Origin of the sequence: Vibrio sp. 10N.247.311.14 (genome assembly GCF_041467715.1) — a bacterium.
In the GTDB taxonomy this organism is placed as follows: Bacteria; Pseudomonadota; Gammaproteobacteria; order Enterobacterales; family Vibrionaceae; genus Vibrio; species Vibrio crassostreae_C.
This window is the reverse complement of record NZ_JBFSVE010000029.1, coordinates 1-57,671: the sequence shown is the minus strand read 5'-3', so window position 1 is coordinate 57,671 and position 57,671 is coordinate 1. Positions and strand designations below refer to the sequence as shown.

The following is a 57,671-nucleotide window of genomic DNA, read 5'->3' as shown; positions in this document are numbered from 1 at the left end:
ACGAACGATGCCACCGAAAATGTTTACGAGTACTGCTTTAACATTGTCATCAGAAAGGATGATCTTGAATGCTTCAGCTACACGCTCTTTAGTCGCGCCGCCGCCTACATCAAGGAAGTTTGCTGGCTTGCCGCCGTGTAGGTTTACGATATCCATCGTACCCATCGCAAGGCCTGCACCGTTAACCATACAGCCAACGTTGCCATCTAGTGCTACGTAGTTCAGTTCCCACTGTGCTGCGTGTGCTTCGCGCTCATCTTCTTGAGATGGATCGTGCATTTCACGAAGTTTTGTCTGACGGTACATCGCGTTTGAGTCGATGTTGATCTTACCGTCTAGACAAAGCAGGTTGCCTTCGCCAGTAATTACAAGCGGGTTGATTTCTAGTAGAGCTAGGTCGTACTGAGAGAACATTTTGCCAAGACCCATGAAGATCTTAACGAACTGTTTGATTTGATCGCCAACTAGACCAAGTTTGAACGCAAGTTCACGGCCTTGGTAAGCTTGAGGGCCTACTAGAGGATCGATCGCTGATTGGTGAATCAACTCTGGAGTTTCTTCAGCGATTTTCTCAATGTCCACACCGCCTTCAGTTGACGCCATGAATACAATTTTACGCGTTGCGCGGTCAACAACAGCACCTAGGTAAAGTTCGTTAGCAATGTTTGATGCTTCTTCAACTAGGATCTTTGTTACAGGCTGACCATTAGCGTCTGTTTGGTAAGTCACTAGGTTTTTACCTAGCCACTTTTGTGCAAACTCTTTAACGCCTTCTTTGGTGTCATGTAGCTCTACGCCGCCCGCTTTACCGCGGCCACCAGCATGTACTTGACACTTAACGACTTTCTTGGCTGTACTGATACGACCTGCAGCTTCGAAAGCTTCTTGTGCAGTATCACATGCGAAACCTTCTGGTACAGGCAAACCGAATTCTGCAAACAGCTGTTTGGCTTGGTATTCATGCAAATTCATTTTGATATTCCGTTTATTTTCCCTTAAGGGATTATTATTTCCATAACGACACAGTTTCCTGTGTTACGTCTGTAGGGTCTTCTCAAAACAACTGCTGTCCATTTTCTAATGGCTTTACAGTTCAATTGAAGGCCAGACGTTGAGCAGCCTAGCCTTTGAAACTTTTTACGTCTAGCTAACGGGGTTAACTAGACGTTTTAGCGATACTAAACGTCTAATAGCAGACGTGCAGGATCTTCTAGAAGCTCTTTGATGGTCACTAGGAAGCCAACTGATTCACGGCCATCGATTAGACGGTGATCGTAAGAAAGCGCTAGGTACATCATTGGTAGAATCTCTACCTTGCCATCAACAGCCATTGGACGGTCTTGGATTTTGTGCATACCCAAAATTGCCGCTTGAGGTGGGTTGATGATTGGCGTAGACATTAGAGAACCAAATACACCACCGTTTGTGATAGTGAAGTTACCACCCATCAGTTCATCAACCGTTAGCTTGCCGTCACGGCCTTTGATTGCTAGCTCTTTGATGCCTTTTTCGATATCAGCGAAACCTAGTGTGTCACAGTCTTTAAGTACTGGAGTCACTAGACCACGTGGCGTAGATACCGCCATGCTGATGTCGAAGTAGTTGTGGTAAACGATATCTGTACCATCAATAGAAGCGTTCACTTCTGGGAAACGTTTTAGCGCTTCTGTTACTGCTTTCACGTAGAAAGACATGAAGCCAAGACGCGTGTCGTGACGCTTCTCGAATTGGTCTTTGTACTGCTTACGAAGGTCCATGATTGGCTTCATGTTCACTTCGTTGAAAGTAGTCAGCATTGCTGTGCTGTTTTTCGCTTCTAGAAGACGGTTTGCAACTGTCTTACGCAGGCGAGTCATAGGCACGCGTTTTTGGCTGCGAGCCGCTGCTGGCGCTTCAACTGCTGGTGCAGATGCTGCTGCCGGAGCCGCTTTCGCTGCTGCTAGGTGTGCGTCGATGTCTTCACGAGTAATACGACCACCAACACCAGTGCCTTTAACGTCAGCTGGTTGTAGGTTGTGCTCAGCAAGCAGGCGACGAACAGCTGGGCTTAGTGCGTCGTTGTTCTCTTCTGTTAGCGCAGCTTTATGGCGCTTATCAGGAGATGCTTCTGTATCTTCAGTGGTGTCTTTCGTTGGTTCACCAGCGACAGCACCCGGCTTGATTTTAGCCAAAAGCTGCTTAGAAAGTACCGTAGCACCCTCTTCTTCGATGATAGCTTCCAGAACACCCGCTTCAGGAGCCGGTACTTCTAGAACTACTTTATCTGTTTCGATATCTACAATGACTTCATCACGTGCAACCGCTTCGCCCGGTTTTTTGTGCCAAGTAGCAACTGTTGCATCAGCCACAGATTCAGGTAAATCTGGAACCAGAATTTCAATTGTCATGTGCGTATTTTCCTTTTACTTCTAGTTCTTAAGTAGGGTCAAAGCGTCGTCAACTAACGCTTTTTGTTGTTTCAAGTGTACTGACATATAGCCAACAGCTGGTGATGCTGATGCAGGACGACCTGCGTATTGAATATCAGCACCTACTGGGATAGCAGCTCGGAAATTATGTTGGCTACTGTACCAAGCACCTTGGTTTTGTGGCTCTTCTTGACACCAAACGTAATCGACTACATTTGTGTACTGTGCGATGGCAGCTCTCACGTCCTCATAAGGGAACGGGTAAAGTTGCTCAATACGTACAATAGCGACATCGTCTTGCTCGTTCTTACGTCTTTGGTCAAGCAGGTCAAAGTAAACCTTACCTGAACAGAACACGACGCGTTTTACGTTCTCAGGAGCCAGATCATCAATTTCTGCGATAGCTGGTTGGAACGTGCCTTCTGCCAAATCTTCAAGAGAAGAAGTACACAGAGGGTGACGAAGCAATGACTTAGGTGACATTACAATCAGTGGACGACGCATTGGTCGAACAACCTGACGGCGAATCATGTGGTAAACCTGAGCTGGTGTTGAAGGAACAACAACCTGCATGTTTTGTTCAGCACATAACTGAAGGTAACGCTCAAGACGTGCAGAAGAGTGCTCCGGGCCTTGGCCTTCATAACCGTGAGGAAGCAGCATAGTTAGACCACATAGACGTGCCCACTTTTGCTCACCTGATGAAATGAATTGGTCGATAACAACTTGTGCACCGTTTGCGAAGTCACCAAATTGAGCTTCCCAAAGGGTTAGACCGCTTGGCTCTGCTGTCGCGTAACCATACTCAAATGCGAGTACCGCTTCTTCAGATAACACAGAGTCAAACACTTGGAATGGCCCTTGTTTATCATGAATGTTCGCAAGAGGAACATACGTGCTTGCATCTGATTGATTGTGCAGTACTGAGTGACGGTGGAAGAACGTACCACGACCTGAATCTTGGCCTGAGATACGAATACGCTTACCGTCGTCAACAAGTGTTGCGTATGCCAGAGTTTCAGCCATACCCCAATCGACTTGTTTCTCACCATTCACCATGGCAGTACGATCGTTGTACAGTTTATTTACTCGGCTTTGCAACTTGTGGCTGTCCGGGTATTGACAAAGTTTGGTACCAAGCTCTTTCAGGCGCTCGATATCAATCTTGTTATCCCACTCGATGTTCCAGTCGTGACCTAGGTAAGGAGACCAGTCTACTGAGTGAAGTGCCATTGGACGCCACTCTTTAACCACAACTTCACCGTGATCAAGTGCATCACGATATTCGTTAACTAGCTGAGTTGCTGTATCAATACCAAACTCACCGCGCTCCATTAGCACGTCAGCGTAAAGCTTACGTGGTGTTGGGTGCTTCTTGATTTTTTGGTACATCAAAGGCTGTGTTGCATTCGGCTCATCGGCTTCATTGTGACCGTGGCGACGGTAACAAACCAAATCAATAACAACATCACGCTTAAACGTATTACGGTAATCCAATGCAAGACGCGCAACAAACGCAACCGCTTCTGGATCATCAGAGTTAACGTGGAAAATCGGAGCCTGAACCATCTTCGCGATATCGGTACAGTACATCGTAGAGCGTGTATCGCGAGGGTTAGACGTTGTAAAACCAACTTGGTTGTTTACAACGATACGAACCGTACCACCTACACAGAAACCACGAGCTTGAGACATGTTAAACGTCTCTTGTACTACACCCTGACCAGCGATAGCTGAGTCACCGTGGATAGTAATTGGAAGTACACGGCTACCATCATTATCACCAAGGCGATCTTGACGTGCACGTACTGAACCGATAACTACCGGGTTTACGATTTCTAAGTGAGATGGGTTAAATGCTAGTGCTAAGTGAACGTTGCCGCCTGGCGTTGCGAAGTCCGCAGAGAAGCCTTGGTGGTATTTCACATCACCAGTACCCCACGTGTCATCGTGCTTGCCCGCAAACTCGTCAAACAGGTCTTGTGGCTTTTTACCAAGCACGTTGACCAACATGTTTAGACGACCACGGTGAGCCATACCAACAACAACTTCACGCATGCCTTGTCCGCCAGCATGACGAATAATTTCTTTCGTCATTGGGATAAGAGCATCACCACCTTCCAACGAGAAGCGTTTTGCGCCTGGGAATTTCGCACCAAGATAGCGCTCAAGACCTTCAGCAGCAGTTAGCTCTTCTAGGAAAGCTTGCTTTTCTTCTTTGTTGAAAGAGGGTTGACCAGATACAGACTCTAAACGTTGTTGGATCCAACGCTTTTGCTCTGTATTTGTCATGTGCATGTATTCAGCACCAATAGAGCCACAATACGTTTGCTTTAGAGATTTGTAGAGATCTTTAAGCACCATCGTCTCTTGGCCAATGGCGTAAGAGCCGACGTTGAACGTCTCATTGAGGTCATCTTCGGTAAGAGTGTGGAAAGAAGGGTCCAGTTCATCAACTGTCGCTCTTTTCCATAAACCTAGGGGGTCTAGATTTGCTGCTTGATGCCCTCGGAATCGATAGGCATTAATAAGTTGCAGAACCTTTACTTGTTTCGCATCGACATCTGGATCACTAACTTGGACACTGTAATGCTTTGTTTCTTGAGCGAGTCGACGGAAGTATTCACGAACACGAGAGTGTGGTTGTTCCACTGTCTCTGAAGCTTGCACAGGCAGTTCTTCAAAAACACTTCTCCATTCGTCACTTACCGAATCTGGGTCACTTAGATACAGTTCATAGAGTTCTTCTACGTACGTTGCATTGGCGCCAGCCAAGTGTGAAGACTCGAGCCATGCCTTCATCACGCCGTTGTGCATATTTTCCCTTAACCAGTAGTTTTCACGTTTGCTGCGGTCTATGCCGAGCTATTAAAAGGCCGCCCCAAAACTTCTAGGGCGGCAATTTTTATATAACTTAAACCGAACGATTCACTAGCATGGTCTTGATGTGACCAATAGCTTTCGTCGGATTTAATCCCTTAGGACAAACACTTACACAATTCATGATGCCATGGCAACGAAAAACGCTAAATGCATCATCAAGATCGGACAAACGTTCGTCTGTCGCTGTATCTCGGCTATCAATTAGCCAACGGTACGCTGCAAGCAGGCCTGCTGGTCCGATGAATTTGTCAGGGTTCCACCAGAATGATGGGCATGACGTTGTACAACATGCACACATGATACATTCGTACAATCCATCTAAATGAGCACGCTCATCAGGGCTTTGTAAGTTTTCACGAGCCGGTGGCACATTGCCATCAGACACTAAGAATGGCTTCACTTTTTCGTAGTTATCGTAGAACTGAGTCATGTCTACAATCAGGTCACGAACAACGGGTAAGCCAGGCAGTGGGCGAATCACAATCTTGTCTTGGCCCGAAAGCGCAGACAATGGCGTGATACACGCTAGGCCATTTTTACCGTTCATGTTCAAACCATCCGAGCCACATACACCTTCACGGCATGAGCGACGGAATGAGATTGTTGGATCTTGCTCTTTCAACAGAATAAGCGCATCCAAAAGCATCATGTCTGAACCTTCATCCACTTCTAGAGTGTATTCCTTCATATAAGGTTTCTGGTCGACATCTGGATTGTAACGATATAAAGAGAAATTCAGTTTCATGGTCATATCTCCTTAGTACGTACGTGCTTTTGGTGGGAACGCTTCACGATGGATAGGTTCCATGTTTACACCACGCTTAGTCATGCTCTCTGACTCTGGGTTGTAAAGTGAGTGGCATAGCCATTGCTCATCATCACGGTCAGGGAAATCGAATCGAGCGTGTGCGCCACGGCTCTCTGTACGGAAATTTGCAGCAACAGCCGTTGCGAATGCCGTTTCCATCAAGTTTTCAAGCTCTAGACACTCGATACGTTGAGTGTTGAACTCTGTAGACTTATCAGATAGGTGTGCATTTTTCAGACGCTCGCGAATCGCTTTTAGCTCTTCTAGGCCTTCAGCCATTGCTTTGCCTTCACGGAATACTGAGAAGTTGTTCTGCATACATTGCTGAAGATCTTTACGGATTTGCGCTGGATCTTCGCCGTCTGTGCTGTTTTCCCAACGGTTGTAACGCTCTAGTGAACGCTCAATGTCAGCTTCAGTTGCAGGTTTCGCTTCGCCTTGCTTCTTCAGTGTCTCACCTAGGTGTAGACCTGTCGCACGACCAAATACCACCAAATCAAGCAGTGAGTTACCACCTAGACGGTTGGCACCATGTACTGATACTGATGCGATTTCACCACAAGCAAAGAGACCTTGGATTTCAACATCGCTGCCGTCTTCGGTTTGCTTAATAGCTTGACCAGAAACTTGTGTTGGAACACCACCCATCATGTAGTGACATGTCGGGATTACTGGGATTGGCTCTTTCACTGGATCAACGTGAGCAAAGGTACGAGAAAGTTCACATACACCAGGAAGACGAGATTCAAGCGTCTCTTTACCTAAGTGATCAAGCTTAAGCTTAATATGTGGACCCCAAGGGCCATCGCAACCGCGACCTTCACGAATTTCAACCATCATTGAACGAGCAACAACATCACGACCCGCTAAGTCTTTAGCGTTTGGTGCGTAACGTTCCATGAAGCGTTCGCCGTCTTTATTGAGAAGGTAACCACCTTCACCACGACAACCTTCCGTTACCAATACACCTGCACCAGCGATACCCGTCGGGTGGAACTGCCACATTTCGATGTCTTGCATAGGAACGCCAGCACGAATCGCCATACCAACACCGTCACCAGTGTTAATGTGTGCATTGGTTGTTGATGCGTAGATACGACCAGCACCACCAGTCGCAAGGATTGTTGCCTTCGCTTTGAAGTAGCAAACCTCGCCCGTTTCCATACAAAGCGCGGTAGTACCTAAAATTGCACCATCTTCGTTTTTAACAAGATCCAGTGCATACCACTCAGAGAAAACCGTCGTTTTGTGTTTAATGTTTTGTTGGTAAAGCGTATGAAGCAGTGCGTGACCAGTACGGTCGGCTGCAGCTGCGGTACGAGCCGCTTGCTCACCACCAAAGTTTTTAGATTGACCACCGAAAGGACGCTGGTAAATAGTACCGTTCTCAAAACGAGAGAAAGGCAGGCCCATTTTTTCGAGTTCGATTACCGACTCAGGACCGTTTTTACACATGTATTCGATAGCGTCTTGGTCACCGATGTAATCAGAACCTTTTACTGTGTCATACATATGTTGTTCCCAATGGTCTTCATGCGCGTTACCAAGAGCAACAGTGATGCCGCCTTGCGCTGAAACCGTATGAGAACGAGTAGGGAAAACTTTAGAAAGCAATGCACAAGAAAGGCCTTGCTCAGAAATTTGCAGTGCGGCACGCATACCTGCACCACCAGCGCCGATCACTACGGCATCAAACTCACGAACAGGAATAGTCACTTACGCACCCCACAAAATAAACAGACCAGAGAAGAAATATCCAAGAAGAACTGCAACAACACCGACTTGAAGACCAACACGCAGTTTTGCGCATTTGATGTAGTCAGTTAGTACTTGCCATAGGCCGATCCACGCGTGAACCAAAACAGAAGTAAGCGCTAACATGGTGAAGACTTTAGTGAAGGTTCCACCAAAGAATTGCGTCCAAGATGCGTAAGAGATATCACCAGAGAAAGCACAAAAGCTAACTAGGTAGATAGTGTAAAGCGTCATAATGATGGCAGTAGCACGAATCAATAGATAATCGTGGACACCATTACGACCAAAAGTAGAAACGTTGTTTACCATACTAAGATCCCCGCTAGTAGAGACAATACCGCTGTTGCTGCGAATGCAACCTTAGCGCTCTTCGCGCCAGATTCCAGCTCTTCAAAGTGACCAAGGTCCATAAGAAGGTGACGAATACCACCAGCAATGTGGTAAGCCAAAGCGGTTAAAATGCCCCACAGAATAAACTTCACGAAGAAACCATCGACAATGTCGCTAGCTTCGGCAAAGCCTACTGGGGATGAGAGGGAAATGGATAGTAACCAAAGCAAAATTCCAATCGCGACAAAAGTTATCACCCCAGACACACGGTGTAGGATGGAAGCTATTGCTGTGATTGGAAAGTGGATGGTCTGTAAATCTAAATTAACAGGTCTTGTCTTTCTTTCTTTCACGGGCTTGCTCACTCAGCTCCATTGAGCATTATGGTCATTAAATAACCTTATGATATTGTTATGGACAAAATTTGATTGTAAACCTTCAAAATTTAACATTAACTTAACAAATAACTGAAGTTGAGCCTTAGATAATTGTAAAATAATTGTTAACTGCTCGATTAAGAAAGACACCTCACATTTCTTCTTAGCCTTGCATTTATAAGGTTTTAACCAAACTTTTCAGCGTCACTATACGACTGGCAACATTCTAATACAATTGATGTAACAAATAATGCTACACAGACCAGATTTTTAACGAATTTAATGTAAAAAACACTAACAAGTGCACACAAAGCTTCAGAAAAATTGACTTTCCCACGTAAGACCAGTAAAAAAATGGCACATAAACATCCTGGACGGATTAAATAATAAACAAAGGAGATTGTTATGGCGGATAAGAAAGCTACCCTTCACATTGAAGGTCAAGCGCCAATCGAGCTGCCGATTACAGAAGGTGTACTTGGTACTCCAGTGATCGATGTTCGTACACTAGGTTCTAATGGTTTTTTCACTTTTGACCCTGGTTTTCTTGCCACTGCATCCTGTGAGTCTCAAATCACTTTTATTGACGGTGGAAAAGGCATTCTTTTACATCGTGGTTATCCAATCGACCAACTTGCCAATAACGCTGATTACTTAGAAGTATGTTACATACTTCTTTACGGTGAAGCCCCATCTCGAGCTGAGTACGAAAAGTTCAAGACTACCGTGACACGTCACACTATGGTGCACGAGCAAATCGCTAGTTTCTTCCACGGCTTCCGTCGTGACGCTCACCCTATGGCTGTAATGTGTGGTGTTGTAGGCGCTCTAGCGGCGTTCTACCACGACTCACTTGATGTCAACAACGATACACACCGTGAAATTGCGGCATACCGCCTGATTTCAAAAATGCCAACACTGGCTGCAATGTGTTACAAATATTCAATCGGTCAGCCGTTTATCTACCCACGTAACGACCTAGGCTACGCAGAAAACTTCTTACACATGATGTTTGCAAACCCATGTGAAGAGTATGAAGTGAACCCTATCGTTGCTCGTGCAATGGATAAGATTTTCACTCTACATGCTGACCACGAACAGAACGCTTCTACGTCTACAGTGCGTCTTGCTGGTTCATCTGGTGCTAACCCGTTTGCGTGTATCGCAGCAGGTATCGCATCACTTTGGGGCCCAGCTCACGGCGGTGCAAACGAAGCTTGTCTGCGCATGCTTGAAGAGATCGGTAGCGTAGATAACATTGAAGAATACGTTGCGAAAGCAAAAGACAAAGATGACCCATTCCGTTTGATGGGCTTCGGTCACCGTGTTTACAAGAACTACGACCCACGTGCAACAGTAATGCGCGAAGCGTGTCACGAAGTGCTTAAAGAGCTAAACATCCAAGATCCATTACTAGACGTGGCGATGGAACTTGAGCGTATCGCTCTTTCTGATGAGTACTTTGTTTCTAAGAAGCTATACCCGAACGTAGATTTCTACTCAGGTATCATTCTGAAAGCAATCGGTATTCCAGTATCTATGTTTACAGTAATCTTCGCGATGTCTCGTACCATCGGTTGGATTGCTCACTGGAACGAAATGCACAGCGATCCGACGAACCGTATCGGTCGTCCTCGTCAGCTATATACTGGTGAAGAACAACGTGACTTTAAAGCACTTCACGAACGTGAATAGTTGCTATAAATCATAATGTTAAAAGGGGTTGATGTGAGAACATCAACCCCTTTTCTTTTGTACGCTCTCAACCCCGTCATCCTCAAGAATGCGAAGTGAACGAATAAAATAATATCGTCATCCCCAAGAACGAGGGACGAATGAGTTGGGGATCTCCTTAAGCGAGCAGATAAACTATACAGGTTACCTGCTCAATTCTAGAGAACGACGCATACACTCGACTCGTACCCCTTATCTCGTATCTGCTCTTAAACTGGGTTATCGATATCAATAAACTCAACATCCAAGCCATGTTCTTCCGCTAACCATTCACCTAACGCTTTTACACCGTATCGCTCAGTCGCGTGGTGGCCAGCAGCAAAATAATGAATGTCTTGCTCGCGTGCTGAGTAAGTAGTGCGCTCAGAAATTTCACCAGAAATAAAAGCATCAATGCCTTGAGAAGCCGCTAGCTCAATGTAGTCTTGACCACCACCAGTACACCAACCGACGGTCGTTATCATTTTGTCTTGATTTTCTGGAGCGATATGCAGTGGTTTGCGATTTAGCACTTGATCGATTTTTGCTGCAAATTCAGCACCGGTCATCGGTGTCTTTAATCTACCAAACATAGCAACCGATTGTGGGTGCCCTTCCAAGCCACCTTCTACTTCAATATCAAGCAGTTCAGCGAGTTTGGCGTTGTTACCAAGTTCAGGATGGATATCGAGAGGTAAGTGATAACCCAAAAGGTTAATGTCATTCTTTATCAGAGTGCGAATGCGTTTGCCCTTCATGCCACGAATTGCCTCTGACTCACCTTTCCAAAAAAAACCGTGATGAACCAACAAAGCGTCTGCGTTCAGTTCTACCGCTTTATCAATCAAGGCTTGAGAAGCTGTTACACCAGTAACGATTCGCTTCACTTCTGTCGCGCCTTCAACTTGAAGACCATTAGGACAGTAATCTTTAATCTGCTGTGGCTGCAGTTTTTCGTTAAGTAGCTTTTCTAATTGTAAGTTAATCATTTTTCTTTCCAGCTTACCTTTATAATAACGTCGTTATATCAATTTACGGGTAGAATGTCGAAAGCCCCACGATGAGTTTATGAGGAAGAGATGACAGCACTGCAACGTTTTTACCAATGGGTCATCGACTCACCGCCATTACTAGAAATCAAGCCACCGGTTTCGGATCTCAGTGCATTCTCTAGCAACCATGCCATCGACTCATCACATACTTATGAGGGTAATCCTAGATTAGGTTTCCTCTACCAATATCTATGCGAGCAAGTGATCGCTGCCTCACCGAATTACTCGATAAAGCACGACGAGATTCAGATCAATGTGGAAGGCAGAACTCTCGGTGCAATCGACTTTATTCTTAAAGAGGAGAGCAGCCAAAAGCTGGAACATTGGGAAGTGGCGATTAAGTTTTATCTGCTCCACGAACAAACATGGTTTGGACCCAACTCTCACGACCAATTGGATAAGAAACTCGACAGGATGCTCAGCCACCAACTCGAAATGTCCTCTTCTGCCGCCTTTGTTGAGCAATATCCAGAAATCGATGTCGACTCAAAACACTTACTGATGCAAGGTCGTCTATATACCAACCCTTTCTTAGAGCAAAACATACCGACAAAATGCTTGGGCTATGACATTAATTCAAGCCAAGTAAACGGCTTTTGGTGCTATCAAGATCAGGCTCATTTAATCAGTGAACCACTGTATCCACTCACCAAAGAGCAATGGGCAGCAGGGACGGATGATTTCAGCAGTCAGCCGATCACCGAGTTCGGTGATCGCTTCGTCCATGGGCAAACAAAGTCGGGGCAATTCTGGTTTGTGATGCCACAAAGTTGGCCACACGGTTAGTCGTCTGAGCTAACTCAGTTACCTTTTCCCGCTTATACGTAACTAACACAAACAAAAAGGGTTGATGCTTTCACATCAACCCTTCTTCTATTTACTTAGCAACTCTAGTAATCGAGATTCGATTATAGGCCAGCGGCTGCAAATACTTGGTTAACAATCTCTTGAGCTTCTGCTTCGATTGCTTTCAGGTGCTCTTCACCCTTAAAGCTTTCACAGTAGATCTTGTAGATGTCTTCAGTGCCTGATGGACGCGCAGCAAACCAGCCGTTCTCAGTTGTCACTTTCAAGCCACCAATCGCAGCACCGTTACCTGGAGCGTGTGTTAAGCGTGCAGTAATTGCATCACCAGCCAACGTCTCAGCAGAAACCATCTCTGGAGATAGTTTCTTCAGCACGTCTTTCTGTGCACCATTTGCTACCGCTTGAATACGGTTGTACTTAGATTCACCGTGTTTAGCGGCAAGTTCTTCGTAGTATTCTTGTGGGTTCTTACCTGTCACTGCTGTGATCTCAGCCGCAAGCAAGCAAAGAATCAGGCCGTCTTTATCTGTTGACCAAGGCGTACCGTCTTTACGTAGGAAAGAAGCACCTGCGCTCTCTTCGCCACCAAAACCAAACTGGCCGTTGTATAAGCCATCAACGAACCATTTGAAACCAACTGGCACTTCACAAAGTTCGCGACCTAAGTCAGAAACTACGCGATCGATTAATGCACTTGATACTAGTGTCTTACCAACAGCAACGTCTTTACCCCAACCTTCACGGTTACGGTATAGGTAATCAATACAAACCGCTAAGAAGTGGTTTGGATTCATCAAACCTTTAGGTGTCACGATACCGTGGCGATCGTAATCTGGGTCGTTACCAAATGCTAGAGCGTACTCGTCTTTAAGCGCCAGTAAGCCTGCCATTGCGTATGGAGAAGAACAGTCCATACGAACTACGCCATCTTTATCTAGAGACATGAATTGGAATGAAGGGTCAACCGCTTCACTTACCAGAGTAAGATCTAGATTGTACGCTTTACCAATTTGACGCCAGTAATCAATACCGCTGCCACCCAGTGGATCAACACCAATCTTGATGTTTGCTTTCTGGATCGCTTCCATATCCACGACGTTAACCAAATCAGCGACGTATGGCGCGACTAGGTCAACTTCTTTTACTAGCTCAGACTGTTTAGCCTGTGCGATAGGCGTACGCTTAACACCTTGCATTTGCTCAGCAATGATCACGTTCGCACGGTCTTCAATCGCTTGAGTCAGTTCAGCTTCAGCTGGGCCACCGTGTGTCGGGTTGTATTTAATACCGCCGTCTTGAGGTGGGTTATGTGAAGGCGTGATAACAATGCCGTCGGCTTTTTTGTCATTCACTAGGTTGTGCGTAAGAATCGCGTGCGAGATACCAGGTGTTGGAGTAAAGCCGTTGTTTTCTTGAATAATAACTTCAACACCGTTCGCTACAAGCACTTCGATAACCGTAGAGAACGCAGGCTCAGATAGAGCGTGAGTATCTTTACCTAAGAAAAGAGGGCCAGTTGTACCTTGCTCGGCACGAACTTCAGCAACCGCTTGTGCAATTGCTAGAATGTGGTTTTCGTTAAATGTTGATCTGTCTGCTGTACCGCGGTGACCTGAAGTACCGAAAAGTACTTTATGATCTGGGTTCGTAGCATCCGGTTGCTGTAAGAAATAGTTAGCAACTAAAGCCGGGATATTATGAAGATCTTCCTGCTGAGCTTTCTGCCCAGCACGAGGGTGCATAGCCATTTTTCGACATCCTTATATATAAAATTTTAAAACAAAAAAACCTCATAATATCTTCTTATCCATGGATATTATGAGGTTTAAATCAGATTTCGTTAAATTGAACCTGTTACTTTTTCTATCAATTCTGCTTGGAAATTCATGCGGCTCATAAGCTGCTCAACCATCTGTCTTTTTCGGCTTGTATTGTTATTAGTAATAACCCAAAAAGGACTTTGTGGAATAGCTTTAGGCTTAGTCGTGTTGCCGTTTGCTAGCAACGTCGCTTCGTTATCTGCAAAGTAAACGCGCTTACGGCCTTTTACTTGAGTTGCTTCTGAAAAGCTTAAAGGGTCGATTTTATGCAGTGTTGATAACACAAGCATGAAACGATCAATGGCTTTCTTTAGTGATGCAAACTCATCTGATATTAGTAGTGAGCGCATTTCTTTAACGCCATCGAACTTCTCTGGAGTAAAGCCTACCTCTTTGCTAACAACGATACCTTTTGGCTCAACGATCTCTTCGATCGGAGCCATGCCTTGGCTATCAACCTGTAACAAGCGGCGCAGAATATCTGAAGCGCTTTCGCCAATACGTTCTGTCTGACCCGCAATAAAACGGTATAGGTCCTCATCAACCTCAATTGTTTTCATTCGCTTTTCACAATCTCAATGTTTAAACTCTGGGGGATTATAGCGAGATCCGCGCGGATACTCTACGTCAAACCCACCATGAATAAGATAAAAATGTCAGTACAGCTCAACTATAAAATTGAAGGTGAGGGTCACACCATTGTTTTGATCCATGGATTATTCGGTAATCTGGACAACCTTGGCTTGCTCGCTAGGGATCTAAAAGCCGATCATCAGGTACTTAGTATCGATCTCCGCAACCACGGTCAATCCTTCCATAGTGACACTCATAACTATCAAGCGATGGCACAAGACGTGGCTCAACTGCTGCATGATCTTAAGTCAGAAGACGTCACTGTGATTGGTCACTCGATGGGTGGCAAAGTAGCGATGGCACTGACACAACATCTTGCGCTGCATAAATTGATTGTCTTGGATATGGCTCCGGTCGCGTACACTCAGAGTCGCCACGACAACGTATTCGCAGGCCTGCAAGCCGTGATAGAAGAAGAGCCGACTTCACGCTCAGATGCACTCAAGGTTCTCGCAAAACATATCGAGATCGATGGCGTTCGCCAGTTTTTAACCAAATCTTTGTTCAAAACAGAGCAAGGCATCATGGAATGGCGCTTCAATGTTGCTTCGTTATTGAGCAACTACCCACATATTATTGGTTGGGAACCGATCGAGAAAACCTCGGTCAAAACCTTGCTCATTAAAGGTGGGGATTCAGATTACCTCACCGCAGAACATCAAGCAGCCGTTCAGCAGCAATTTTCTAACGCAAAAGCGCATGTCATTGCCAACACAGGTCACTGGCTGCATGCTGAAAAACCAGCAGAAGTACTTAGAGCAATTAGAAAATTCATCGCTTAACTGCGCTTTTTCGTGCAGATAAATGAGAGCTGTGTAATTACTGCAGATTAACTTTATCTCACAACAGTGATATAGTGCGCCCAAGCAAAATTGGTATATAAGGTTCCCATGCTTTACGACTACATGAACATCATCGAATCTGTTGGTTTAGATCTCCTGTTTGCCGCGATTTTCTTTTTAATCGGTATGGCAATTAAGGACGTTCTCAAGCAGGGAAATGTTCCTCCATTTGGTCGTCGCATCGTATGGTTAGTACTTTTCCTTGGCTGTGCGGGTTTTATCGCCAAAGGGATAATCCAACTAAGCTGGGAAGGAACTGGGATCTAACGATTCTCTTCCGAACTTTATTACACCGACAACAGACAAAATGAAAGGTAATGATTCTATGGCAAGTGTAGGTCTCTTCTTTGGTAGCGATACAGGTAACACTGAAGCTGTTGCTAAGATGATTCAAAAGCAATTGAGCAAACAGCTCGTTCACGTTCAAGACATTGCAAAAAGCAGCAAAGAAGATATCGATAACTTCGATCTACTGCTGCTTGGTATCCCTACGTGGTACTACGGCGAAGCACAATGTGATTGGGATGACTTTTTCCCAGAGCTAGAAGCTATTGATTTCTCAACTAAGCTTGTTGCTATCTTTGGTTGTGGCGACCAAGAAGATTACGCAGAATACTTCTGTGATGCTATGGGTACTATCCGTGACATCGTTGAAGCGAAAGGCGGTACTATCCTCGGTCACACATCAACTGAAGGCTACGAATTCGAAGCATCGAAAGGTTTAGTTGAAGGCGATGACAGCCAATTCGTTGGTCTATGTATCGATGAAGACCGTCAACCTGAGCTAACTGATGAGCGCGTATCTAACTGGGTTAAACAAATCCACGAAGAGATGTGCCTAGCAGAGCTAGAAGACTAATTCTCTAGTGGTTGTTAATTGTTACAGTTAATAACCATTATGTAGATATGAAAAAACCTCCTTATAGGAGGTTTTTTGCTATTTAAAATCTATTAATTAGCACTCAGCCTCTAATGCTTCATCATCATCTCTAAATTGCGGCTTCTTTCTTACATAGAGGGTGCGTTGAATTTCTGAAACCACATTACCCTGCTTATCTTTCACGTGAATAATAAATTCGGGGAAACACTTTTCACCGAGTTGCGTCTGACGATAGATATCGTCAAGCTGCCCTTGCCTTATCTCAAAATCTGCATACAAGTCCGATTGCCCCGGCTTGATGAAGTTAATGCTCGCTTCTTTATCCCAAACATAATATCGTTCACCTAAAATTCCCATTAACATCAATGAGTAAACGGGATCGGTAAGAGAAAAGATACTGCCGCCATATTGAGTACGATTGGCGTTCTTATTCCACCAGCGTAGCTTAAGTACTGTCTTAACAACCCTAAAGTCAGTGCTAATGTGGGCTATTCGAATACCCGCTCCCCAAAAGGGAGGCCAAATATTAAGAGCAAATTTTACAGTGTTGGGTTTATATATTTTTGCGAGTTGCTTATTCATAACAACATTCCATGTTCATATCAGAAACACCGTCACCTTGACTGGTCGTACCTCCACTATAAGTGAGATACTTCCAATTTACAAAACAGATTGTGATGTCAGTAAGTAACCCTTTGAAGTTCGTGGTTTATTGTTATGCCTGACTAAACTATAATGGTATTAATATTGAATTCTGTTAATTGCTGCAGATCATCAACAGGAAAGTATATGTCAGACAATAATCAAGCGCTAAAAGATGCAGGTCTTAAAGTGACCCTTCCACGGCTCAAAATTTTAGAAGTATTACAACAGCCAGACTGCCAACATATTAGTGCTGAAGATTTATATAAGAAGCTGATCGACCTAGGTGAAGAAATCGGTCTTGCAACCGTTTATCGAGTACTTAACCAATTCGATGACGCTGGCATTGTAACTCGTCACCACTTCGAAGGCGGCAAGTCTGTATTTGAACTTTCTACACAGCACCACCACGACCACCTTGTATGTTTAGATTGTGGCGAAGTGATCGAATTCTCTGATGACATCATCGAAGAAAGACAGAAAGAGATTGCTCAGCGTTACAACGTGCAACTAACAAACCACAGTTTGTACTTGTACGGCAAAAGCATTAACGGAGATTGCAAAGGCAATCCAGACGCGCATAAAGCGAAGTAGTAATACAGAACGCTGGCTTAGGCCGGCGTTTTTTATATAGGGCATCATAAAGTATCCATGAAAAGAATCCCGCTAGTTAAGGCTTTTACTTTAATTGAGATGTTGGTTGTTGTGGTGATTATTGCAGTGCTTGCTATTGTTGCCCTTCCCCGTTTTCTTAACATTCAAACCGATGGCCATATCGCTCTGTTTGACGCTGCTCAATCTCAATTTCAAACTGCGATCACGTTTGCTCACAGTAAATGGCTGGTCAGCGGCGGCGGCAACGCTGAAATGAATGACATGCCAGGTTTTGGGGAAGACGGAGACGGCAATGCTCAATTGGACATAAATGACGTCGGCTACCCACTCGGCGTCGATAAAGGCAACCCTATGGGGCAGCCTTACAACATAGGTCAAGGTGACCAAGGGTGTGTGTCAATATGGAATGCCATTATGACAACCGACCTGACCGCTACTACAGACCCGAACCAGTCCAACAATTTTGATTTTATTACCCGCCGTCAAAACCATAGTTTTGTTGCCAAAGACGGTACTCCTCAAAACAAACTCGCGCTTTGCTACTTCATCTACACTGGAGTCGATTTCGACAGCGATCCTGGTAATGCAGGTTATGTTTTCTGGTACAACTCACGCACGGGTGAAGTAACCCAACAAGACCCTAATAATCCCTAAAACTCTGGCTCTAGTGCTTAAAACGCTAGTTGGTCACTAGAAACACCTTGGTAATCAAATTTAAGACACAAAAAAACCGGCTCTAAGCCGGTTTTTTATTGGGTCGTTTTTAACAAACTAAATACTCAAGCATTAAGCTTCAGTTTTACCCCATGTGTCACGTAGACCAACCGTGCGGTTGAAGACTAGTGCATCTGCTTTAGAGTCTTTCGAATCCACACAGAAGTAACCTGTACGTTCAAACTGGTACGCTTGCTCTGCCACACCTTCTGCTAAGCTAGGTTCAACAAAACCATTTAGCGTAACAAGAGATTCAGGGTTTAGCGTTGCAGCGAAGTCATCAGCAGCGGCTGGGTTTGGCACTGTGAATAGACGATCGTACAAACGAATCTCAGCAGGCAGTGCTTTATCAGCAGATACCCAGTGGATAACGCCTTTCACTTTGCGGCCATCTGCAGGATTCTTACCCAATGTTTCATTGTCGTAAGAACAGAAGATAGTCGTAATGTTGCCTTCTGCATCTTTTTCGATACGTTCAGCTTTGATCACGTAAGCACCACGCAGGCGAACTTCTTTACCTAGAACCAAACGCTTGTACTTTTTGTTTGCTTCTTCACGGAAGTCGTCACGTTCGATCCAAACTTCGCGTGTAAATGGAACTTCACGAGTACCCATTTCTGGCTTGTTCGGGTGGTTTGCAACCGTTAGCGTTTCTACTGTATCTGCTTCGTAGTTTTCGATAACGATCTTAACTGGATCCAGAACAGCCATTGCACGAGGTGCATTTTCGTTCAGATCATCACGGATGCAAGATTCAAGTGAACCGAACTCAATCATGTTCTCTTGCTTAGTTACACCAATACGCTTACAGAATTCACGAATCGAGCTTGAAGTAAAACCACGACGACGTAGGCCAGAAATAGTAGGCATGCGTGGGTCATCCCAACCTTGAACTAGGTTTTCAACCACAAGTTGGTTCAGCTTACGCTTAGACATCACTGTATATTCAAGATTCAGGCGGCTAAACTCGTACTGACGAGGTTGGCAGTCAATCGTGATGTTATCTAGAACCCAATCGTACAAACGACGGTTATCTTGGAATTCAAGCGTACAGATAGAGTGCGTAATACCTTCCAGCGCATCAGAGATACAGTGAGTAAAGTCGTACATTGGGTAAATGCACCACTTGTCAGCCGTTTGATGGTGGTGAGCAAAACGAACACGGTAGATAACAGGATCGCGCATAACCATGAACGAAGAGCTCATGTCGATCTTAGCACGTAGACACGCTTTACCTTCTTCAAAGCCACCGTCACGCATTTTTTCAAACAACGCTAGGTTCTCTTCAGGGCTGCGGTCACGGTATGGGCTCGCTTTACCAGGCTCTTTTAGCGTGCCACGGTACTCACGGATTTGATCAGGACTTAGCTCGTCAACATACGCTAAGCCTTTATTAATTAATTCCACAGCATAAGCGTAAAGCGTATCGAAGTAGTTTGATGAGTAACAAATATCACCAGACCATTCGAAGCCTAACCAGCTTACATCATTCTTAATTGACTCAACGTATTCAACGTCTTCTTTTTCAGGGTTTGTATCATCGAAACGAAGATTACATTGTCCCTGGTAGTCCTGAGCAATACCAAAGTTCAAGCAAATAGATTTAGCGTGACCAATGTGCAGGTAGCCATTTGGCTCCGGCGGGAAACGAGTATGCACGCTACTGTGTGTACCATCCGCTAAATCTTTATCAATAATTTGGCGAATGAAATTCGATGGACGAGCCTCAGCTTCACTCATCTATAGCACCTCTATGTATTTAGTATTGTCAGAGAAAGTTATCTTTCGTCCCCAAGAAAACGGTCGCTTATAGCGCCAGTCAAAGATAGAAAGATCATTGTTGCTAATCATCCACAATTCTTAGCCTTTGCACAATAAGAACCGTCCGTTAATTGCGATTATTTCTGCTATTCGATGAAGAATAGAACGAACCGTGTTCGCTGGTCTTAAACTGCAGGCACAAAAAAGCCTCCCATGTGGGAGGCTTTCAATTTGACACTTACTTAAGAGTAACTTTACGTCTTAACTAAGTACTTCCCTTACTGTGGAAGTTTTACATCAGATAGGTCTTCGCCTGCACCAATAGCTTTCATTTCGCCAGCTACGATTTCAGCTAGTGGGCCTAGGATAACCTGTAGGTTGTTTTCACCTAGTTTAACCACACCTTTAGCACCAAGTTTCTTAAGAACAACTTCATCTGCAACAGAGCGGTCTTTAAGAGTTAGACGTAGACGAGTGATACAAGCGTCGATTGAAGTTAGGTTGTCGTGACCACCTAGAGCTTTCAGGTATTGACGTGCAAGGTCGCCCTTTGGTGCTTCGCCAGCAGGAGCTGCAACAGCTTCGTCATCATCTTCACGACCTGGCGATTTCAAGTTGAAAGCGCGGATTGCGAAAGAGAAAGTGAAGAAGTATAGAGCACCGAAGCCAAGACCGATTAGTAGTAGTACGAATGGTTTAGTTGCTAGACCCCAGTTCAATACGAAGTCGATAAGACCAGCAGAGAAACCGAAACCGTGCAGAGTACCAAACATGTTAGCAACTACTAGAGACAAACCTGTAAATACAGCGTGCATTGCGTATAGAGCAGGAGCTAGGAATACGAACATGAATTCTAGCGGCTCTGTGATACCTGTTAGGAATGAACAGAATGCAACTGAGAATAGTGCGCCACCAACTTGGCTACGTTTTTCAGCAGGAGCAGCTAGGTACATTGCAAGTGCAGCACCTGGTAGACCGAACATCATTACTGGGAAGAAACCGTTCATGAATACGCCAGCGCCTTTATCGCCGCCGAAGAAACGGTGTAGGTCGCCAGATTTAACTGTTTCAGTTACTTCTTTAACAGTTGCAACAATTTCTGGGTTAACTGAGTTAGCAAATTCAAATGTGTACTCTTGACCAACAACTAAAGTTTTAGCTAGTGCTGGGTCAACACAAAGTTGAGAGAAGCCTTCTGCAGCAACTACGATCTCTTGACAAGAGCCCATACCGAACCAGAAGTACGAGTTCAGTACATGGTGTAGACCTACTGGGATAAGTGCACGGTTAAGAGTACCGTAAACAAATTGACCGATAGCGCCAGACGTTGAAACTGCGTGAGCAAGTGCATCTAGACCAGATTGAACAGCAGGCCATACAACACCAAAGATTGCGCCAGCAACTAGAGCAAATAGACCAGCCATAATAGGAACTAGACGTTTGCCAGAGAAGAATGCTAGCCACTCTGGAAGACGAGTCGCGTGGAATGCATTGTAAGAGTGACCTGCGATGATACCTGCAAAGATACCGCCGAAGAATGACATATTTACACTAGCATCGATGTTTGTTGCGGTTGCTGTCAGAACAAAGTAAGCAACTGCACCAGCAAGACCTGCTGCGCCGTTACCGTCTTTAGAAAGACCAATAGCTATACCCAAACCAAACAATAATGGTAGTTGACTGAAGATTGCGTTACCAGCAGATGCCATGAATGCGATATCGAGTAAGTCTGGTTGACCCAGACGTAGCAGCAATGCCGCAATCGGAAGCGTTGCGATTGGTAGCATTAACGCCTTACCAAGCTTCTGCGCATATCCTAGAATATTCACCAGTTGTTTCCCCCTATAGGATTTTTTAGAATTCGTTTGAGAAACTTATTTTAGTCGCTCAATTTAGTCCTATTCAGTGTATTCAATTAATTTTGCTCCGCAAATTAAAACCTTACCATTTGTGATCCTAATCACCAGTTTTTACCAAATCCAGAGGTTTTTGCTAGCGAGATCATAAAACTTATTTTATCATTCAAAAAAATGAACATTTATGGATAAAATCCAAATCTAATCATTAGGCAAAAAGATGGTAACTCCGGGCTTATAGAGCACCGTGAATAATCATTATTGATGGACCTAAATGTATAATAAAAATCAATTGTTCATATATTTTTCAACAACTTAAATCGCTTCTCATTTTGAAGCCGTTTGCCCATAAAAGATAAATCGTTACGTAAATGATGCTCGCAAACTAAGTCCGCATTTAGGTAACGAACGAATTTAAAAGATCTCACGAAATAAGGATTAGCTGACTATGTACGCGCTAAGTAACTGTAAAATTTACACTGGTAGTGATGTTCTAACCGATCATGCTGTTGTAATCGAAAACGAACTGATCAAAAAAGTCTGTCCTATCTCTGAATTGCCAGAAGGAATCGAGCTTCGCGACCTAGACGGAGCAAACCTAAGCCCAGGTTTCATTGACCTACAACTGAATGGTTGTGGCGGTGTAATGCTTAACGATGAGATCACTGCAGAAACCATGCAGATCATGCACAAAGCAAACCTGAAATCTGGCTGTACTAGCTTCCTACCAACGCTTATCACCTCTTCAGACGAAGATATGCGTGCGGTTATTACGGCAGCTCGTGAATACCATAACCAGTACCAAAACCAATCTTTAGGTCTGCACCTTGAAGGCCCTTACCTAAACGTTGCGAAAAAAGGCATCCATAGCGTCGATCACATTCGTAAATCTGACAACGAAATGATTGAGCTTATCTGTGAGAACCGTGACCTTGTTGCAAAAGTAACATTGGCTCCAGAGCTTAACGACCCTGAACACATCGAACGCCTGCACAAAGCTGGCGTTGTCGTTTCTATCGGCCACACCAACGCAACTTACGCAGAAGCGCGTCAAGGTTTCGAATCTGGTATCACGTTCGCCACTCACCTGTTCAATGCAATGACGCCGATGGTTGGTCGTGAGCCTGGCGTTGTTGGCGCGATTTACGATACTCCTGAGGTTTACGCTGGCATTATTGCCGACGGCTTCCACGTTGATTACGCAAACATCAGAATTGCGCATAAAATCAAGGGAGAAAAGTTGGTATTAGTGACGGATGCCACAGCTCCTGCAGGTGCTGACATGGAATACTTTATTTTTGTCGGTAAGAAAGTATATTACCGTGATGGTAAGTGTGTTGATGAAAACGGCACACTGGGCGGCTCAGCTCTGACTATGATTGAAGCAGTTCAGAATACAGTTGAGCACGCTGGTATCGCTTTAGACGAAGCTCTTCGCATGGCTACGCTATACCCAGCTACGGCTATCGGTGTAGAAAGCAAGCTAGGTCGAATCAAAAAAGGCATGGTTGCAAACCTAGCTGTATTTGACCGAGACTTTAACGTTAAAGCGACTGTTGTTAACGGACAATACGAGCACAATTAAGTATGAATGGCGGACAAATAGGTAACGTAGACTTAGTTAAACAACTAAACAGTGCGGCGGTATACCGACTTATAGACCAACAGGGGCCTATCAGTCGTATACAAGTGGCTGATGTAAGCCAACTCGCACCGGCAAGTGTTACAAAAATTACCCGCCAACTTTTAGAGCGCGGCCTAATTAAAGAGGTTGCGCAGCAAGCGTCTACTGGCGGTAGACGCGCTATCTCCCTAACCACAGAAGTAGAGCCTTTTCATTCTGTTGCTGTGCGTTTGGGTCGAGACTACATTCAAATAAGCCTGCATGACCTTGGTGGTCGTGAATTGGCTTTCCAACAGCAAGACCTGAATTATTCAGACCAATCAGACCTTACCCAAGGCTTGGTCAATAACCTCAAAGCTTTCATTGCTGAGCATCAACCAAAGATCGATCAACTGATTGCTATTGGTGTCACGCTTCCAGGCTTGGTTAACCCAACGACCGGTGTTGTTGAGTACATGCCGAATACCGACATCGATAACCTCGCATTAAGCGACATTATTCGCGATACATTCCATGTTGCTTGTTTTGTTGGTAACGATGTTCGTGGAATGGCGCTTGCTGAGCACTACTTCGGTGCAAGTAAAGATAGCCAAGATTCTATTTTGGTCAGTGTTCACCGTGGTACAGGTGCAGGTATTATCGTTAATGGTCAGGTTTTCCTAGGTCATAACCGTAATGTGGGTGAAATTGGTCATATCCAAATTGATCCGCTAGGCGAGCAATGCCAATGTGGTAACTTCGGCTGTCTTGAAACAGTAGCGGCAAACCCAGCTATCGTTGAACGCGTGCAGAAGCTGATTAAACAAGGCTATGAGTCTTCTTTAACAGAGCTTGAGCATATTACGATTCAAGACGTTTGTGACCACGCGATTAATGGTGATGAGCTAGCCAAGCAAAGCTTAGTTCGAGTAGGAAACCAGTTAGGTAAGGCTATCGCGATGACGATTAACTTATTTAACCCTCAAAAAGTTATCATTGCTGGTGATATTACCAAGGCACAAGAGATTGTTTTTCCTGCAATTAAGCGCAATGTAGAGAATCAGTCGTTAACGACTTTCCATAGCGGCCTGCCTATTGTAGCATCACAGATCGATAAACATCCTACGATGGGAGCTTTTGCTATGATTAAGCGCGCCATGCTTAACGGCGTGTTACTGCAGAAGCTTCTCGAAGACTAGAGAAAACAATTCTGATTTTCCGCGGGCCGTGTTTGTATAAACACGGCCCGTTTTTTTAAGCTAGGGAACTACAACAACAAGTTATGGAACTTATATTAATATCCACTGCGTTTATCGCAGGATTTATTGCTTTAAAGTGTCACCTTCCCCCATTAGTTGGTTTTTTGGTTGCAGGCTTTGGGCTTTTTGCCTTTGGCTTTGAAACCAATGACACCATCATTACTTTAGCTGACCTTGGTGTCACGCTGCTTCTATTTACTATCGGCTTAAAGCTCGATATCAAAACCCTATTCTCTAAAGAGATCTGGGCTGGCGCGACAATCCACAACCTTTTGTCCACTCTGTTTTTCGCCGTCGCCCTGTTTGGCTTTAAGTTCTTAGGTATTTCATCGCTAGCTGCCATGTCGGTAGAACAGATCGTTCTGCTCGGTTTTGCTCTTTCATTCTCTAGTACTGTATTTGCGGTTAAGACTCTGCAAGAGAAAGGCGAAATGAATGCGACCTACGGAACGTTAGCGATTGGTATCTTGGTCATGCAGGATATCTTCGCCGTAGTATTCTTAACGGCTTCTACGGGCAAAATACCTGAGTGGTATGCAATTGCTCTGTTTGCCCTACCCTTATTACGCCCACTGTTCTACAAAGTGCTCGATTGGGTTGGTCACGGTGAGATGCTGGTTCTTTCCGGCATCTTCTTCGCATTAGTCGTCGGTGCTGGTTTATTCCATTTGGTTGGTGTGAAACCAGATTTGGGGGCTCTTGTTCTAGGTATGTTACTTGCTGGTCACCCAAAAGCCTCAGAATTATCAAAGTCGCTGTTTAACCTTAAAGAACTTTTCCTTGTCTGTTTCTTCTTGAATATTGGTCTGTCAGAGCAACCAACCATTCAAGGCTTTATGCTCGCAATCTTGTTCTTGCTGATGCTGCCAGTGAAAGGTGTTCTCTACTTCTTGGTACTCAACCGCTTCAAGTTCCGTGTTCGAACGTCTCTACTTGCCTCGCTATCACTGTTTAACTATAGCGAGTTTGGCCTCATCGTTGGTGGTCTCGCCTTCAAGATGGGTTGGATGTCGGGTGATATCTTAGTTGCCGTTGCCATTGCAGTTTCACTGTCTTTTCTAATCGCTGCTCCTTTAAACCGAGCTGGTCATAAGCTTTATCAGCAGTCAGGTAAATGGCTAAAAGAGCATGCGTCAGAAAAGCTTCACCGACGTGATAAGCGAATTGACCCTGGTCGTGCCCAAGTGCTTATTCTAGGTATGGGCCGAATTGGTACCGGTGCTTATGACGAATTACGTACTCGCTATGGCAAGGTCAGCCTAGGTGTAGAAGTGCGTGAAGAAGCCGCGCACAACCACAGAAGCCAAGGCAGAAACGTGATTTCTGGCGACGCGACTGACCCAGATTTCTGGGAGCGAATTCTAGATACAGCAAACGTAAAGCTGGTGATTTTGGCAATGCCTCACCACCAAGGTAATCAAACCGCTTTAGAACAATTAAAGTCACGTAACTTTAAAGGCCAAATTGCGGCTATTGCTGAATATCCCGATCAACTCGAAACACTGAAAGAGAATGGCGTTGATGCGGCATTTAACATTTACAGCGAGGCTGGTAGTGGTTTTGCTCGCCACGTTTGCGAACAGTTAAATCCAAATATCAATAAAATCTAGTATTAGACAGTGTTCAACTAAACCTCTCAAAACTGCCAATTTTTCGCACTTTTGAGAGGTTTTTGTTTAAAAAACCAACCGCAATTAAACATCACACACCAAAAGCACATAAAAATTAGATAATTTCTAACAGAACACCCTTTATATTATTTTTTTGCTCACATCCGGTTGCTTTTTTTAGCCAGAATGGCAAATTGAATGCAGTTGATTTGGAAATTATTTAAGAGGAAGTTCTATGTGTTCAGTATTTGGCATTCTCGACATTAAAAGTGATGCCGCAACACTTCGCCCTATTGCTTTAGAAATGTCTAAGAAGCTTCGTCACCGTGGTCCAGACTGGTCTGGTATCTATGCTGGTGAAAAAGCAATCCTTGCTCATGAACGTCTTGCTATTGTTGGCTTGAACAGTGGTGCTCAACCACTATACAGTCAAGACAAAAAGCACATTCTTGCAGTAAACGGTGAAATTTATAACCACAAAGAACTTCGTGCACGCTATGAAGATAAGTACCAGTTCCAGACTGATTCTGACTGTGAAGTTATCCTAGCGCTATACCAAGAGATGGGTGCAGACCTTCTAGAAGAGCTTAACGGTATTTTCGCATTCGTTTTATACGACGAAGAGAAAGACGAGTACCTAGTGGGCCGCGACCATATTGGTATCATCCCGCTTTACCAAGGTTACGATGAGCACGGCAACTACTACGTGGCTTCAGAGATGAAAGCATTGGTTGAAGTATGTAAGACGATCAGTGAATTCCCTCCAGGTAGCTTCTACTCTTCGAAAGATGCTGAACCTCAACGCTACTACATCCGCGATTGGAACGAGTACGCTGCGGTACAAGGCAACAGCACAAGCAAAGAAGAACTGACTGAAGCGCTAGAAGCAGCCGTTAAACGTCAACTAATGACTGACGTTCCTTACGGTGTACTTCTATCTGGTGGCCTGGATTCATCAATTACTTCAGCAGTTGCAAAACGCTTTGCGGCAATGCGTATCGAAGATGATGAGCAATCTGAAGCTTGGTGGCCACAACTGCACTCGTTCGCTGTTGGTCTTGAAGGCGCACCAGACCTTATCGCTGCTCGTGAAGTTGCGGACAAGATCGGAACTGTGCACCATGAGATGACTTACACTATTCAGGAAGGCCTAGACGCAATCCGTGACGTTATCTACCATATCGAAACTTACGATGTAACGACGATTCGTGCATCAACGCCAATGTACTTGCTGGCTCGTAAGATCAAAGCGATGGGCATCAAGATGGTACTTTCAGGTGAAGGTGCTGATGAAATCTTTGGTGGTTACCTGTACTTCCATAAAGCGCCAAACGCGAAAGAGTTCCACGAAGAGACAGTACGTAAACTGCTTGCTCTAAGCATGTTCGACTGTGCTCGTGCAAACAAATCGCTAGCGGCATGGGGTGTTGAAGGCCGTGTACCATTCTTGGATAAAGAGTTCATCGATGTCGCAATGCGTCTGAACCCTGAAGATAAGATGTGCGGTAACGGTAAGATGGAGAAACACATCCTGCGTGAGTGTTTTGAAGACTACCTACCAGATTCAATCGCATGGCGTCAAAAAGAGCAGTTCTCTGATGGTGTTGGCTACGATTGGATTGATACATTGAAAGCAACGGCTGAAGCAAAAGTAACGGATCAACAAATGGAAGCTGCTAAGTTCCGTTTCCCTTACAACACGCCAACAACCAAAGAAGGTTATGCTTACCGTGAAATCTTTGAGGAGCTATTCCCTCTAGAATCTGCGGCAGAGTGTGTACCTGGTGGTCCTTCAGTTGCTTGTTCATCAGCGAAAGCGATTGAGTGGGATGAGTCATTCAAAAACTGTGTCGACCCATCAGGCCGTGCAGTACAAGCCGTTCACAACGATGCTTACAACGCTTAGAGCGTTTTGAACAAACCCTAAAGACTAAAAAAGGCGCATTATGCGCCTTTTGTTTTAAGCCTATTTTTATTACTGCAGTTATGCGCGAGCTTGTAGTGCTTCGTTCTCAATACTGATTGGAACGACTTGGCTGATCATTTTCACCAGCATAATCGATCGAGCCTCACCGTCTTTCTGATCGAAAATAGCTTCAACCCCAGCAAATTGGCCACTCTGAATCTTAACTACCTGTCCAGATTCAAACTCAACACAACAATCTTCCACTTCGTTACTGCAGCACTTCTCAAACTCTTTAAGTTCAAACACCAAGTCTCCTTGGACCTCGTGCGGCAGTGAACCGAACTTAATAAAGTCCACAACGCCACGTGTTGAACGAACGGTCGTGAAGCTAGGACCTTGCTCATAGTCGAAGCGAACAAAGATGTAAGACGGAAACAGCGGTTCTTTGACCTGCTTTTCTTTCCCTCTCACCACCTTTTCGACTTCTATTTGAGGGTAAAAGCACTCTACCCCCTGATTCTCTAAGTGCTGCTGAGCGCGTTTTTGATCACCACGCTTACAGTAAAGCAAATACCAACGTTTCATTTGACTAGCCATTTTATATTTTTAGATATTTTACCACATGCCTAAAACGGTTAAATCACCATTAATAAAATGAATCGTTGCTAACGAAAAATAATGCGTAGCAGACCAATTTATCAACAAAAAGTTATAGGTGTCGGAGTGGTTAAGCATTGTACAGAGATCATTTAGAGATCAAAAGACTCATTGTTGTAAGCATATGTATGCCCCACCTAATGCGCATGCCACTCCCTTCAAACTCAAAATGATACACCAGAGCAATATATCTAAAGATTTTAATTCAACACAACTTTAATGAAGGTTATTAACCAACCAACTCAAATCTGGAAAATTAGTTTGCAGCACATCTAAAATGGGCAACATTAAAAATAAAGATATTTAATATCAACATCTTAGTTAAACCAAGTTGTCGTGACCATAAAATAAGTCTATTGCAGACTTTTATCCCACTGTGTATACATGAATGACTATAAAATCTTTTAATACCTCAAATTAGTAAAACTTATGCCAAGCAACCACAACATCTTTGGCCACCCTAGAGGCCTATTTCTACTTTTTAGCACAGAGCTATGGGAACGTTTCTCTTACTATGCGATGCGTGCCATCCTTGTCTTATTTTTGACTGACACTACCCTCAACGGTGGACTGGGTTGGTCAACGAAAGACGCACTCGATCTCTACGGTATTTACACCGGCTTAGTCTACATCACACCATTAATTGGTGGCTGGATTGCCGATAACTACCTAGGTCAGCGTAAATCAATTATGATTGGCGGTGTATTGATGGCACTTGGCCAATTTACAATGGCTCTACCTAACGGCTTCATCGGTTTAGACCAAGTGAACGCGCTGTACCTTGGTTTAGCACTGCTAATCAGTGGTAACGGTATGTTTAAGCCGAACATCTCAACCATGGTTGGCGATCTGTACCAAGAAGGCGATAACCGCCGTGACGGTGCTTTCACCATTTTCTACATGGGCATCAACTTAGGTGCGCTGCTTGGTGGCTTAATTTCAGGTGCTGCTGTCGATTCATTCGGTTGGAAAGCAGGTTTCCTAGCCGCTGGTATTGGTATGGTTATTAGCTTGATCATGCAAGTGACAATGGCTCAGTCTTGGTTGGGCAACATCGGTTCTGTACCTGCTGCTGCAAGAGCGAAAGCACTAAACAAATCTAAAGAAAAAGCGCCACTGACCAAAGAAGAGTTCGACAGACTAAAAGTGATTCTTATCATGGGTCTGTTCGTGATTGTTTTCTGGGCGGGCTTTGAACAAGCTGGCGGCCTAATGAACATCTACACTCAACAATATACTGACCGTATGATTGGTGGCTTTGAAGTTCCTGCTGCGTGGTTCCAATCTTTGAACCCATTCTTCATCATTACACTTGCTCCAATCATTGCTGCGTTCTGGGTGAAACTGGGTAAGCGTGAACCCAACTCTCCTGTTAAGTTTGCAATGGCATTGTTCTTCTTAGCACTGGGCTTTGTGTGCATGATGGGCGCGGTAATGGAGCAAGGCGGTGACCTAACCGTGAAAACATCAATGCTATGGCTAGTCGGTGCTTTCTTCTTCCATACCCTTGGTGAGCTTTGTCTATCGCCTATTGGCCTGTCGTTGGTCACTAAGTTAGCTCCGCTTCGCCTAGCATCATTGATGATGGGTGCATGGTTTGGCTTCAATGCGGTGGCAAACTACGTGGCAGGCCTGGTCGGTTCTCACGTTGGTGAGCTTGGTGCTATGTCAATCTTCAGTGGTATTGCTATCACAGCAACGGTGAGTGCCATATTACTGCTGCTTTGTGCTGGTAAGCTTGTATCATGGATGCATGGTGTAGAAACCAACATGACGCTTGAAGCAGAACCAAAAGCAGAAACTTCGGTCGCTTAATAGCTAGATCGATTTCAAGAAGAAACATCAAGATCAAAAAGGGCTGCTCAATGAGCAGCCCTTTTGTTATCTATTCAATCGCCATATCAGTTAGCGATGAAGCGCCACTAGTTCAGCCATCATGTCGATGTGTGAGTCTCTGTCGTTCAGACACATAATGTAGCTAAAGTCCGAACCACCAGCGTCAATGAACGTCTCTTTACACTGGTCTGAAATCTCTTCCAACGTTTCCAAACAGTCAACCGAAAAGGCAGGTGCCATGATGTCGATCTTCTTGATGCCTTTACTCGGCAGTGACTCAAGTGTCTCGTCAGTGTATGGCTTCAACCACTCCTCTCGACCAAATCGCGATTGGTAGGTCATGGTGATGTCTTCTTCAGATAAACCTAGCTCAGCAGCAAGCAGCTTTGTCGTTGCTTCACAATGCTGTGGGTAGATATCGCCTTCATCAGCTAAGCGCTTCGGAATACCGTGGAACGAACAAACCAAGTGATCGGCTCTGCCATTTTGTTCCCAATGGCTACGAACGCTTTCAGCCAATGCTTTTGCATAGCTTGGGTGCGCGTAGTAGTCGCGAATAAAGCGATAGCTCGGGATAACTGGCATCTGCTTAAAGGCTTTGGTCAAACCATCAGAAACCGCTGCTGTGGTTGTGCCAGAGTACTGCGGATACAGAGGCAGTACGATGATGTCCTCAACGCCCTGCTCCATCAGTTGCTCAACACCAGTCTTTAGGCTTGGGTTGCCATAGGTCATACCCAGTGCAACAGGCATCTCTAGTTTTTTCTGGAGCTTTTCAGCTTGTCTTTGAGAGTACACAAGCAGTGGTGAGCCCTCATCCATCCAGACAGACTGATACAGCTTAGCAACTTTAGGCGAGCGAATCGGTAAAATCACGCCATGTAATATAGGACACCAAAGCCAACGCGTTAGGTTTACAACTCGCTTGTCGTGTAAGAATTCACTCAAAAATCGACGAACGCCAGCGGGGGTCGCCGCATCTGGCGTTCCTAAGTTCACCAGTAAAACGCCCTGCTTTTTATTATTTTCCATAGATACCTGAGACCAATATGTGATTTTCTGGAAAGTAATATACTAATCTGCATAAGTTTAAGATCATTGCGCCTCAATGAAAGTCTGAATAATCATTTTTCATATGAGATACACAACATCCACTCTCAATTGCTAGCCACTGCCGTCGGGTCTGAACCGTTCTGAATCATGTGCAATCAAGTTATATAGATTGGTATCGTACTAAAAATTGAAACAAAAAAAGCGACCCTTAAGGTCGCTTCCAATATATCAAATTCTAAAACTGGCTGTTAGCCAATTATGCTAGTGCTTTCTCAAGTTCTGCACTAACTTCAGCAACTTGCTTAGTACCGTCAAACTTAAGGTACTGAGTGTTACCTGCTTCAGCTTCTTTACCGTAGTAAGAGATTAGCGGAGCTGTTTGATCGTGGTATACACCTAGACGTGCACGAACTGTTTCTTCTTTGTCGTCATCACGTACCACTAGGTCTTCACCCGTTACGTCATCTTTACCTTCTTCTTTAGGCGGATTGTACACAGTGTGGTATGTACGACCAGAAGGAAGGTGAGCACGACGACCAGCCATACGCTCAACAATCACATCGTCAGCTACGTCAAATTCAACAACGTAATCAACAGCGATGCCCATTTCTTTTAGGCCATCAGCTTGTGGGATTGTGCGTGGGAAACCGTCTAGTAGGAAACCTTTCTCACAGTCATCTTGAGCGATACGCTCTTTGATAAGACCAAGGATAATTTCATCAGAAACTAGCTGACCAGCGTCGATTACTGATTTTGCTTGCTTACCAAGCTCAGTACCCGCTTTGATAGCAGCACGTAGCATGTCACCAGTTGAAATTTGAGGGATACCAAATTTGTTCATGATGAAGTTAGCTTGAGTACCTTTACCCGCGCCAGGAGCACCTAGAAGAATGATGCGCATGTTTAATCCTCTTATAAAATTATGATTTATACCGAAGCTCACTATCCCTCCATTCTTGCTCATTTTTAGGATGAACAGAAAGCGTTAAGTAACCATTGAGGCTAAGCAAAACTGTGAACAGAAGCAAAACGGTAAGTTTCGGTATAACGTTTAAAAATCATACAACTGGAGATAGTTGCTTCTTAGCCCCAGCTGATTAGGTCGAGCATTCTATCACATTAATATTCAATTTGGCTGAATTTACGACTAAAGAATGCATCGACAACATTTGTTGTGACGATAACGGTGACGTTGACCACGTTAGGTCAATTTTCAACGACGTTCATAAAAAAAAGCCCGCATTTGCGAGCTTTTTATTGTAATTGTTGGCTTAACCTAAAGTCGAAAGACTAACGCTTTGTTAGTAGCTCGTTGATTGCACCCAAGAATTGTGACGGATCTTCCATTGAGCCCTTTTCAGCCAGCATCGCTTGACCAAGTAGCAACTCAACCCAACGACCAAACGCTTGCTCGTCTGCTTCGTCAGCCATCTGTTTAACCAGTGCGTGCTCAGGGTTAATCTCGAAGATGTACTTCACTTCCGGTGCCGCTTGACCCGCAGCTTCAAGAAGCTTCGCCATTTGCGTGCCCATTTCGAAGTCGTCAGTCACAACAACCGCAGGTGTCGTTGCTAGCTTGAAGGTCGTACGAACTTCTTTAACACGACCACCTAGGTAAGATTGAGTACGCTCAACAACAGATTTGAACTCTTCTTCTGTCTCTTTTTGCTTCTCTTTCTCTTCTTCACCTTCAAACTTGCTTAGGTCTAAGCCTGCTTTAGTGATCGATTGGAACTGTTTACCGTCGAAGTCAGTCAGGTAGTTCATTACGTACTCATCAATACGATCGTACATTAGAACCACTTCAATACCTTTAGCTTTGAACTGCTCCAAGTGTGGGCTGTTCTTAGCGGCAGCGTAGCTATCTGCTGTCAGGTAGTAAATCTTATCTTGGCCTTCTTTCATGCGCTCAACGTAAGATTCTAGGCTGATGGTTTGTTCAGCAGAATCCACTTCCGTTGACGAGAAACGAAGTAGACCAGCGATCTTCTCTTTGTTCGCCATATCTTCAGCCGGGCCTTCTTTCAATACTAGGCCGAACTCTTTCCAAAACTCTAGGTACTTATCATTGTCATTCTTCGCCATGCGCTCAAGCATAGTCAGTACACGCTTGGTACATGCGCCACGAAGAGACTGAGTTACCTTGTTGTCTTGCAGGATTTCACGAGACACGTTCAATGGCAGATCGTTTGAGTCAATCAAGCCACGAACGAAACGCATGTAAGATGGCATGAACTGCTCTGCGTCATCCATGATGAATACACGCTGCACGTAAAGTTTCAAGCCACTCTTGTGGTCACGGTTCATCATGTCCCAAGGTGCTTTCGCTGGGATGTAAAGCAGGCTTGTGTAATCGTTCTTACCTTCAACCTTGTTGTGGCTCCAGGTTAGTGGATCAGCAAAGTCGTGAGATACGTGCTTGTAAAACTCTTGGTACTCTTCTTTCTCGATATCAGATTTGTTGCGAGTCCAAAGCGCTTGCGCCTTATTGATCTGTTCCCAATGTTTCTCTTCGGTGTCTTTACCTTCGTCATCTTTCACTGCTGTGAAGATAGAAACAGGAATACCGATGTGGTCAGAATATTTACCAATCACTTCACGCAGACGCCACTCATTTAAGAACTCTTTACCGTCTTCACGCATGTGCAGAACGATGTCAGTACCACGAGACTCTTTAGTGATGTCTTCGATTGTGTAATCGCCTTCACCTGCAGAGTGCCACTGAACAGCTTCATTGTTCGGCAGGCCAGCTGCACGTGTGCGAACCGTTACCGCGTCTGCGACGATGAATGCAGAATAGAAACCCACACCAAATTGACCAATCAGTTGAGAGTCTTTGCTTTGGTCTTCAGACAGCTTTGAGAAAAAGTCTGCAGTGCCTGACTTAGCAATCGTACCTAAATGCTCAATAACGTTGTCGCGGCTCATACCGATACCGTTATCAGAAATGGTTAACGTGTTTGCTTCCGCGTTGAAAGAAAGTTTTACACCTAGATCTGCATCACCTTGGTAAAGGTCACCGTTCGATAGAGCTTGAAAACGAAGCTTATCAGCCGCGTCAGATGCGTTAGAGATCAGCTCACGTAGAAAGATTTCTTTATTTGAATACAGTGAGTGAATCATTAGATGAAGTAGTTGTTTTACTTCAGATTGAAAGCCACGAGTCTCTTTATTTTGCGTTGCCGTTTCGCTCATTTTTACTCCAAAACATCTATACTTTATGTTGAATAATCATAGGGGCGTAACACTTGATGCCACTCTTCTGTTCATTAACATGAGGATGACAAATGTAAATTCAAGGTCAAAAATCATAAAAACACTGTTTTTTTTATCTGTTTTTATTATCCTTGAGCCGGATAAATATAAAAGAACATAAAATAAGCCATGATTTGGTGAAGAATTAACGGAACTTCACCTGAGATTTGTCTATTTCTCCCCCCAAAACAATCCAAAATAGAAGAATTCAATGAGTAATATCGGCACAAAGTTTATTCTCGCACAACGGTTCGTATTCGACCCAAACAGCAATTCACTTGTCGATCAAATGAGCGACGGTGAAGTCGTACGTCTTGGTAGCAATGAAAGCCGCATTCTCTTGATGCTGTCAGAAAGGCCTAATGAAGTTATCACTCGTAATGAATTGCATGAGTATGTTTGGCGAGACCAAGGCTTTGAGGTGGATGACTCAAGCTTAACGCAAGCCGTATCGACTCTGAGAAAGATGCTCAAAGACTCAACCAAATCTCCTGAATTCGTAAAAACAGTACCTAAGCGCGGCTACCAATTTATTGCGACCGTTGAACGTTCTGCGCCACTGTCATCAAATGACCTGCCAGTAGCCGCTGAAATTGCAGAAAATGACGTTGAACCTATCCTAACGTTTGCAACGCCTGCAGCGACTGAACAAGCAATCACTGACACATTTGAACCTGAGCCAATTACAAAAGTTCAACAAACTAAGGTGGCAGTAGAACCAGCAACCGCTCCTGTTGTAGCTCCGGCTAAAAGCACCAATAAATGGTTAACATTTTGGTTACTGCTTGCCGCTTTCATCATGCCGATTCTCGTTTTAACGTTTACTACCTCGGTGGAGTCCGAGTTCACGGTTTTGACTGAAGTGGATGGTGTAAAGGTTCAATCACCGGTTAACCACCCAGACCTCAGCAGTTGGCTGCCAGCAATAGAAAAGTGTGTATTAAGTTACAACACGAGTCACACTGGTGTGCTAAAGCCGACAGAAGTGATCGCGACAGGTGGACAAACCAATAACCTTGCCCTCAACTACATTCACCCGCAAGATTACTCGAGCGAAAATGTAACCCTAAGAATTTACGCAAATCAGTCGGATGTAAACGACATTTGTAACGGTGGTAAGTAACATGAAATTAAAAGTATCGATTATCTTACTGGTTCTATCGGCATTTTTGAGTGGTTGGCTATATTGGAGCAGCAATGCAAAAGTAGAGCGCTTGCTCACTCAGCATGAATGGCAGTCGAGAATGGTGACGCTGATTAGCGATAACAAGCAAGCTGACTCAATAGGCCCACTTCGTAGAGTTGAACTATCATCGAATGCGAAATACCTACCAAATGGTACATATTTAAGAATGTCAGTGGTTAGACTTTACGGTAATCAAACTGAGCCTGCGAATGTCATCAACATCTCTGAAACGGGTCAGTGGGATATTAACGATAACTACTTACTGATTTCGCCAACGGAGTTTAAAGATGTGACCTCGGCTCAGCGCCAAGACTTTTCAGAAGAACAGCTAGAGCTGATCACTCAAGTCATTAAGATGGACGCAGAGCAAAGCCGCCGCATAGATATTGTTAACCCGAAGGCACTGCTACTGACTAGCTTAAATCATGGTTCTACCGTATTGTTTTCAAACTAAGATTGGATCGCTATTTACTGTTTATGAATAGCTGAATACCATGAAACGGTAAACCAATAGAAAAAAGGGGCATGAAGCCCCTTTTTTGTTAGCCGTTGGTATCAAATTACGGATGTAGCATTTTAAGGATTAACCATGAAAACGGAACAACCTAATCTGGCGCCAGCGAAAGAGACAGCAACAAAAGCCACAATCGCGATACACTATTGCCGTCAATGCAATTGGATGCTTCGCTCTAGTTGGTTATGCCAAGAGCTACTGCATACCTTCAGCGAAGAAATTGAACAAGTGAGCTTACACCCAGACACAGGAGGCAGGTTCGAAATCTTTTGTAATGGTGTGCAGATTTGGGAAAGAAAAGCAGATGACGGTTTTCCAGAGGCGAAAGTTCTGAAGCAAAGAGTACGAAACATCATTGCTCCAGACAGAGATCTCGGCCACGTGGACTCAAAATAAGCCTTTCACAGCCGATCCAATGATTTAAAGCTGACCACTCACGAGAACATCACCTTCAAGGCTAATGACTTTGAAGGTATTGTTTTCATAGATGCCATAGCTTGCCGCGTGTCCCTCTCGTGGGAATGTCACCGAGCTAGGGTTAAAGATAAAGATGTCATCTTGGTATTCGGCGACAGGAATATGGGTATGACCGTGTGCAATGATATCGCCCGCCTTCAACGCAGGGCGTTTATTGGTGTTGTACAAATGGCCATGCGTTAGGAAGATACGCTGGCCTGATTCTAATAGCACCCACGAGTAATCCATCATCATTGGAAAAGACAACAACATCTGATCCACTTCGCTATCGCAGTTACCACGAACGGCAATGATCTCTTGAGAAAACGCATTCAACTTATCTGCAACCGCCGGCGGGTTGTATCCTTCTGGAATCGGATTTCTTGGTCCATGATTCAGAATGTCACCCAATAGAACTAAATATTGCGCACCAGATGCTTGGTAGAGTTCTAATACCTTTTCTGTTGCTGGCAGCGAACCGTGTAGGTCTGAAGCAAAAAATAATTTCACACGTACTTCTCCATAAAATTTATGAGCCTATTGTACGTATCTAAATGCTACACGTCATCTCTCGCCATACCATTGATCACGATATTATTGTAACTAACCATACCGACTATCTTGTTATCACGAACTACTGGCGCACGACTGATACCAAAGCGTTCAAACAGGCGAGCGCAATACTTTACGTTCATCTCAGCAGACACGCTTAGCGCTGGCTTGGTCATGATCTCATAAACATTGGTTCGCTTTGGAGATCGGTTCTTAGCCAGTACTTTCTTGGCAATGTCATTCATCAATACGATGCCGTATTCGTCATCTTCGTGGCGTTTATCGACAATGATTGCCTTCACTTTGTGCTTTTTAGCCATCTCTATCGCTTCTAACACCGTGGTTAGCCCATCGATAATCACATACGTATTGGCCATGACATCGCCTACTCGGATCTTTTCACTGGTACTCATAGCTCATCCTCCACAACCTTTGTTAACGTCTCGACTTGATGCGCAACCCCGACTGCGTCTTCGATATCGATCTGCACCGCTATACCTTGTCCTGACTCCTGGTCAAACTCACCGACTTCGCCAATAGTTTCAAGAATATGCCTCGCTAAGTGTTCCTCAACCACAAACAGCAACACATCTTTTTGTACCTCTAGCGTTAGGCCAAAGAAGGTGGTTTTTTGGTTTAAGCCTTGCCCTCTGGCGTTGTTAATCACCGTTGCTCCAGTCGCGCCCGCATCACGCGCGGCATCGAGCACAGTGTCGGTCTTGCTCTCTTCTACAAACGCTAAGATAAGTTTAAAGCGCATCTTTGCTCTCCTTAGAGGTGTGTAAACGGTTTAACCATTGTGTTATTTGGGCATAGCCCATCACTGAAATGATGGGAAATAAGCTGGCAAAGGCGATCAACCCAAAGCCATCAATAACAGGGTTTCTTCCTGGTACGGTTGAAGCGAGTCCAAGCCCGAGCGCCGTCACTAAAGGGACTGTCACCGTTGATGTAGTGACGCCACCCGAATCGTAGGCTAATGGGATAATGAGTTTTGGGGCGTAAAAGGTTTGAATGACCACGACGACATAACCAAAAATGATGTAGTAATGGATCGGGTCACCCGCAACGATACGGTAGCTGCCCAGAGAGATACCGATAGCAACGCCCAATGCCACGGCGATCCTCAGCCCATTGACGCTGATACTGCCACCGGAAACTTGGTTCGCCTTAATCGCTACAGCTATCAAAGAAGGCTCGGCTATCGTGGTGCTGAAACCAATACAAAACGCAAACAGGTAAACCCAGTAATAATCAAACCAAACCAAAGCAAGACCAGAACTGATCTTAAACTCAGTCAAAAAGCTTGGCTCGGTGAGTTGCATTGCCATCGTCTCCCCTAGAGGGAATAACGCGAGCTCCAATCCCATCAAAAAGAGTGATAAGCCAAGAATGACGTAGAAGAAACCGATCAGCACTTTGGCTAGGTTATTGACTGGCTTTCGTAATACCGCCAACTGAAAACCGAAGATGATGATCGCAATCGGGATCACATCCATCACAGTGCCGAGAAAGGTGTCGATAAATTGTTGAACACTGATCATGTCACCACCATCCCGTACACCATGACAAACATCATCGGCAGCAACGAAGCAAACGCGATCAACCCAAAACCATCTATCATCGGATTACGCCCTTTAATTGCCGAGGCTAAACCCACCCCTAACGCAGTTACTAATGGGACGGTGATCGTCGATGTCGTTACTCCACCAGAGTCATACGCAATTCCAATGATGCTTTCCGGAGCAAATGCAGTGAGCACGACCACTCCAATATATCCACCGATGATCATGTACTGGATTGGCCAACCTTTTAAGATTCTCAGCACACCGAGTAAAATAGCGATACCGACTGACAGTGCCACAGTAAAGCGCAGGCCATTGGCATACTGCTCCATTTCATCTAACTTATTGGGGATTACACCTCCCTCAGCTGCCACTTCTGCGGCTTCGGCAGCGACTGCGGTTAACGCTGGCTCGGCTATGGTGGTACCAAAACCCAAACAAAAAGCGAAGATCAATAACCAGAACACACTCCCCTTTCTGGCAAATGCTTGAGCCATCGATTCGCCAATTGGAAACAACCCCATTTCAAGGCCAAAGATAAAGAAAGTGAGTCCAAAAACGACGAGCACTAAGCCAGTCAGAATAGATAAAAGATGAGGAAGTGGCTCTTGTAAGACAGCAAGCTGGAAGAAAGCGATTACCGCCACGATTGGCAATAGATCCCTCAGGCTACCTAACATGGATCGAAACAAAGCAAGCACCGCCGTCATCGCAATTCCTTGTCGCTGATTATGAATTAATAATAATCATGGCAAATCCTTATCATTGCTTATGTGACAAATATTACGCAGTTGGTAACATATCCGAGTAAAGTGCATAAGTGTGATGACGGTACACATCCTGACTTGATGAATTTAATTTCACTCCTTTGTAAATTGAAAAAGGCGTAATTTGGGCATCACACGATTGAAACCTTATGATCGTTATAGTGATTTTTTCGTATTGATTGGCGACTAAAAACAAGCCATGTCTATAATTATGTTTAATAGGGAGATTGGTATGAAGATATTGTTAACGGGTGGTACTGGATTTATTGGCTCTGAATTGGTCAAGAGTTGGAACACTGACGACGTGACATTGCTGACGCGGAGTCCTGAAAATGCGAAGCAAAACCTAAATCACCTCAACCAGAACAACCTTCATTACATTCAATCCCTTGATGAGCTCAGTGATCTCAATGACTTTGATGTGGTGGTCAACCTCGCGGGTGAACCGATTGCCGATAAGCGTTGGAGTACAGAGCAAAAAGAGAGGATCTGTAACAGTCGCTGGCACATCACTGAAAAGCTGGTCGAACTAATTCATGCCAGTAGCAACCCGCCACACGCTTTTATTAGCGGTTCAGCCGTCGGCTACTATGGCGATCAACAGCAGCACCCGTTTGACGAGTCACTGCAAGTAGAAGATGAAAGCTTTCCTCATAAAGTCTGTGCCCACTGGGAAGAGATAGCCAAGCGAGCACAATCAGAAAGCACACGCGTGATACTACTGCGAACAGGGGTTGTACTTGGCGAGAATGGCGGCGCACTCAAGAAGATGCTATTGCCTTATAAACTCGGCGTCGGTGGTCCAATAGGTTCAGGTGAGCAGTACATGCCATGGATTCACATTCTCGATATGGTGAGAGCCATCAATCACTTGTTGTCTATCCCTCACGCTCAAGGGGAATTCAATATGTGTGCCCCTCACCCTGTGACCAACAAACTGTTCAGCAGCACGTTAGCGAAACAATTAGGCCGACCGCATTTCTTATTCACGCCGAAATGGGCAATGTCGATTCTCATGGGGGAATCATCTTGTTTGCTATTTGACAGCATTCGCTCCAAGCCGAAGAAACTCACTGAGATGGGATTCATCTTTAGTTACTCAAGAATCGAGCCAGCACTAAAAAACTTGTTACAACATCAAGACTAATTCTTTACCCTAGAGCGATAGAGACTCTAATAAAGGATTAAGTGTGAACAAGTCGATTCTGATTACCGGTTGCTCAACAGGTATTGGCTATACATGTGCTCATGCACTTCAAAAGCGTGGTTTTCATGTCATTGCATCTTGTCGTGATCCACAAGATGTTCAACGCCTTCAAGATGAAGGCCTCACCTGTATTCAATTAGATCTTTCCAACCAAGAAAGTATTGAGCATGGCGCCAAGCTTGCTATTGATCTCGCACCTAATGGATTGTATGGATTATTCAATAACGGTGCTTACGGTCAAGCAGGGGCACTAGAAGACTTACCGACCCAAGGACTCAGAGAACAATTCGAAACCAACTTCTTTGGTTGGCATCATCTCGTCTGTCAGATCCTTCCGCACATGCGCGAGCGTGGCGAAGGTCGAATCGTACAAAACAGTTCCGTATTAGGTTTTGCAGCCATGAAGTATCGTGGTGCTTATAATGCTTCTAAATTCGCGATTGAGGGTTGGACAGATACCTTACGATTAGAACTGCATGGCAGCGGTATACAGATCTCATTACTGCAACCAGGGCCAATTGAGACTCAATTTAGAACCAATGCCTTGAAAACGTTCAATAAATGGATCAACATTTCTGGCAGCGCCCACCAAGACGCTTACCAACAACAAAAAGATCGACTCGAAAAAGAATCATCGAATAACGCTTTTGTCCTGCCTCCAGAAAGTTGTATTGAGCCGGTATTCCATGCTCTCACCGCCGACAAACCCAAGCTAAGATACCGAGTTACGACCCCGACTAAAGTGTTCGCGGTATTGAAAAGGATTCTACCGAGTCGCTTGCTAGACCCTATTTTGAGAAAAGCTGCATAAATTACTAACTTTGAATGCAGAGTCGCAAACTTTAATGTAACGATGTAATTTTTCCGTAACAATAAAATGTCATGATTATCCTATCCCATCAGTTATTCCCAATTGATGGTTCTACTCTGGAAATCTCATGACTTTAAACCGCCTTAATTGGGTAGGTGTGGGTCTGGCGATTACGTTGTTTATTCTGTTTTGAGTATCTCACGCAACGCCTCACTGACTACCTCGATGATAACGCTATGCCTTCCATGTTGAGATAACAATTATATCAACATCGAAGCATAGCGTTTTCCTATTTTTGGTTCTTTTTATCCGAGATAACCGAGTTAGATCTTGAAGTTACCGACTAACCCCCCCATATTTGCAACGTATCCACAAAACAAACCTCAAGGAACGTAAATGCAATCTCCGCATATTGTTGAACTTAATGAGCAGAACTTTCGTCAAGTATTAGAAGGTTCGATGCAGACCCCTGTACTCATCCATTTTTGGGCACCAATGAGCCAAGAGAGCGCCCAAGTCATTCCTGAACTGCAAACTTTAACTCAGCAATACAACGGTGCCTTCACCTTAGCCCTGCTCAATTGCGAACAAGAGCAAGCTATTGCTAGCCAGTTTGGTGTTCAAGCACTGCCCACTATTGCACTGTTTGTTAATGGTCAGCCAGTCGATGGGCTCGGTGGCCCTCAAAGCATAGAAGCTATTGTCGATATGCTCAGCAAACACCTTCCTAGCCAAGATGAACTTGCTTTGCGTCAGGCTCTTGAGCAAATGCAAGCTGGCGAGCACACACAGGCACTAGCAGCAATGCAGCAACTTCCAGCAGAGCTGACGAATAAAGGTGAAGTAAAACTGGCGATCGCAGAGTGTTTGTTAGAAACACAACAATTTGACCTTGCTGAAACTCAGCTAGCAACTATCCCTCTTGAGTACCAAGACAACTACTACAAAGGCTTAGTTGCAAAGCTTGAACTTCATAAACAAGCAGCAGACAGCCCTGAAATACAAGCATTAGAAGCCGCTCTTCAGCAAAATCCGAGCGACGCTAAAACAGCATCTGAATTAGCATTGCAATATCACCAAGTGAACCGCAGTGAAGAAGCTATGGATCTATTATGGTCTTTCCTAGCCAAAGATCTTAATGCTCTCGATGGTGACATGAAGAAAGAGTTCATGGACATCTTGAGTGCGCTTGGACAAGGTAACCCAGTTGCCAGTAAGTACCGTCGACAACTGTACTCTCTGCTTTACTAGTTAAACCTAAAAAGCCGTAGATTAAACATCGAAAATTGACAATTCAATCAATTAGTTTACCGCATAATAGAATGTAAAATGGGCCATAAAATCAATGATTTATGGCCCATTTCTCGTTTATAAATTTGCTCAGAATTTAAATATGAGCCAGTATCAATACTGAACTATCAAAAACTCAAACTTGCAAAGGATTTTGTATGCCTATTGATACCTTGATTACTATCGGCGTCTTTACTGCCGTCGCACTGTTATTTATCTTCGCTGGCGTAAAAACCGTTCCACAAGGCAACAACTGGACCGTTGAACGCTTCGGGCGATACACACACACCCTTAAACCGGGTCTTAACTTAATCATTCCATTTATTGATAAAGTTGGACAGCGCATCAGCATGATGGAGCGTGTTCTCGACATCCCAGCACAAGAAGTCATCTCCAAAGATAATGCAAATGTGGTTATCGATGCGGTTTGTTTTGTTCAAGTTATCGACGCGCCTAAGGCAGCTTATGAAGTGAATGACCTTGAACATGCGATCCGTAACTTAACCCTCACCAATATCCGTACTGTGCTTGGCTCGATGGAACTGGATGAGATGCTGAGTCAGCGTGACATGATCAATACCAAGCTACTGAACATCGTTGATGAAGCGACAAACCCTTGGGGCGTAAAAGTCACCCGTATCGAAATTAAAGACGTACAGCCACCAGCAGACCTTACTGCTGCGATGAATGCCCAGATGAAAGCCGAGCGTAATAAACGTGCTGATATCTTAGAAGCAGAAGGTGTACGACAAGCTGAGATCTTGAAAGCAGAAGGCCACAAGCAATCAGAGATCCTGAAAGCAGAAGGTGAGAAGCAAGCGGCAATATTGCAAGCAGAAGCCCGTGAGCGTGCCGCAGAAGCAGAAGCTAAAGCGACAGAAATGGTATCAACGGCAATTGCTCAAGGTGACATGCAAGCGGTCAATTACTTCATTGCACAAGGTTACACCGACGCATTGAAATCTATAGGCCAAGCTGAAAACGGCAAGATCATCATGCTACCACTCGAAGCAACTGGCCTTATGGGTTCTGTAGCGGGTATCGCGGAGATGTTTGCACATAAGAATGACAAAGGTAGTAAGGACTAACTTATGGTCGAATTACTAGAACAAGTAAACCACTGGCATTGGTTAGCGTTTGGTCTAGCATTGTTAGCGCTTGAGCTAATTGGAACCGCTGGTTACTTTTTATGGATAGGCATATCTGCCATGCTGGTCGGTGCCCTATTAGGAGCATTACCAATTGGTTGGCAGATGCAATGGCTGTCCTTTGCTAGCTTCTCTCTTATTACCACTTGGTTGTGGTGGAGAAGACAACTCTCGAATGACAAGCAATCGGATGCAGGGCGAGAGTTAAACCAAAGAGAAAAGCAATTGGTAGGTCAAACCGTTATTTTAAGTGAAGACGTAAAGAAAGGTAGCTGTCGAATTAAGTTCGGTGACTCTTCTTGGTCAGCAAAGGCCAGTCAAGATATTCCATCTGGAACCGAAATTAAGATTGTCGCTTTAGACGGAATCGTTCTAATAATAGAACCTTTATAAACAATAGCTATATGAAGCCTGCATTTTCAATAAATGCAGGCTTTTTCTATTTTTGAACCTTAATAATATTCGAATTATCATTGCGATAGATTGAATTGAAAAAAAAATAAGTTCTTATTTCGTAAAGCTAAAAAGTTTGATTGAGCTAAAAAGGTATAAGAAAGCCAGATTTCTTACCCAATATATATATGAATAGTTAACCTTACTCTCGCTTATTTATAATCATTAAAAATGTTAAGTCCGTCCAATTTTTGAAATTTTCTTTTCCTTGTCCATACTTTCAATTATCTCAATTAGAGATAAACCTAATGGAGTTTGTATGAGACATTTTTTAATAATTCTAACGGCTATTTTCAGCTTGTCATTTGGAAGCGCTCTAGCGAGCAGTCAGTCTCCTGGTAACGGAAACATGGGGCCTATCGTTAAGTGTTCAGATGGTAACGCAGTCACTCATGTACCACTGTTGATCTGTAAACATTACGGCGGAAAGGTGCTGTGATAGGTGCTGTGATAGGTGATTAAAGTCAGGCTAGTAATGAAATTGCTGCCTGACGATTATTTAGAACTGGAATAACCTAACTGCGGCCAGATAGATTATTCAAGATAGGACATTCCGTTGAAGTATCTCCAGGGCAGTCATGTACCCAAGATTGTAGCTGCACCTTCATCTTGTTTAACTCCGCAAGCTTCAACTCTATTTCATCTAACTTCTGAGTAGCCTTCTTCTTTACTTCGTAGCTTTGTCTGTTGGGATTCATTGCCAACTCAACCAGTGACTTACACTCATCGAGAGTGAAACCAACCATTTTAGCTCTCAAAACGAACTCTAACTGTTCGATATGAATCTCGCCATATTGCCTGTAACCATTTTCTGATCGGTGCGGTGGGCTCATCATGCCTTTACTTTCGTAAAAACGAATGGATTTCGCTGTTGTACCAACACGCTTCGCTACTTCACCAATATTCACAATCTTACCTGTAAGCCTAAAATGAAAAACCGCAGTACTGCTGTTATACAATACTGCGGCTGAAAAACATAGCTAGGGTGTAACGTTAGAAACTTACTCTTGTTCTAACAACCAAATCATAGTTTGAGATTTTTCTTCACTGTCTAGCTTATTGAACCAGTATGAAACCATTTCGATTTCTTTTGAGCCTTCTAGTGATGTTGGGGTAGCGTTTATACGATTCTTGAATGCCCAATCAGTCACAGCAGCTTGCTCTTCTTTTGTCGCTTGACCATACCAGTAATTAACCATCTCTTGAGCTTGAGACGCTTTTGGTTCTTCAGCAACTACAGCCGCAACAGGTACCGCAACCGGAGCAACAGCGATAGCCGTATGATTATTTGCACCGTTATAAATTGTGTCGATATACGCTTTCGGCACAATGAAAGTTGTACTCATCACTGAGTTTTGTCCATCAAGTGTAAATTCTAAATTCTTTTTTCTTGCTTGCTGGATGTCAGCTTCGCTCAATGGAAATTTAATATACTGAGTCTTTGTGCAGTGTTCGCTGCAGCTCTCTCTTGGAAGTTGTCTCTCTTCAAGGTCTATCGTCTTACCAAAAAAGCTAACGGTTTCGTATTCTTTATAGCTCTGGAAATAGCTTACATCCATGGTAATGGAAGATTCTGGAGCCGAATTCTGCGTTATTTCTTTGTTGTATGTAAAGTAGAGTGACGATTTCAGGATGTCTGCCCCGACATTCGCTTTACTTTCCGCTATATAAGATTGCCCAGTCACTTGAATGTAGCCACCTTTTGGCTGTACATCAGCAACTGAGTCTGCAAAATTACTTTGTGAATCGAGTGAACTACAAGCTCCCAAAAATAATGATAATACGACTACACTAACTTTATTCATTATGACTAATTCCTTATGTTCACTATGGAAAAACGCTGGCAAACAAAATTTACCAGCGTTTTGATTTTTATCTAACTGTTTAAGCTAAAGATTCTAGCTTAGAAACCGTATTCAAGACCAACGCGAGTTACGATATCTGTATCAGCGTCACCAACAGTACGACCCGCTACACGTAGGTAAGGTACGAAACCGTTATGAACAGCCATTAACTGACCAGAAATAGTGTTGCTGTCTGAGTTAGCTTCTTTCTTACCGTTAAGTTCAGATTCTAAGTTCGCTGCGTAACCCAGTTTAAAGCCGATTGGACCGTTCCAGTATTGACCAATAATTGAGTAAGAATCTTGTGTTTGCTTACGGATGCCGTTATCTAGCTCTTCGCCTTTAAACGCAGCTGCAATACCAAAACCTGCAGGTAGGCTAGCTTCAAAACCAACGATGTACGCAAATGTATCGTCTTTAATTTCCGCAGCAGCAGCTACAGGGTCTGCAATACCCGTCTCTGGGTTAAACTCAAAACCAGCATCAACAGCTGGAGTTACACGTGTACCAGATTCAACCGCACCCATTAATGTTACTTTCTCGAAGCTGTACTTAGCACTTGCGCCAACAAAGTTTGCGTCACGAGTTGCTGCACCACCACCGTTGTCGTTATCGTCACGACCAACAGAAGCTGCAAAAGAGAAACCGCCAAATTTAGCTGAATCGTAACGAACTTGGTTAGATTGACGATCGTAGTGACCGTTGATGCCGCCCCAATCGAATACAGAACCTAGACCAGGGTTAGAGAATGGCCAGTCGACGATTTCGTATAGTGGAGTAAGAACACGACCCACACGCAGGTTACCCCAAGAGCCAGAAGCACCAACGAACGTATCACGGAAACCAAGCACACCGCCTGAAACGCCGCCATGACCCCAGTCTGTGCTATCTACGTAGCCAGATTCAATCTGCATTGTGATTAATACGTCATCAAACATCTCTTTATGAGCACGGAAGCCGATACGAGATTCATTCTCTACAGCGTAACCAGTACTAGAGTCGTTGTTGTCAGTTGTGTTGTAGTTAACTAGAGAGATAGCTGCAACACCGTATACGTCAACGTTGAAATCAGAGTTGATACCAACTTCTTTCGCCATTACGCCTGTCGATAAAAGTGCAACGGATGCACCTAGTAGAGTACGTTTGAAAATTTTGTTTTCCATGGAATAAAACTCCTAAAAATGGATATAGCTGTTTGAATATTCCCCGCCTAAAGTTGGCCGCCGTAGAGAGAAATACCTTTTCTTGTTTGAGAACCCTAAACTCTGAATTCTCTATTTCCTTTCTGGTTATACACATCATGTGCATCCATGGCATTAAGACTAACTTCGCCCTCAAAAAGATCAATGAGAACTTAATTTTCATCTAAAAAAATATGAGTTGGTGCAAATTTAACAGGTACTTAGTGATCCAGATCGATAAATAGAAAAATCCTCACCAAAACAAAATAAATACCAATAAATTCAACAACTTGAGGTAATTATCACTTTGTAAAAATAGATATGACTCGCATTTTTGATACAACTACAATGGTATTTCATTAATGTTGAGCAGCGTCACTGTCCTGATTTTAGAGTTCGTATAGGAACAAAATTCTCAACAATTAAAAAGCCCTCATTTTTATATCAGAAACAAAAAAGGCACTCCCTTGAAATGAGTGCCTTTGAGCTTTTTTTATCTGTATTTACTTACGAAATAAGGGCTATTAGATCTTCTTCTGTTCTTATTTCGATACCTAAATCTTGTGCTTTAGTTAATTTAGAACCCGCAGCTTCACCGGCAAACAAGATGTCCGTTTTCTTCGATACGCTACCCGTCACTTTCGCACCTAATGCTTGTAACGCAGCTTTAGCTTCACTTCGACCTAATTGCGACAATGAGCCTGTTAACACAACGACTTTACCTTCTAATGGTAGCTCTTGGTCATCGGCAGCTTCTTTGATGATTGGCCAATTCACACCTAGCTCTATCAGCTGATCGACGACCGCTCTGTTTTTCTCTTGTGAGAAGAAGCTGGTGATATGGCTAGCAACGATGTCACCAATATCTGACACTTCAACTAATTGTTCATGAGTAGCTGCTTGAACCAGTTCCAACGTCTTAAAGTGTTGCGCTAAGTTCATCGCTGTCGCCTCACCGACTTCACGAATACCGAGTGAATAGAGGAAACGCGCTAACGTCGTGTCTTTAGCTTTATTCAACGCACTCACGACGTTCTGTGCCGATTTAGGCCCCATTCGGTCAAGAACAGTAATCACGCCAGCACTTAGCTTAAATAAATCAGCAGGTGTTTCGACCATTTCACGGTCCACAAGCTGCTCAATAACTTTCACGCCCAGTCCATCAACGTCTAGCGCCTTTCTAGAAACAAAGTGTTTAAGTGCTTCTTTACGCTGCGCCTGACACACTAGACCGCCAGTACAACGCGCTACAGCTTCCCCCTCGACACGCTCAACCGTAGAGCTACATACAGGGCAAGCATCAGGGAAAACAATGTCTCTAGCCGTTTCAGGGCGACGATCTAGTACAACAGCCACAATTTGCGGAATAACATCACCTGCACGGCGAATAATAACGCTGTCGCCTACCTTCACGCCTAAACGCGCAATCTCATCGGCATTGTGTAAAGTGGCATTGCTGACTGTCACGCCACCAACGAAGATAGGTTCAAGTTTAGCAACCGGCGTAATAGCACCAGTACGGCCCACCTGAAATTCAACGTCATTGAGCAGTGTAATCTCTTCTTGAGCTGGAAACTTATAAGCAATTGCCCAACGTGGCGCTCTAGCAACAAAACCAAGCACTTCTTGAGCCTCGATATCGTCGACTTTGATAACAACGCCATCAATCTCGTAAGCCAGAGCATCACGACGAGTCATAATATCTTGGTAATAGGCTTTCACGTCTTCGAGAGAGCTCAGTTGCTTAGTCTCGGGGCACATAGGTAAGCCCCAACCTTTAAGCTGTAAAAAGCGTTGGTAGTGACTATTTGATAGCTCAGCGCCTTGTACAACACCGACACTGTATGCGTAGAAAGCTAGCGGACGTTTCGCAGTAATACGAGAATCAAGCTGACGCAGGCTACCTGCGGCGGCATTACGTGGGTTAACAAATACTTTCTCGCCTTTCTTCAACGCCATCTCATTCAACTTATCGAAACCCGCTTTTGGCATAAACACTTCGCCACGAACTTCAATACGCTGCGGCCAGCCTTCACCTTGTAACTTAAGTGGGATAGAGCTGATCGTACGCACGTTTTCAGTGATGTTTTCACCCGTCGCACCGTCACCACGTGTCGCAGCCTGAACTAAAATACCATTCACATAGAGTAGGCTAACTGCAAGGCCATCAAGCTTAGGTTCACAACAGAAAGTCTTGAGGTTAGCGGTTGGCGCTCTATCAGACATTCGCTTATTGAACGCATCCAAATCTTCATCAGAGAAAGCATTGTCCAGAGAAAGCATTGGGATCTCATGAGTCACTTGAGTGAAACCATCGAGAGGCTGACCACCAACACGTTGGCTCGGAGAATCTACCGTCACTAGTTCCGGGTTCTCTTCTTCGATCTTTAGCAATTGCTGCATTAATCGATCGTACTCGACATCAGGGATCTCAGGGCTATCTTCTACGTAATAACGAACGGCGTGATAATGCAGAGTTTCTCTTAACTGCTCTAAGGTAACTTGAATCGATTCTTTCATATCATTCTCTATCGTGATTGAAATATCAAAAAGGGCTCCCTTAGGAGCCCTTTTCTATAAATATAGATTATTTACAAGGCTAAACAATACGGCTAGGCATTCGATGCCGTCATAAAGTCTCTGATTTGCTTGCGGTAGTCAGATAAACGGTTTGGTGTCATTAAGTTGCGTGACTCATCCAACACGTTTCCGCCCATATCGTCAGCAATTTTCTGCGCCGCACTCAGCATCACATTGAAGTTTTGATCAGCTTGACCATAACAAGGCAACGTCATAAAGAACGAAATACCTTTAGTCGTGAAGTCAGCAGGATCATCATGTTCTAGCGTTCCTGGCTGCATCATGTTTGCAACGCTGAAAATAACCTTTGGTGCATCTGTAGATTGTGCAAAGCAGTGGTAAATAGACATCTCACCATAAGTTAAACCGTTGTTCTCCATGCTGCGGAAAAGTTCAGTCCCAACGAATGGGATCTCTCCAGCACAGTGAACATTAAGAACGATCACTTCTAAACCAAGTTCTTCATCTGGTTTTGCTTCTTCAACAGTCGCACTTTGCGGAGTCACGACTTCTTTCGCAACAACGGGCTCTCTTTGAGTAAGCGTTTCGTTTGGAACGACTGGCTCATCAACTGTTTCAGAAGGCTCTTCAAACGAACCGTACTGCACTTTAAAGCCGGCATGGTTTTCTTTTTGCTCGTCAGTCAACTCAAAGCTTGGGACTTCAGGCTCAACGTCCTTCTCTTCCTCAATCACTTCAGGTTCACTTTCAACCTTAATTGGGTCTTCTACGCTGAAAGAAGGAAGATCATTTAATTCGATATCATCTTCGTAAGCTTCTTTCGCTTGTAGCGCTGTTAGCGGATCTGAGTCGATCAGCGGATCAGTATCAGAGGGTGAAACAGCAAAATCCGGCTCTTTACGTTCTTTTCGGATTATCTCAAAATCATCTTCTGGGGCGAATGAACGGTTTGGAATAGTTTCTGCTTCATCTAAGCTGTCGTTATCAAGCTTACCGAGCGGCTTATCTCCAAACTTTGCTTTCCCTTCTTTTTTACTCGTCCATAGACCATGGAACAATAATGCGGCGATAGCTAATGCGCCAACAATAATGAGTACAAATCGCAATTCCTGCATTTTTCGCTCTCAGCTTTCTTAGTCAACTAGCTATAAACACGCTGTCACTAAGTTGGGTTAATTTGGCTAATCTCACTACTCTATCAAAAGTAGCCACTGTTTTAGAACAACTTAATACAATTAGTTCCTTACATGGTGTGATTTTCACCACGCTTTTTTTCTTAATTTCGGTCGAGTACACTAGACATGTTTGCTATTTAACCAAATTCACATGTGACCTAATTTAAATATGACTATTGAATCTGTTCCCCGCTCCGGCTTTGGCTATTTTATTTTCGGAATAAAAATCGCTTTATCACCGAGCATTCGTAAGTTTGTACTAATGCCACTTATCGCGAACGTGTTACTCGTTGGTGGTGCCTTGTTTTATATCTTCTCCAACCTAAACACTTGGATTGAAGGTTGGATTGGTGCATTGCCAAGTTTCTTGTCGTGGTTGTCATACATTTTATGGCCATTACTTGTGTTAACCGTCTTGGCCACATTCTCGTATTTCTTTAGCACGCTCGCTAACTTCATTGCCGCACCGTTCAACGGTTTACTCGCGGAAAAAGTTGAAGAGTTGTTGAGCGGTAAAAAAGTTAATGACGATGGTTTACTTGATGTCCTCAAAGATACCCCACGTATATTAGCGAGAGAATGGCGCAAGCTTGTCTACATTCTGCCAAAAGCGATCGGTTTATTCCTACTTTTGTTAATTCCAGCACTAGGGCAAACCGTTGCTCCGTTTTTATGGTTCATTTTCACAGCATGGATGTTAGCGATTCAATACGCCGACTACCCGTTCGATAACCATAAAATCAAATTTGATGACATGAGAAACAATTTGAAACAAAAACAAGGCAAGAGCTACAGCTTTGGCGCACTTGTTTCTGTGTTCACCACAATTCCAATTCTAAACCTGATCGTAATGCCCGTTGCCGTTTGCGGCGCGACGGCAATGTGGGTTGCTGAGTTTAAAGACCAAGCTCTGCGTTCTCGTCTATAATTCTCGTCTATTACCCCGCCTATACTTCCTAGTTTCGCCTATCTTTTTGAAGTTCTGATTTCAATAAAGATAGGCGTGAATTCTGCTACATATCTATATGATATAACTTTTTAATCCTTTTACCTTTTTTTCAACTTGTTTAATCTAAATTCAAGCTGAATAAACATCGTAAGACACTAGACGGTAAAGTGATTGATATACTACGTTTAGTTCTGTCATTAAATGAAGGAATATCGCATGAGCAAGATCTACGAAGACAACACCCTAACGATTGGTAACACACCTCTAGTCCGCCTTAACAAAGTAAGCAAAGGTAACGTCCTAGCTAAGATCGAAGCTCGTAACCCAAGCTTCAGTGTTAAGTGCCGTATCGGTTCTAATATGATCTGGGAAGCAGAAAAAGCAGGTACGCTTAAGCCAGGTATCGAGCTTGTTGAACCTACCAGTGGTAACACAGGTGTTGCACTTGCATTCGTAGCAGCAGCACGGGGTTACAAACTAACGCTAACTATGCCTGAATCAATGAGCCTAGAACGTCGTAAGCTGCTTAAAGCGCTTGGCGCAAACCTTGTGCTAACTGAAGCACCAAAAGGCATGAACGGCGCGATTGCTAAAGCAGAAGAGATTGTTGCTTCAGACCCAGACAAGTACCTACTACTTCAACAGTTCAACAACCCTGCTAACCCACAGATTCACGAGCAGACGACTGGTCCTGAAATTTGGGAAGCAACAGACGGCGAAATCGACGTGTTTGTAGCGGGTGTTGGTACGGGCGGTACTATCACTGGTACGAGTCGTTACATTAAAGGTGAAAAAGGCAAAGCGATTACTTCAGTCGCGGTTGAGCCCGCAGAGTCTCCAGTGATTGCACAGGCACTTGCAGGTGAAGAAATCAAACCAGCTCCACACAAAATTCAAGGTATCGGTGCAGGTTTCATCCCTGGAAACCTAGATTTAGAGATTATTGACCGTGTTGAATCGGTAACTTCTGAAGAAGCGATTGAGATGGCTCAACGCCTAATGAAAGAAGAAGGTATTCTTGCAGGCATCTCATCTGGCGCGGCAGTTGTAGCAGCAAACAGAATCGCCGAACTACCTGAATTTGCAGGAAAAACTATCGTTACTGTACTACCAAGCTCTGGTGAGCGTTACCTAAGCACAGCCCTATTTGCTGGCATCTTTACGGAAAAAGAGAACCAACAATAATATGTGGTCAAATCAATTTTTCGTCCAAAAAAGCCCCGTTTAGGGGCTTTTTTGTTGATCCCTGCCCCACCTTTGGTAATATCAGGTCTGTTTTATTTTTCGCTTCAAAATAAAAGAAGCAATAAACAAATTCTGAAAGTCATGAGTACTCAGCAAAAGACGACCATGGCTGGATAAAAATTTATAACCAGTCTAAGTTCTAACACGAACATGGCGTACTAGCCTCTAGCGCATTTGGGCTAAAGCAGTTAAGCTAATCTGGTTACAAACTTACAAAAAATAAATTAATTGGGGTATATAAAATGTACGAGAAGCAAGTAGAAATCACAGCAGAAAACGGTCTTCACACTCGTCCAGCTGCACAGTTCGTTAAAGAAGCAAAATCTTTCGACGCTGACATCACAGTGACTTCTAACGGCAAAAGCGCTAGCGCGAAAAGCCTGTTCAAACTACAAACTTTAGGCCTAGTAAAAGGTACTAACGTTACTATTTCAGCTGAAGGTCCTCAAGCTCAGCAAGCAGTAGACCACCTAGTTGCTCTTATGGATCAACTACACTAATACGGTCTCCTTCTTTCAAAGCCATTTTGCATAGCAAAGTGGCTTTGTTCGAAATAGATAGGAATAAGCGCGACATTAGTCGACGACTTAAAGTCACACACTCTCCCGTTTACAGTTGAACAACTAAGGTAAGGCTATGATTTCAGGCATCCTAGCATCTCCCGGTATTGCTTTCGGTAAAGCACTACTACTTCAAGAAGATGAAATTGTCCTAAACACTCAATCTATCTCTGACGACCAAGTTGAAGCAGAAGTACAGCGTTTCTTTGACGCTCGTAACAAATCTTCTCAACAGCTTGAAGTTGTTAAGCAAAAAGCACTTGAAACTTTTGGCGAAGAAAAAGAAGCAATCTTTGAAGGCCACATCATGCTGCTTGAAGATGAAGAGCTAGAAGAAGAGATTTTAGCACTCATCAAGAAAGAAAAAATGCACGCAGACAACGCGATCCACACTGTGATCGAAGAGCAAGCTTGTGCGCTTGAATCTCTTGATGATGAGTACCTAAAAGAACGTGCAACTGATATCCGCGATATCGGTACTCGTTTCGTTAAAAATGCTCTAGGCATCAACATTGTGTCTCTATCAGACATCAGTGAAGAAGTTATCCTAGTAGCTTACGACCTAACGCCATCTGAAACTGCACAAATCAACCTAGACTACGTTCTTGGTTTCGCTTGTGACATCGGCGGTCGTACATCTCATACTTCAATCATGGCACGTTCTCTTGAGCTTCCAGCTATCGTTGGTACTAACGATATCACTAAGCAAGTTAAGAACGGCGACATGCTTGTGCTAGACGCGATGAACAACAAAATCATCATCAACCCTTCTGAAGCTGAATTAGCAGAAGCTAAGAAAATCAAAGCAGATTTTGAAGCAGAAGCGGCTGAACTAGCAAAACTAAAAGATTTGCATGCTGAAACTCTAGACGGTCACCGTGTAGAAGTTTGCGGCAACATCGGTACAGTAAAAGACTGTGACGGTATCCTGCGTAACGGCGGTGAAGGCGTTGGTCTGTACCGTACTGAATTCCTATTTATGGACCGTGACGCGCTTCCTACTGAAGAAGAGCAATACGTTGCTTACAAAGAAGTAGCAGAAGCAATGGAAGGCGAGTCAGTGATTATCCGTACTATGGATATCGGTGGCGACAAAGACCTACCATACATGGACCTTCCACAAGAGATGAACCCGTTCCTAGGCTGGCGTGCAGTACGTATCAGCTTGGATCGTCGTGAAATCCTACGTGACCAACTACGTGGCATCTTACGTGCATCTGCACACGGTAAACTACGTATCATGTTCCCAATGATCATTTCTGTTGAAGAGATCCGTGAACTGAAAAAAGCAATCGAAGAGTACAAAGTTGAACTTCGCGCTGAAGGCCTAGCTTTCGATGAAGAAATCGAAATCGGCGTAATGGTTGAGACTCCAGCAGCTGCTGCAATCGCACACCACCTAGCGAAAGAAGTATCTTTCTTCTCTATCGGTACTAACGACCTAACGCAATACACTCTTGCGGTAGACCGTGGTAACGAAATGATTTCTCACCTATACAACCCACTATCTCCTGCTGTCCTTACAGTAATCAAGCAAGTGATCGACGCATCACACGCTGAAGGTAAGTGGACTGGTATGTGTGGTGAGCTTGCTGGAGATGAGCGTGCAACGCTACTTCTTCTTGGTATGGGTCTAGATGAGTTCTCTATGAGCGGTATCTCTATCCCTAAAGTTAAGAAAGTAATCCGTAACTCTAACTTCGCTGAAGTTAAAGCTATGGCTGACGAAGCACTATCTCTACCAACAGCTGCTGAAATTGAAGCTTGCGTAGAAAAGTTCATCGCTGAGAAAACTCAGTAATCGCCAATCGCTTAATAACGTTAGACGGCTAAAAATAGTCGTCTAATTTGTTAGATTGGTATAGTATATTCTACAGAATAAAACTAAACGTTAGGAGCATGACACAATGGGTCTGTTTGACAAACTGAAAAAGCTTGTATCTGATGACAGCGCTGATGCTGGTGCAATCGAAATCATCGCACCTCTTTCTGGTGAAATCGTAAACATCGAAGATGTGCCAGATGTAGTTTTCGCTGAAAAAATCGTTGGTGACGGCATCGCGATCAAACCAGCTGGCGACAAAATGGTAGCTCCAGTTAACGGTACTATCGGTAAGATCTTCGAAACTAACCACGCATTCTCTATCGAGTCTGACGACGGTGTTGAGCTTTTCGTTCACTTCGGTATCGATACTGTTGAACTTAAAGGCGAAGGCTTCACTCGTGTAGCTGAAGAAGGTCAATCTGTTAAAGCTGGTGACACTATCATCACTTTCGACCTAGCGCTTCTAGAAGAGAAAGCGAAATCTACGCTTACTCCAGTTGTTATCTCTAACATGGACGAAATCAAAGAGCTGAACAAGCTTTCTGGTTCTGTAACTGTTGGCGAAACTCCAGTTCTTAAAGTAACTAAGTAATCTCGATTACTTATCTGCTTTAATTAAAACGCTACCTAAGGGTGGCGTTTTTTGTGCCTGTTAAATAGCTCAAGTTCCTTGATTACTACTCCTCACCTTGCTGAAAACAACCCCTCAATAACCCACAGTGATACCCAACTCTTAATTACCAACATAACCCTACATTGTTATTAAACCACGTTAAGCGAGATCCTAAGCGAAGTTTCCACACGATGACCACGCAGTGTTAATTTCGACAAGCACCCGGACTTTGATATCTCATAAAGCAGATTCCTGATACCTCGTTCTACTCGGTTCTGGAATGACGGCATCTACACTTGTCAACTTATGATTAACCCGTCATTCCCTACAGTGAGGAACGAACGTGATAGGGAATCTCGCTTTTGCTTCTGTTTACCCGCACTACACTTTTCCAAATACACCTTCACCAAATTTCAGGCAATAAAAAACCCAGCCGAAGCTGGGTTTGTTTAGCGCTCATCTCTCACCACGAGCTAATTTGTGGAAGCCTTACGTTAACGCTTTGTCTCAACAACACTTATAGTCAACGTGGCTTTTCAATCGATTAACCTAGTAGGCTAAGTGCCGAGTTCGGTGCTTGCTTCGCTTGAGCAAGAATCGAGCTTGAAGCTTGAGAAAGGATCTGAGACTTAGTCATCTGAGTCGTTTCTTTCGCGAAGTCGGTATCTTTAATACGGCTCTTAGATGCGTTAACGTTCTCGTTAATGTTGTCTA

At 44.1% G+C, this 57,671-nt stretch carries 54 protein-coding genes (1 of these 54 running past the window's edge); 26 read left to right on the top strand and 28 right to left on the bottom strand.

Features of this window, described 5'->3' with window-relative positions; genetic code table 11:
- The 7 genes from sucC to sdhC form a co-directional block, all read right to left on the bottom strand.
- Window positions 1-972, bottom strand: partial view of an ADP-forming succinate--CoA ligase subunit beta gene (gene sucC, locus AB6F11_RS12425; RefSeq protein WP_102393258.1) — the 5' portion only. Its footprint begins 195 nt before the window's first position; 972 of the gene's 1,167 nt are visible here — the first part of the coding sequence; it begins with the start codon at window positions 970-972; the stop codon falls past the left edge of the window.
- Window positions 973-1,178: 206 nt separating this feature from the next.
- Window positions 1,179-2,387: a 2-oxoglutarate dehydrogenase complex dihydrolipoyllysine-residue succinyltransferase gene (odhB, locus tag AB6F11_RS12420; RefSeq protein ID WP_017056410.1), complete on the bottom strand. Its 1,209-nt coding sequence runs from the start codon at window positions 2,385-2,387 to the stop codon at window positions 1,179-1,181.
- A gap of 21 nt (window positions 2,388-2,408) precedes the next feature.
- Complete coding sequence (gene sucA / locus AB6F11_RS12415; RefSeq protein ID WP_017061946.1) at window positions 2,409-5,225, bottom strand: 2-oxoglutarate dehydrogenase E1 component; 2,817 nt, start codon at window positions 5,223-5,225, stop codon at window positions 2,409-2,411.
- A gap of 97 nt (window positions 5,226-5,322) precedes the next feature.
- Window positions 5,323-6,036 (bottom strand): succinate dehydrogenase iron-sulfur subunit, encoded by a 714-nt coding sequence (locus AB6F11_RS12410; RefSeq protein ID WP_010436773.1) that lies wholly within the window; start codon window positions 6,034-6,036, stop codon window positions 5,323-5,325.
- Between the two features lie 12 nt (window positions 6,037-6,048).
- The gene (sdhA, locus tag AB6F11_RS12405) at window positions 6,049-7,815 is read right to left on the bottom strand and encodes a succinate dehydrogenase flavoprotein subunit (RefSeq protein ID WP_050647360.1); all 1,767 of its coding nucleotides are present in this window, start codon (window positions 7,813-7,815) and stop codon (window positions 6,049-6,051) included.
- Window positions 7,816-8,163 (bottom strand): succinate dehydrogenase, hydrophobic membrane anchor protein, encoded by a 348-nt coding sequence (gene sdhD, locus AB6F11_RS12400; RefSeq protein ID WP_010436768.1) that lies wholly within the window; start codon window positions 8,161-8,163, stop codon window positions 7,816-7,818.
- Window positions 8,157-8,549: a succinate dehydrogenase cytochrome b556 subunit gene (gene sdhC / locus AB6F11_RS12395; RefSeq protein WP_017061948.1), complete on the bottom strand. Its 393-nt coding sequence runs from the start codon at window positions 8,547-8,549 to the stop codon at window positions 8,157-8,159. Before sdhC ends, sdhD begins: the two co-directional genes overlap by 7 nt.
- A 417-nt stretch (window positions 8,550-8,966) precedes the next feature.
- Here sdhC and AB6F11_RS12390 point away from each other — a divergent pair, with 417 nt between their 5' ends.
- Window positions 8,967-10,256 (top strand): citrate synthase, encoded by a 1,290-nt coding sequence (locus AB6F11_RS12390; RefSeq protein ID WP_017061949.1) that lies wholly within the window; start codon window positions 8,967-8,969, stop codon window positions 10,254-10,256.
- Window positions 10,257-10,504: 248 nt separating this feature from the next.
- On the opposite strand, the gene AB6F11_RS12385 is transcribed toward AB6F11_RS12390, so the two are convergent.
- Window positions 10,505-11,263, bottom strand: coding sequence for a Nif3-like dinuclear metal center hexameric protein (locus AB6F11_RS12385; RefSeq protein WP_102393257.1), 759 nt, complete (start codon window positions 11,261-11,263; stop codon window positions 10,505-10,507).
- A gap of 90 nt (window positions 11,264-11,353) precedes the next feature.
- Between AB6F11_RS12385 and AB6F11_RS12380 the strand changes: the two genes are divergently transcribed.
- Window positions 11,354-12,112, top strand: coding sequence for a DUF1853 family protein (locus AB6F11_RS12380; protein ID WP_102393256.1), 759 nt, complete (start codon window positions 11,354-11,356; stop codon window positions 12,110-12,112).
- Between the two features lie 122 nt (window positions 12,113-12,234).
- Here the strand turns inward: AB6F11_RS12380 and pgm are convergent, their stop codons facing one another.
- Both pgm and seqA read right to left on the bottom strand, forming a co-directional pair.
- Entirely contained in the window at window positions 12,235-13,881 is a 1,647-nt protein-coding gene (pgm, locus tag AB6F11_RS12375; protein WP_017067383.1) for a phosphoglucomutase (alpha-D-glucose-1,6-bisphosphate-dependent), read from the bottom strand.
- Window positions 13,882-13,973: 92 nt separating this feature from the next.
- Window positions 13,974-14,513: a replication initiation negative regulator SeqA gene (seqA, locus tag AB6F11_RS12370; protein WP_017061953.1), complete on the bottom strand. Its 540-nt coding sequence runs from the start codon at window positions 14,511-14,513 to the stop codon at window positions 13,974-13,976.
- Between the two features lie 93 nt (window positions 14,514-14,606).
- Here seqA and AB6F11_RS12365 point away from each other — a divergent pair, with 93 nt between their 5' ends.
- The 3 genes from AB6F11_RS12365 to fldA all read left to right on the top strand — a co-directional run bounded on the left by AB6F11_RS12365 (window position 14,607) and on the right by fldA (window position 16,287).
- Window positions 14,607-15,368 (top strand): alpha/beta fold hydrolase, encoded by a 762-nt coding sequence (locus AB6F11_RS12365; protein WP_017061954.1) that lies wholly within the window; start codon window positions 14,607-14,609, stop codon window positions 15,366-15,368.
- A gap of 108 nt (window positions 15,369-15,476) precedes the next feature.
- Window positions 15,477-15,695, top strand: a complete 219-nt coding sequence (locus tag AB6F11_RS12360; protein WP_004737900.1) for a DUF2788 domain-containing protein — start codon at window positions 15,477-15,479, stop codon at window positions 15,693-15,695.
- A gap of 58 nt (window positions 15,696-15,753) precedes the next feature.
- Window positions 15,754-16,287, top strand: a complete 534-nt coding sequence (gene fldA / locus AB6F11_RS12355) for a flavodoxin FldA (protein WP_010436745.1) — start codon at window positions 15,754-15,756, stop codon at window positions 16,285-16,287.
- A 96-nt stretch (window positions 16,288-16,383) separates the two neighbouring features.
- On the opposite strand, the gene AB6F11_RS12350 is transcribed toward fldA, so the two are convergent.
- Window positions 16,384-16,890, bottom strand: a complete 507-nt coding sequence (locus AB6F11_RS12350) for a DUF4442 domain-containing protein (RefSeq protein WP_102393255.1) — start codon at window positions 16,888-16,890, stop codon at window positions 16,384-16,386.
- 207 nt (window positions 16,891-17,097) lie between these two features.
- Here AB6F11_RS12350 and fcrX point away from each other — a divergent pair, with 207 nt between their 5' ends.
- Complete coding sequence (fcrX, locus tag AB6F11_RS12345) at window positions 17,098-17,544, top strand: ferric iron uptake transcriptional regulator FcrX (RefSeq protein ID WP_017061956.1); 447 nt, start codon at window positions 17,098-17,100, stop codon at window positions 17,542-17,544.
- A 57-nt stretch (window positions 17,545-17,601) separates the two neighbouring features.
- Window positions 17,602-18,219: a prepilin-type N-terminal cleavage/methylation domain-containing protein gene (locus AB6F11_RS12340; RefSeq protein WP_102393254.1), complete on the top strand. Its 618-nt coding sequence runs from the start codon at window positions 17,602-17,604 to the stop codon at window positions 18,217-18,219.
- Window positions 18,220-18,351: 132 nt separating this feature from the next.
- Here AB6F11_RS12340 and glnS read toward each other — a convergent pair whose 3' ends face one another.
- Window positions 18,352-20,019: a glutamine--tRNA ligase gene (gene glnS / locus AB6F11_RS12335; protein ID WP_017063407.1), complete on the bottom strand. Its 1,668-nt coding sequence runs from the start codon at window positions 20,017-20,019 to the stop codon at window positions 18,352-18,354.
- A gap of 299 nt (window positions 20,020-20,318) precedes the next feature.
- Window positions 20,319-21,869 (bottom strand): N-acetylglucosamine-specific PTS transporter subunit IIBC, encoded by a 1,551-nt coding sequence (nagE, locus tag AB6F11_RS12330; RefSeq protein ID WP_032545860.1) that lies wholly within the window; start codon window positions 21,867-21,869, stop codon window positions 20,319-20,321.
- 475 nt (window positions 21,870-22,344) lie between these two features.
- Between nagE and nagA the strand changes: the two genes are divergently transcribed.
- The 4 genes from nagA to asnB all read left to right on the top strand — a co-directional run bounded on the left by nagA (window position 22,345) and on the right by asnB (window position 28,274).
- Window positions 22,345-23,481 carry an N-acetylglucosamine-6-phosphate deacetylase gene (gene nagA / locus AB6F11_RS12325; RefSeq protein ID WP_017062193.1) on the top strand — a complete coding sequence of 379 codons (1,137 nt, stop codon included), beginning with the start codon at window positions 22,345-22,347 and terminating at the stop codon, window positions 23,479-23,481.
- Window positions 23,482-23,483: 2 nt separating this feature from the next.
- Window positions 23,484-24,698, top strand: coding sequence for an ROK family protein (locus tag AB6F11_RS12320; protein ID WP_017062194.1), 1,215 nt, complete (start codon window positions 23,484-23,486; stop codon window positions 24,696-24,698).
- A gap of 83 nt (window positions 24,699-24,781) precedes the next feature.
- Window positions 24,782-26,368 carry a cation:proton antiporter family protein gene (locus AB6F11_RS12315; protein ID WP_102320163.1) on the top strand — a complete coding sequence of 529 codons (1,587 nt, stop codon included), beginning with the start codon at window positions 24,782-24,784 and terminating at the stop codon, window positions 26,366-26,368.
- Window positions 26,369-26,603: 235 nt separating this feature from the next.
- On the top strand, window positions 26,604-28,274 hold the full coding sequence (asnB, locus tag AB6F11_RS12310) for an asparagine synthase B (protein ID WP_102320162.1): 1,671 nt from the start codon (window positions 26,604-26,606) through the stop codon (window positions 28,272-28,274).
- Between the two features lie 78 nt (window positions 28,275-28,352).
- Here the strand turns inward: asnB and rfaH are convergent, their stop codons facing one another.
- On the bottom strand, window positions 28,353-28,859 hold the full coding sequence (gene rfaH / locus AB6F11_RS12305) for a transcription/translation regulatory transformer protein RfaH (RefSeq protein ID WP_017068990.1): 507 nt from the start codon (window positions 28,857-28,859) through the stop codon (window positions 28,353-28,355).
- A gap of 501 nt (window positions 28,860-29,360) precedes the next feature.
- Here rfaH and AB6F11_RS12300 point away from each other — a divergent pair.
- Window positions 29,361-30,746: a peptide MFS transporter gene (locus AB6F11_RS12300; protein WP_102393253.1), complete on the top strand. Its 1,386-nt coding sequence runs from the start codon at window positions 29,361-29,363 to the stop codon at window positions 30,744-30,746.
- Between the two features lie 90 nt (window positions 30,747-30,836).
- Here AB6F11_RS12300 and hemH read toward each other — a convergent pair whose 3' ends face one another.
- The 3 genes from hemH to htpG all read right to left on the bottom strand — a co-directional run bounded on the left by hemH (window position 30,837) and on the right by htpG (window position 35,015).
- Window positions 30,837-31,799: a ferrochelatase gene (gene hemH / locus AB6F11_RS12295; protein WP_102393252.1), complete on the bottom strand. Its 963-nt coding sequence runs from the start codon at window positions 31,797-31,799 to the stop codon at window positions 30,837-30,839.
- Window positions 31,800-32,076: 277 nt separating this feature from the next.
- Entirely contained in the window at window positions 32,077-32,721 is a 645-nt protein-coding gene (adk, locus tag AB6F11_RS12290; protein WP_017062200.1) for an adenylate kinase, read from the bottom strand.
- 389 nt (window positions 32,722-33,110) lie between these two features.
- A complete protein-coding gene (htpG, locus tag AB6F11_RS12285) occupies window positions 33,111-35,015 on the bottom strand; it encodes a molecular chaperone HtpG (protein WP_017062201.1) in 1,905 nt (634 codons plus the stop codon).
- Between the two features lie 271 nt (window positions 35,016-35,286).
- Here htpG and AB6F11_RS12280 point away from each other — a divergent pair, with 271 nt between their 5' ends.
- The 3 genes from AB6F11_RS12280 (at window position 35,287) to AB6F11_RS12270 (ending at window position 37,171) form a co-directional block, all read left to right on the top strand.
- Window positions 35,287-36,198, top strand: a complete 912-nt coding sequence (locus tag AB6F11_RS12280) for a transcriptional regulator (RefSeq protein ID WP_102393251.1) — start codon at window positions 35,287-35,289, stop codon at window positions 36,196-36,198.
- 1 nt (window position 36,199) lies between these two features.
- The gene (locus tag AB6F11_RS12275; protein ID WP_102393250.1) at window positions 36,200-36,715 is read left to right on the top strand and encodes a regulatory protein ToxS; all 516 of its coding nucleotides are present in this window, start codon (window positions 36,200-36,202) and stop codon (window positions 36,713-36,715) included.
- A 135-nt stretch (window positions 36,716-36,850) separates the two neighbouring features.
- The gene (locus AB6F11_RS12270; RefSeq protein ID WP_017062204.1) at window positions 36,851-37,171 is read left to right on the top strand and encodes a SelT/SelW/SelH family protein; all 321 of its coding nucleotides are present in this window, start codon (window positions 36,851-36,853) and stop codon (window positions 37,169-37,171) included.
- 24 nt (window positions 37,172-37,195) lie between these two features.
- Here the strand turns inward: AB6F11_RS12270 and yfcE are convergent, their stop codons facing one another.
- The 5 genes from yfcE to AB6F11_RS12245 are packed head-to-tail and all read right to left on the bottom strand — an operon-like array spanning window position 37,196 to window position 40,058.
- Window positions 37,196-37,741: a phosphodiesterase gene (gene yfcE / locus AB6F11_RS12265; RefSeq protein WP_017068995.1), complete on the bottom strand. Its 546-nt coding sequence runs from the start codon at window positions 37,739-37,741 to the stop codon at window positions 37,196-37,198.
- Between the two features lie 47 nt (window positions 37,742-37,788).
- Window positions 37,789-38,196 carry a CBS domain-containing protein gene (locus AB6F11_RS12260; RefSeq protein ID WP_017062206.1) on the bottom strand — a complete coding sequence of 136 codons (408 nt, stop codon included), beginning with the start codon at window positions 38,194-38,196 and terminating at the stop codon, window positions 37,789-37,791.
- Entirely contained in the window at window positions 38,193-38,543 is a 351-nt protein-coding gene (locus tag AB6F11_RS12255; protein WP_017062207.1) for a P-II family nitrogen regulator, read from the bottom strand. The genes AB6F11_RS12260 and AB6F11_RS12255 overlap by 4 nt, the downstream gene beginning before the upstream one ends.
- The gene (locus AB6F11_RS12250; protein ID WP_017066002.1) at window positions 38,533-39,327 is read right to left on the bottom strand and encodes a DUF1538 domain-containing protein; all 795 of its coding nucleotides are present in this window, start codon (window positions 39,325-39,327) and stop codon (window positions 38,533-38,535) included. The genes AB6F11_RS12255 and AB6F11_RS12250 overlap by 11 nt, the downstream gene beginning before the upstream one ends.
- Window positions 39,324-40,058 carry a DUF1538 domain-containing protein gene (locus AB6F11_RS12245; RefSeq protein ID WP_102393249.1) on the bottom strand — a complete coding sequence of 245 codons (735 nt, stop codon included), beginning with the start codon at window positions 40,056-40,058 and terminating at the stop codon, window positions 39,324-39,326. Before AB6F11_RS12245 ends, AB6F11_RS12250 begins: the two co-directional genes overlap by 4 nt.
- A 289-nt stretch (window positions 40,059-40,347) precedes the next feature.
- Here AB6F11_RS12245 and AB6F11_RS12240 point away from each other — a divergent pair, with 289 nt between their 5' ends.
- From AB6F11_RS12240 to AB6F11_RS12215, 6 genes are all read left to right on the top strand, one after another.
- On the top strand, window positions 40,348-41,262 hold the full coding sequence (locus tag AB6F11_RS12240) for a TIGR01777 family oxidoreductase (RefSeq protein WP_102393248.1): 915 nt from the start codon (window positions 40,348-40,350) through the stop codon (window positions 41,260-41,262).
- Window positions 41,263-41,305: 43 nt separating this feature from the next.
- A complete protein-coding gene (locus AB6F11_RS12235; protein ID WP_017063396.1) occupies window positions 41,306-42,133 on the top strand; it encodes an SDR family oxidoreductase in 828 nt (275 codons plus the stop codon).
- 396 nt (window positions 42,134-42,529) lie between these two features.
- The gene (locus AB6F11_RS12230; RefSeq protein ID WP_017061924.1) at window positions 42,530-43,384 is read left to right on the top strand and encodes a co-chaperone YbbN; all 855 of its coding nucleotides are present in this window, start codon (window positions 42,530-42,532) and stop codon (window positions 43,382-43,384) included.
- A 197-nt stretch (window positions 43,385-43,581) separates the two neighbouring features.
- Window positions 43,582-44,511 carry an SPFH domain-containing protein gene (locus AB6F11_RS12225; protein ID WP_017063395.1) on the top strand — a complete coding sequence of 310 codons (930 nt, stop codon included), beginning with the start codon at window positions 43,582-43,584 and terminating at the stop codon, window positions 44,509-44,511.
- Between the two features lie 3 nt (window positions 44,512-44,514).
- Window positions 44,515-44,964, top strand: coding sequence for an NfeD family protein (locus AB6F11_RS12220; protein ID WP_017061926.1), 450 nt, complete (start codon window positions 44,515-44,517; stop codon window positions 44,962-44,964).
- Between the two features lie 319 nt (window positions 44,965-45,283).
- Window positions 45,284-45,463: a hypothetical protein gene (locus AB6F11_RS12215; protein ID WP_017061927.1), complete on the top strand. Its 180-nt coding sequence runs from the start codon at window positions 45,284-45,286 to the stop codon at window positions 45,461-45,463.
- Window positions 45,464-45,539: 76 nt separating this feature from the next.
- Here the strand turns inward: AB6F11_RS12215 and cueR are convergent, their stop codons facing one another.
- The 5 genes from cueR to zipA all read right to left on the bottom strand — a co-directional run bounded on the left by cueR (window position 45,540) and on the right by zipA (window position 51,705).
- The gene (gene cueR / locus AB6F11_RS12210) at window positions 45,540-45,932 is read right to left on the bottom strand and encodes a Cu(I)-responsive transcriptional regulator (protein WP_017061928.1); all 393 of its coding nucleotides are present in this window, start codon (window positions 45,930-45,932) and stop codon (window positions 45,540-45,542) included.
- 93 nt (window positions 45,933-46,025) lie between these two features.
- A complete protein-coding gene (locus AB6F11_RS12205) occupies window positions 46,026-46,829 on the bottom strand; it encodes a DUF2057 family protein (protein WP_102393247.1) in 804 nt (267 codons plus the stop codon).
- Window positions 46,830-46,927: 98 nt separating this feature from the next.
- Window positions 46,928-48,031, bottom strand: a complete 1,104-nt coding sequence (locus AB6F11_RS12200) for a porin (RefSeq protein WP_102393246.1) — start codon at window positions 48,029-48,031, stop codon at window positions 46,928-46,930.
- Window positions 48,032-48,556: 525 nt separating this feature from the next.
- On the bottom strand, window positions 48,557-50,569 hold the full coding sequence (gene ligA / locus AB6F11_RS12195) for an NAD-dependent DNA ligase LigA (RefSeq protein ID WP_102393245.1): 2,013 nt from the start codon (window positions 50,567-50,569) through the stop codon (window positions 48,557-48,559).
- Between the two features lie 92 nt (window positions 50,570-50,661).
- A complete protein-coding gene (gene zipA / locus AB6F11_RS12190) occupies window positions 50,662-51,705 on the bottom strand; it encodes a cell division protein ZipA (protein WP_102393244.1) in 1,044 nt (347 codons plus the stop codon).
- Between the two features lie 229 nt (window positions 51,706-51,934).
- On the opposite strand from zipA, the gene cysZ reads away from it, so the two are divergent.
- From cysZ to crr, 5 genes are all read left to right on the top strand, one after another.
- Entirely contained in the window at window positions 51,935-52,693 is a 759-nt protein-coding gene (gene cysZ, locus AB6F11_RS12185; protein WP_029235129.1) for a sulfate transporter CysZ, read from the top strand.
- A gap of 237 nt (window positions 52,694-52,930) precedes the next feature.
- Window positions 52,931-53,899: a cysteine synthase A gene (gene cysK, locus AB6F11_RS12180; RefSeq protein ID WP_017061934.1), complete on the top strand. Its 969-nt coding sequence runs from the start codon at window positions 52,931-52,933 to the stop codon at window positions 53,897-53,899.
- 302 nt (window positions 53,900-54,201) lie between these two features.
- Window positions 54,202-54,459, top strand: coding sequence for an HPr family phosphocarrier protein (locus AB6F11_RS12175; RefSeq protein ID WP_004734263.1), 258 nt, complete (start codon window positions 54,202-54,204; stop codon window positions 54,457-54,459).
- Between the two features lie 136 nt (window positions 54,460-54,595).
- Window positions 54,596-56,320 (top strand): phosphoenolpyruvate-protein phosphotransferase PtsI, encoded by a 1,725-nt coding sequence (gene ptsI / locus AB6F11_RS12170; RefSeq protein ID WP_017063391.1) that lies wholly within the window; start codon window positions 54,596-54,598, stop codon window positions 56,318-56,320.
- A gap of 106 nt (window positions 56,321-56,426) precedes the next feature.
- Window positions 56,427-56,936, top strand: coding sequence for a PTS glucose transporter subunit IIA (gene crr / locus AB6F11_RS12165; protein WP_004737851.1), 510 nt, complete (start codon window positions 56,427-56,429; stop codon window positions 56,934-56,936).
- Between the two features lie 565 nt (window positions 56,937-57,501).
- Here the strand turns inward: crr and AB6F11_RS12160 are convergent.
- A partial coding sequence (locus tag AB6F11_RS12160) for a flagellin (RefSeq protein WP_280514177.1) occupies window positions 57,502-57,671 on the bottom strand: 170 nt, incomplete at its 5' end.

Coding starts and splice junctions, on each gene's coding strand:
- AB6F11_RS12215 (WP_017061927.1), top strand. CDS start 45,284: ATGAGACATTTTTTAATAATTCTAACGGCTATTTTCAGCTTGTCATTT.
- AB6F11_RS12255 (WP_017062207.1), bottom strand. CDS start 38,543: ATGCGCTTTAAACTTATCTTAGCGTTTGTAGAAGAGAGCAAGACCGAC.
- AB6F11_RS12280 (WP_102393251.1), top strand. CDS start 35,287: ATGAGTAATATCGGCACAAAGTTTATTCTCGCACAACGGTTCGTATTC.
- seqA (WP_017061953.1), bottom strand. CDS start 14,513: ATGAAAACAATTGAGGTTGATGAGGACCTATACCGTTTTATTGCGGGT.
- AB6F11_RS12300 (WP_102393253.1), top strand. CDS start 29,361: ATGCCAAGCAACCACAACATCTTTGGCCACCCTAGAGGCCTATTTCTA.
- AB6F11_RS12175 (WP_004734263.1), top strand. CDS start 54,202: ATGTACGAGAAGCAAGTAGAAATCACAGCAGAAAACGGTCTTCACACT.
- fldA (WP_010436745.1), top strand. CDS start 15,754: ATGGCAAGTGTAGGTCTCTTCTTTGGTAGCGATACAGGTAACACTGAA.
- zipA (WP_102393244.1), bottom strand. CDS start 51,705: ATGCAGGAATTGCGATTTGTACTCATTATTGTTGGCGCATTAGCTATC.
- AB6F11_RS12275 (WP_102393250.1), top strand. CDS start 36,200: ATGAAATTAAAAGTATCGATTATCTTACTGGTTCTATCGGCATTTTTG.
- AB6F11_RS12340 (WP_102393254.1), top strand. CDS start 17,602: ATGAAAAGAATCCCGCTAGTTAAGGCTTTTACTTTAATTGAGATGTTG.
- ptsI (WP_017063391.1), top strand. CDS start 54,596: ATGATTTCAGGCATCCTAGCATCTCCCGGTATTGCTTTCGGTAAAGCA.
- htpG (WP_017062201.1), bottom strand. CDS start 35,015: ATGAGCGAAACGGCAACGCAAAATAAAGAGACTCGTGGCTTTCAATCT.
- AB6F11_RS12250 (WP_017066002.1), bottom strand. CDS start 39,327: ATGATCAGTGTTCAACAATTTATCGACACCTTTCTCGGCACTGTGATG.
- sdhD (WP_010436768.1), bottom strand. CDS start 8,163: ATGGTAAACAACGTTTCTACTTTTGGTCGTAATGGTGTCCACGATTAT.
- rfaH (WP_017068990.1), bottom strand. CDS start 28,859: ATGAAACGTTGGTATTTGCTTTACTGTAAGCGTGGTGATCAAAAACGC.
- AB6F11_RS12200 (WP_102393246.1), bottom strand. CDS start 48,031: ATGGAAAACAAAATTTTCAAACGTACTCTACTAGGTGCATCCGTTGCA.
- AB6F11_RS12350 (WP_102393255.1), bottom strand. CDS start 16,890: ATGAATAAGCAACTCGCAAAAATATATAAACCCAACACTGTAAAATTT.
- AB6F11_RS12225 (WP_017063395.1), top strand. CDS start 43,582: ATGCCTATTGATACCTTGATTACTATCGGCGTCTTTACTGCCGTCGCA.
- AB6F11_RS12390 (WP_017061949.1), top strand. CDS start 8,967: ATGGCGGATAAGAAAGCTACCCTTCACATTGAAGGTCAAGCGCCAATC.
- odhB (WP_017056410.1), bottom strand. CDS start 2,387: ATGACAATTGAAATTCTGGTTCCAGATTTACCTGAATCTGTGGCTGAT.
- AB6F11_RS12220 (WP_017061926.1), top strand. CDS start 44,515: ATGGTCGAATTACTAGAACAAGTAAACCACTGGCATTGGTTAGCGTTT.
- AB6F11_RS12360 (WP_004737900.1), top strand. CDS start 15,477: ATGCTTTACGACTACATGAACATCATCGAATCTGTTGGTTTAGATCTC.
- AB6F11_RS12245 (WP_102393249.1), bottom strand. CDS start 40,058: ATGACGGCGGTGCTTGCTTTGTTTCGATCCATGTTAGGTAGCCTGAGG.
- AB6F11_RS12270 (WP_017062204.1), top strand. CDS start 36,851: ATGAAAACGGAACAACCTAATCTGGCGCCAGCGAAAGAGACAGCAACA.
- AB6F11_RS12365 (WP_017061954.1), top strand. CDS start 14,607: ATGTCAGTACAGCTCAACTATAAAATTGAAGGTGAGGGTCACACCATT.
- crr (WP_004737851.1), top strand. CDS start 56,427: ATGGGTCTGTTTGACAAACTGAAAAAGCTTGTATCTGATGACAGCGCT.
- AB6F11_RS12320 (WP_017062194.1), top strand. CDS start 23,484: ATGAATGGCGGACAAATAGGTAACGTAGACTTAGTTAAACAACTAAAC.
- pgm (WP_017067383.1), bottom strand. CDS start 13,881: ATGGCTATGCACCCTCGTGCTGGGCAGAAAGCTCAGCAGGAAGATCTT.
- adk (WP_017062200.1), bottom strand. CDS start 32,721: ATGCGCATCATTCTTCTAGGTGCTCCTGGCGCGGGTAAAGGTACTCAA.
- AB6F11_RS12315 (WP_102320163.1), top strand. CDS start 24,782: ATGGAACTTATATTAATATCCACTGCGTTTATCGCAGGATTTATTGCT.
- asnB (WP_102320162.1), top strand. CDS start 26,604: ATGTGTTCAGTATTTGGCATTCTCGACATTAAAAGTGATGCCGCAACA.
- AB6F11_RS12240 (WP_102393248.1), top strand. CDS start 40,348: ATGAAGATATTGTTAACGGGTGGTACTGGATTTATTGGCTCTGAATTG.
- AB6F11_RS12205 (WP_102393247.1), bottom strand. CDS start 46,829: ATGAATAAAGTTAGTGTAGTCGTATTATCATTATTTTTGGGAGCTTGT.
- sucA (WP_017061946.1), bottom strand. CDS start 5,225: ATGCACAACGGCGTGATGAAGGCATGGCTCGAGTCTTCACACTTGGCT.
- glnS (WP_017063407.1), bottom strand. CDS start 20,019: ATGAGTGAAGCTGAGGCTCGTCCATCGAATTTCATTCGCCAAATTATT.
- AB6F11_RS12380 (WP_102393256.1), top strand. CDS start 11,354: ATGACAGCACTGCAACGTTTTTACCAATGGGTCATCGACTCACCGCCA.
- AB6F11_RS12385 (WP_102393257.1), bottom strand. CDS start 11,263: ATGATTAACTTACAATTAGAAAAGCTACTTAACGAAAAACTGCAGCCA.
- AB6F11_RS12260 (WP_017062206.1), bottom strand. CDS start 38,196: ATGAGTACCAGTGAAAAGATCCGAGTAGGCGATGTCATGGCCAATACG.
- AB6F11_RS12410 (WP_010436773.1), bottom strand. CDS start 6,036: ATGAAACTGAATTTCTCTTTATATCGTTACAATCCAGATGTCGACCAG.
- ligA (WP_102393245.1), bottom strand. CDS start 50,569: ATGAAAGAATCGATTCAAGTTACCTTAGAGCAGTTAAGAGAAACTCTG.
- cysZ (WP_029235129.1), top strand. CDS start 51,935: ATGACTATTGAATCTGTTCCCCGCTCCGGCTTTGGCTATTTTATTTTC.
- nagA (WP_017062193.1), top strand. CDS start 22,345: ATGTACGCGCTAAGTAACTGTAAAATTTACACTGGTAGTGATGTTCTA.
- hemH (WP_102393252.1), bottom strand. CDS start 31,799: ATGGAAAATAATAAAAAGCAGGGCGTTTTACTGGTGAACTTAGGAACG.
- cysK (WP_017061934.1), top strand. CDS start 52,931: ATGAGCAAGATCTACGAAGACAACACCCTAACGATTGGTAACACACCT.
- fcrX (WP_017061956.1), top strand. CDS start 17,098: ATGTCAGACAATAATCAAGCGCTAAAAGATGCAGGTCTTAAAGTGACC.
- AB6F11_RS12230 (WP_017061924.1), top strand. CDS start 42,530: ATGCAATCTCCGCATATTGTTGAACTTAATGAGCAGAACTTTCGTCAA.